The sequence below is a fragment of the Metapseudomonas boanensis genome (assembly GCF_042232855.1).
In the GTDB taxonomy this organism is placed as follows: domain Bacteria; phylum Pseudomonadota; class Gammaproteobacteria; order Pseudomonadales; family Pseudomonadaceae; genus Metapseudomonas; species Metapseudomonas boanensis.
Window position 1 is genome coordinate 3,133,559 of record NZ_CP113889.1, and the last position, 55,009, is coordinate 3,188,567.

Sequence of the window (55,009 nt, forward strand, 5' to 3'; positions counted from 1 at the left end):
GGCTCGACATCCCGCCGATAGGTCTTCCCTGGAAGGATCCGAGCCGCCCGTTGGCACTGCCTTGCAATGGCCGACTCGAATTTATAGGGACGGCGCCAGCTGGTGTCCAGGCGGTTGCCTATCGCCGCGGCGGGGAGGTGTTTGAGGTGGCGGGACGCGGTCGTCGTGACCTCAAACGACTGCTGAACGAGGCGCGTCTGCCGGGTTTTGTTCGCGGCCGATTGCCGCTGCTGCTCTGCGATGACCGGTTGCTGGCAGTTGCCAACCTGCCGGGGCTCGATGGTCCGCACGATGGAGCATGGCGCCTGCATTGGACTCCGCCGACGAACGCGCAAGGTTTGAGCTGGTAGGGTCTTTCCGGTAGACTACGCTCCCGTCTTAACACCGCTTCCGCTGATTCCTTCAGAATCGGCGGTTGTTGCTTTTGAAACGGCGTCCAGAGGGCGCTGTTCATGGTTGAAGGCTTGGCCCTTCTACGCTTTCCCCGGCGGCTTTCCGCCTAAACGCAGACTTCTAGGGTTTTTCATGACGCGCTACATCTTCGTCACGGGCGGTGTTGTTTCTTCATTGGGGAAAGGCATCGCCTCGGCATCCTTGGCCGCCATTCTGGAAGCGCGGGGGCTGAAGGTCACCATGCTCAAACTGGATCCGTACATCAACGTCGATCCTGGCACCATGAGCCCCTTCCAGCACGGTGAAGTATTCGTAACCGAGGACGGCGCCGAGACCGACCTCGACCTGGGCCACTACGAGCGCTTCGTGCGCACGACCATGACCCAGAACAACAACTTCACCACCGGCCGCGTCTATGCCGATGTCCTGCGCAAGGAGCGCCGTGGTGATTACCTGGGGGCGACCATTCAGGTCATTCCGCACATCACCGATGAAATCAAGCGTCGCATCATCAAGGGTGCCGGCGATGCCGACGTGGCTCTGGTGGAAATCGGCGGTACCGTGGGCGACATCGAGTCCCAGCCGTTCCTCGAGGCGATTCGCCAGTTGCGTGTAGAAGTCGGCGCCAAGCGCGCTATGCTGATGCACCTGACCCTGGTTCCGTACATTGCCACTGCAGGCGAAACCAAGACCAAGCCGACCCAGCATTCGGTCAAGGAACTGCGCTCCATCGGCCTGCAGCCTGATGTGCTGATCTGCCGTTCCGACCATGAGGTCGACCTGTCCTCCCGTCGCAAGATCGCGCTGTTCACCAACGTCGAAGAGCGCGCGGTGATCGCCCTGCAGGACGTCGACACCATTTACCGTATTCCTTCCGTATTGCACGCCCAGGGTCTGGATGACTTCGTAGTCGAGCGTTTCGGCTTGCAGTGCAATGGTGCCGACCTGTCCGAGTGGGATCGTGTCGTGGATGCCAAGCTGCACCCGGAAAAGGAAGTCACCATCGCCATGGTCGGCAAGTACATGGAGCTGCTGGATGCCTACAAGTCGCTGATCGAAGCGATGAGCCATGCCGGCATCCAGAACCGTACCAAGGTCAACCTGCGTTACATCGACTCCGAAGATATCGAGAACCAGGGCACCGGCCTGCTCGAAGGCGTCGATGCCATCCTGGTCCCGGGTGGGTTCGGCCTGCGCGGCGTGGAAGGCAAGATCACCACCGTGAAATACGCCCGCGAGAACAAGATTCCGTACCTCGGCATCTGCCTCGGCATGCAGGTCGCAGTGATCGAATACGCCCGCAACGTGCTGGGCTGGGCTGACGCCAACTCCACCGAGTTCGACAAGTCCTCCGGCCACCCGGTCGTCGGTCTGATCACCGAGTGGCAGGACGCGACCGGTGCAACCGAAATCCGCACCGAGGCCTCCGATCTCGGCGGCACCATGCGCCTTGGTGCCCAGGACTGCCAGCTCGAACAAGGCTCCTTGGTCCGTGGCTGCTACGGCAAGGATGTGATCGTCGAGCGCCATCGCCATCGTTACGAGGTCAACAACAACCTGCTGCCGCAACTGCAGGAGGCCGGCCTGAAGGTCTCCGGTCGCTCCGGGGACGGCGCGCTGGTGGAAGTGGTCGAGGCTCCGGATCATCCGTGGTTCGTGGCCTGCCAGTTCCACCCCGAGTTCACCTCCACGCCGCGTGACGGTCACCCGCTGTTCAGTGGTTTCGTCAACGCTGCGCTCGTGCAGAAAGCGAAGAAGGCCTGATCCATGGCGCAGAAGATCATTCGCGTTGGCGACATCGAGATCGCCAACGACAAGCCCTTCGTGTTGTTCGGTGGCATGAATGTGCTGGAGTCTCGCGACCTGGCGCTGAAAGTCTGCGAGGAATACGTGCGGGTGACCGACAAGCTCGGTATTCCCTACGTATTCAAGGCCAGCTTCGACAAGGCCAACCGCTCCTCGATCAACTCCTTCCGCGGCCCTGGCCTGGAAGAGGGGATGAAGATCTTCGAAGAGGTCAAGAAAGCTTTCGGCGTACCGGTGATCACCGACGTCCATGAGCCGTACCAGGCCGCCCCGGTGGCCGAGGTGTGCGACATCATCCAACTGCCGGCCTTCCTATCCCGGCAGACTGACCTCGTGGTCGCCATGGCCAAGACCGGCGCGGTGATCAACATCAAGAAGGCCCAGTTCCTTGCGCCGCAGGAGATGAAACACATCCTTGCCAAGTGCGAGGAGGCGGGAAATGACCAACTCATTCTCTGTGAGCGCGGTTCAAGCTTCGGTTACAACAACCTGGTGGTCGATATGCTCGGCTTCGGCATCATGAAGCAGTTCAACTACCCGGTGTTCTTCGACGTCACCCACGCCCTGCAGATGCCGGGCGGGCGCGCCGACTCCGCTGGCGGCCGCCGTGCCCAGGTCACCGACTTGGCCAAGGCCGGGATGAGCCAGGGGTTGGCCGGTCTCTTCCTCGAGGCCCACCCGGATCCGGACAATGCCAAGTGCGATGGCCCCTGCGCCCTCCGCCTGGACAAGCTGGAGCCCTTCCTCAGCCAGCTCAAGCAACTGGATGAGCTGATCAAGAGTTTTCCGCCAATCGAGACTGCCTGAACGGGCCGTTCTCCGGTAAAGTGCCGCGTGGGCGCAATCTGACTGGTTGGTCAGGTATGTGAACGCCGGGTCTGCCGACCCAGAAGCCCGGCGGCGGTAGCCTCATCCACTGCAGCAGCGTTTTCGTCAACTTTTGGAGTGCTAACAACAATGGCAAAGATCGTCGACATCAAGGGCCGCGAGGTTCTGGACTCCCGTGGCAACCCCACCGTGGAAGCCGATGTGATCCTCGAGAATGGCATCATCGGCAGCGCTTGTGCGCCGTCTGGTGCGTCCACCGGTTCCCGCGAGGCGCTGGAACTGCGTGATGGCGACAAGAGCCGTTACATGGGCAAGGGCGTTCTGAAGGCCGTGGCCAACATCAACGGCCCGATCCGCGATCTGCTGCTGGGCAAGGACGCTGCTGACCAGCAGGGTCTGGACCGCGCCATGATCGAACTGGACGGTACCGAGAACAAGGCCAAGCTGGGCGCCAACGCCATCCTCGCCGTGTCCCTGGCTGCTGCCAAGGCCGCTGCCCAGGCCAAGGGCGTACCGCTCTACGCGCACATCGCCGACCTCAATGGCACCCCTGGCCAGTACTCCATGCCGGTACCGATGATGAACATCATCAACGGTGGCGAGCACGCCGATAACAACGTCGACATCCAGGAGTTCATGGTTCAGCCGGTCGGCGCCAAGAACTTCGCTGACGCCCTGCGCATGGGCGCGGAGATCTTCCATCACCTGAAGGCTGTCCTGAAGGCGCGTGGTCTGAACACTGCTGTCGGCGACGAAGGCGGTTTCGCTCCGAACCTGGCTTCCAACGAAGACGCCTTGGCCGCCATTGCCGAAGCCGTTGGCAACGCTGGCTACAAGCTGGGCAGTGACGTGACCCTGGCCCTGGACTGCGCTTCCAGCGAGTTCTACAAGGATGGCAAGTACGACCTGTCCGGCGAAGGCAAAGCCTTCGATGCTGCTGGTTTCGCTGATTACCTGGCGGGTCTGACTCAGCGCTACCCGATCATCTCCATCGAAGACGGTATGGATGAGTCCGACTGGGCCGGCTGGAAAGGCCTCACCGAGAAGATTGGCGCCAAGGTTCAACTGGTCGGCGACGACCTGTTCGTGACCAACACCAAGATCCTCAAGGAAGGCATCGAGAAGGGCATCGGTAACTCGATCCTGATCAAGTTCAACCAGATCGGCTCGCTGACCGAGACCCTGGAGGCCATTCAGATGGCCAAGGCCGCCGGCTACACCGCGGTGATTTCCCACCGCAGCGGTGAAACCGAAGACTCGACCATCGCTGACCTTGCCGTAGGCACTGCCGCTGGCCAGATCAAAACCGGCTCCCTGTGCCGTTCCGACCGCGTGTCAAAGTACAACCAATTGCTGCGCATCGAAGAGCAGCTGGGCGACAAGGCTCCCTACCGTGGTCGTGCCGAGTTTCGTGGCTAATCCATGAATTGGTAAGTCCGTGTTGTAATCAGGCGCTGAATGCTCTTTTACTTCATGTAAACTGCGCACCTTCACCTGATTTCAACTTGCCGGTCGTCGGCCGCTGCGCGGCAGCGACGTGATTCGGCAAGGGATGGTAAAAGGGCAGCGCAAGCTGCCCTTTTCGCATGGATACTCGCTGGCAAATGAAACGCCCAAACACATACTGGTTGTTCGTTGTGCTGATCCTGCTGCTGTCTGGCTTGCAGTACCGCCTCTGGGTGGGCGATGGCAGCCTGGCTCAAGTCAGCGACCTTCAGCGCCAGATCGCCGATCAGAAAGGCGAGAACGAGCGCCTGTTGGAGCGCAACCGCATCCTCGAAGCGGAAGTGCTAGAACTGAAAAAGGGTATGGAAACCGTCGAAGAACGTGCGCGCCACGAGTTGGGCATGGTCAAGGACGGTGAAACCCTCTACCAGATTGCCGAATGAGCCAGACTGACTTTCCTTTCTTCTGGGCGATTGTGCCTGCCGCTGGCGTCGGTGCCCGAATGCGTGCCGATCGTCCCAAGCAGTACCTCGAGTTGGCTGGGCGAACCATCCTCGAGCACAGCCTGGAGTGCTTCCTAGACCACCCGCAACTCAAGCAGCTGGTGATCAGTCTCTCAGTCGATGACCCTTTCTGGCCAAGCCTGTCTTGTGCCGATGACCCACGGATCACCCGCGCCAATGGTGGTAAGGAGCGCGCTGATTCGGTGCTCAGTGCATTGTTGAAACTGGCGGAACTGGGCGCGCGCCCTCACGACTGGGTTCTGGTGCATGACGCGGCGCGTCCCAACCTTTCCCGCTTCGACCTTGACCTGCTCTTGGGTGAACTGGCCGATGATGCTGTCGGTGGTCTGCTGGCTGTGCCAGCGCGGGATACCCTCAAGCGCATCAGATCTGACGGGCGGGTTGCGGAAACTGTCGACCGCAGCCTGATCTGGCAGGCCTATACGCCGCAGATGTTCCGTTTCGGTGCCTTGCATCGGGCCTTGGCTGATGCCTTGGTGGCGGGTGCTGCGATCACCGATGAAGCTTCCGCGATGGAGTGGGCCGGGCTTGCCCCTCGCCTGGTCGAAGGGCGCGCAGATAACCTCAAGGTCACCCGGCCCGAGGACCTCGACTGGCTGCGTCAGCGCTGGTCTACACGCGGCTAGGCTTCCTCGTATTCAGGCCGCACGGCCAAGCCCTGCTTGAGCAGATCCACCAGTTGTCGGACTTTCGGTGATAGGTGTCGCTGCTGTGGATAAAGCGCCCAGACTGCGGTGTTTGGCGGGCGATGCTGTTCCAGCAGCGATATCAGTGCGCCGCTGCGCAGATGTTCGAGCACGTAATAGTCGGGCAGTTGGCACAGGCCAAAGCCTCTCAGCGCTGCATCCAGCACGGCTTGGCCGCTGTTGCAGCGCCAATTCCCCTGCACCCGTAATGAATGTTCGCGGCCCTGCTGGAGGAAGTCCCAGTGATCAGAACTGCCTATCAGGCAGTTGTGGCGCGCCAGTTCTGACAGGCTGTGGGGGCGTCCGTAGCGTTCGAGGTACGACGGTGCCGCGCAGAGGTACATGACTCGTGGTGCCAGGCGCGCGGCTACCAGGCGGGAGTCCTGCAGCCGACCGAGTCGAATGGCCAGGTCCAGGCCCTCATGCACCAGGTCGAGTGTTCGGTTACTGAGCTCGATCTCCACCCGCAACTGTGGGTGCCTGGCCATGAATTCGTTGACCAACGGCACGATGAAGCGCTCGCCATAGGCGACGGCGCAGGTCAATCGGAGGAGGCCCTTGGGCTCGCTGGTCAGGTCGCTGACTGCACGCAGTGCTTCCTCGCGGGCGTCCATCAGGCGCTGGCAATGCTGCAGGAACGTCTGTCCGGCCTCGGTGAGCGCCACTTTGCGGGTGCTGCGGTAGAACAGCCGCGTCTGGAGGCGCTCCTCCAGCCGCGCAATCTGGCGGCTGACGTGTGACGAGGAGACGCCTAGGCGCTCTGCCGCGGCCGTGAACTGACCTGACTCTGCCACGGCGACGAACTCATCCAGGCCTTCCCAGCGGCTCATTGATTATCCCTCAGCAGCAATAAAGTTTTGCGAATCGCCTGATTATTTACCAAAAGCCGGTCAACTACACTCTCCGCCACTTCAATTGGCTGGAGAGTCACCATGATCAAGTCCCGTGCAGCGGTCGCCTTTGCGGCCAATCAACCCTTGGAAATTGTCGAAGTTGACGTGGCTCCGCCCAAGGCGGGCGAAGTCCTGGTACGCATCGTGGCGACCGGTGTCTGCCATACCGATGCCTATACCTTGTCCGGCGCGGATTCCGAAGGCGTATTCCCATGCATTCTGGGGCATGAGGGTGGCGGTATCGTCGAGGCTGTGGGCGAGGGCGTTACCTCGGTGGCGGTGGGCGATCACGTGATCCCGCTGTACACCCCCGAATGTGGCGAGTGCAAATTCTGCAAATCCGGCAAGACCAACCTTTGCCAGAAGATTCGCGCGACCCAGGGCAAGGGCCTGATGCCTGACGGCACTACCCGCTTCTCCTACAAAGGTCAGCCGATCTATCACTACATGGGGACCTCGACCTTCTCCGAATACACGGTGCTGCCGGAAATCTCCCTGGCGAAGATTCCCAAGGAGGCTGCGCTGGAGAAGGTCTGCCTGCTGGGTTGCGGCGTCACCACCGGTATCGGAGCCGTACTCAACACCGCCAAGGTGGAGGAGGGTGCGACCGTGGCGATCTTCGGTCTCGGCGGCATCGGTCTGGCGGCGATCATCGGCGCCACCATGGCCAAGGCCAGCCGTATCATCGCGATCGACATCAACCCTGCCAAGTTCGAGATCGCCAAGCAGCTGGGCGCGACCGACTTCGTAAATCCGAAGGATTACGATAAGCCGATCCAGGATGTGATCGTCGAAATGACTGACGGTGGAGTGGACTATTCCTTTGAGTGCGTGGGCAACGTCCAACTGATGCGTGCCGCGCTGGAGTGCGCCCACAAGGGCTGGGGGGAGTCGGTAATCATCGGCGTTGCCGGCGCCGGCCAGGAGATCAGCACCCGCCCGTTCCAGTTGGTGACCGGTCGCGTCTGGCGGGGCTCTGCCTTCGGTGGCGTGAAGGGCCGCAGCGAGCTGCCCAGTTATGTCGATAAGGCACAAAAGGGCGAGATCCCTCTGGATACCTTCATCACTCACACCATGGGGCTGGAGGACATCAACAAGGCCTTCGACTTGATGCATGAAGGCAAGAGCATCCGCACGGTCATCCACTACTGAAGCCGCTGGGTGGATGCCGATTCATGCGTCCACCGTGCTCGGACCCCGGTGGAAAACCCGATGTGGTTTTCCACCCGACGAATCAAGGGAATCACCATGACCCTGGAAAACCTTTCCTGCCAGAAGAGCTTCGGCGGCTGGCATAAGCGCTATCGCCACCGTTCAACCAGTCTGAACTGCGACATGGTGTTCGCTGTCTACCTGCCACCGCAGGCGGAGCAGGGCGCGAAACTGCCAGTCCTTTACTGGCTCTCGGGGCTGACCTGCACCGACGAGAACTTCATGCAGAAAGCCGGTGCACTGCGCCTGGCCGCCGAGTTGGGGCTGATCATCGTTGCGCCGGATACCAGCCCGCGTGGCGCTGAGGTACCTGGCGATCCAGACGGTGCCTGGGATTTCGGCCTGGGTGCCGGCTTCTACGTAAATGCCACCCAGGAGCCCTGGGCACGGCACTACCGGATGCATGACTACGTGGTGCACGAACTGCCGGCATTGATCGAGGCCAACTTCCCCGTTTCGGACAAGCGCGGTATCAGCGGGCACTCCATGGGTGGCCATGGTGCGCTGGTCTGCGCGCTGCGCAATCCCGGCCGCTACCAGTCGCTCTCGGCCTTCGCTCCAATCAGCAATCCAATGGCTTGTCCCTGGGGTGAGAAGGCCTTTTCCCGCTATCTGGGAGATGATCGCTCGCGTTGGCGTGAGTGGGACGCCTGCGCCTTACTGGCCGAAGCCTCGGAGCGGCTGCCGATTCTGGTGGACCAGGGCGATCGCGACGACTTCCTCGTCAACCAGCTCAAGCCGGAGGCCCTGGAGGTGGCGGCGAAGATGGCGGGCCATCCGCTCACCCTGCGCCTGCAGCCGGGTTATGACCACAGCTATTACTTCATCGCCAGCTTCATCGATGATCACCTGAGACATCATGCGCAGGCGTTGGCCTGAAGCAGGGCGCCGGGAGGCCAGGACTGACTAAGCCATCGCTCGTCGGATCCGTTGCCAGCTCCCGGCCCTCTGCTTTCGGTTAGAATCCTGCGCTGACTTTTCAGGGCGTTTTTCTGATGATGCGAATTGGTCATGGCTACGACGTGCATCGCTTTGGCGAGGGTGATTTCATCACCCTCGGCGGTGTAAATATCTCCCACAAATTCGGGCTCGTCGCCCATTCCGACGGTGATGTGCTGCTTCATGCACTCAGCGATGCGCTGCTTGGCGCGGCGGCATTGGGTGATATCGGCAAGCATTTCCCGGACACCGACCCTCGGTTCAAGGGCGCGGACAGCCGCGTCCTGTTGCGACACGTCCTGGTGCAGGTAAAGGCCAAAGGCTGGAAGGTGGGTAACGTGGACACCACGATAATCGCCCAGGCACCGAAAATGGCGCCACATATCGACGCCATGCGCCGGAACATTGCAGCCGACCTCGAAGTCGATCCGGATCAGGTCAACGTCAAGGCGACTACCACGGAAAAACTCGGCTTCACCGGGCGGGAGGAGGGCATTGCCGTGCACGCGGTCGCCCTGTTGGTCGCCCTATGAACGAACTTGAACTGCTTGGGCCGCGAGCCTATGGAGAGCCGATTGGGCGTGCCCAGCTCAAGGCGACCGCTGAAGACTTCCAGGTTGATGAGGTGCTGGATATCCCCTTGGCTGGTGAGGGCGAGCATCTTTGGCTCTGGGTGGAAAAACGTGAACTGAATACCGAAGAGGCGGCGCGGCGCATCGCTCGTGCCGCAGGCGTTCCGTTGCGCGTTGTCAGTTATGCGGGGCTGAAGGATAGACAGGCACTGACGCGTCAGTGGTTCAGTCTGCACTTGCCGGGCAAGGCCGATCCCGATCTGGCATCGGCCGAGAACCCCAGTCTGCGCATCCTGAAAAGCGCCCGGCACAAGCGCAAGCTCCAACGCGGGGCCCATTCGGCCAACGGTTTCATCCTTCGGCTGACACGCCTGGAGGCGGATCGTGATGCGCTCGAGGGGCGTCTTCAGGCCATTGCTGCGGGCGGCATACCTAATTACTTCGGCCTGCAGCGTTTCGGTCATGGTGGTGGCAATGTCATTGACGCTCGTGCCTTTGCCGAACGACGTGAGCTCCCGGTGCAGCGCAACCTGCGCTCCAGGCTGCTCTCGGCAGGACGCAGTTTCCTGTTCAATCGGGTCCTGGCGGAGCGCGTGGCTGACGGCACCTGGCAGCAGGCCTGCGTTGGTGACCTTCTGGCATTCACTGATAGCCGGAGCTTTTTTGCTGCGGGCGAGGCCGAATGCAGCGACCCTCGGCTGGCGCAGTTGGACCTTCACCCTACGGGGCCCCTGTGGGGGACTGGCGAATCTTCGGCGGCTGGTAGCTGCCAGATCCTGGAGCAGCGCATTGCAGCGACTGAACCTGACCTGTGCCGCTGGTTGGCGGAAGCGGGACTGGCGCACGAACGGCGCATCCTGCGCCTCCCCATCGGCGGCCTGACGTGGCATTATCCTGAGCCTGACGTTCTGCAACTGGAATTCGTCCTGCCGGCTGGATGCTTCGCCACCGCAGTGGTGCGCGAGCTCGTCGATCTGCTGCCGGCAGGGCAGACGGAAAACCCATGCGCATTCTGATTTCCAACGACGACGGGGTTAACGCCCCGGGCCTCGCCGCTCTGTATGGCGCGCTCAAGGATTACGCTGACTGCGTGGTCATTGCGCCGGATCAGGACAAGAGCGGTGCCAGCAGTTCCCTGACACTGGACCGCCCGCTGCATCCACAGCGTCTGGATAACGGTTTCATCAGCCTCAATGGCACGCCTACCGATTGCGTGCATCTTGGGCTCAATGGGCTGCTGGACGAGCTTCCGGACATGGTGGTGTCGGGCATCAACCTGGGCGCCAACCTGGGCGACGATGTGTTGTATTCCGGAACGGTGGCTGCGGCCCTTGAAGGACGTTTCCTCGACCTGCCGGCATTTGCGTTCTCACTGCTGTCTCGCCAGCCCGACAACTTGCCCACAGCCGCCTACTTCGCTCACCGGCTGGTGGCTGCGCGGGACCAACTTGACCTGCCGCCGCGTACAGTGCTCAACGTGAACATTCCCAACCTGCCGCTGGACCATATCCGCGGTATCCAGATTACTCGCCTGGGGCACCGTGCCCGCGCTGCTGCTCCGGTCAAGGTGGTCAATCCGCGTGGAAAGGAGGGGTACTGGATTTCTGTGGCCGGTGATGCCGAGGATGGTGGCCCGGGCACCGATTTCCACGCGGTCATGCAGGGGTTCGTCTCCATCACCCCGTTGCAGCTGGACCGCACCTTCCATGATGCTCTTGGCAGTTTGGATAGCTGGCTGGAGGGGCTGTTGTGATGTCCCGCGAACAGGATGAGTTGATGCGTCGTGGAATTGGCATGACCTCTCAGCGCACTCGTGAGCGGCTGATCCAGCGTCTATACGAGGAGGGGCTGTCCAATCCGCACGTGCTCGAGGCCATCCGCCGCACGCCACGTCACCTGTTCGTCGACGAAGCCCTATCGCATCGGGCTTACGAGGACACGGCCCTTCCCATTGGGCACAACCAGACCATCTCGCAGCCCTATATGGTTGCGCGTATGACGGAGCTTCTGCTGGCTGCAGGGCCGCTCGACAAGGTAATGGAGATCGGTACCGGCTCTGGATATCAAACGGCGATCCTTGCCCAATTGGTTGAGCGTGTGTTTTCCGTGGAGCGCATCCAGGGGCTCCAGGATCGGGCCAAGGAACGGTTGTCCGAACTTAACCTGCGCAACGTAGTCTTTCGTTGGGGTGACGGCTGGGAAGGCTGGTCCGCACTTGCTCCTTACAACGGTATCATCGTCACCGCGGCTGCGGCCGAAGTGCCGCAAGCGTTGCTTGATCAACTTGCGCCGGAAGGGCGACTGGTGATTCCAGTCGGCGGCGGTGAAGTACAGCAGTTGATGCTGATCATTCGCGAAGAAAATGGATTCAGCCACCATGTGCTGGATGCCGTTCGATTCGTGCCGTTACTCAGCGGCCCTCTGGCTTGACTCTTCTCGCTCGCGGGCCGGAACGCGAGCGCAATCAACCGACCCATCAAAACCAGCTTGCCCTCCACGGTTTGTGCTGAGGGTGGCTGGCCCTTATCGATAAATCCGGCACAATACGCACGATTTCGGGATGTTGAAATAAAGGGGACTAGAGTGAGCCTTATGGCCATTCGACATAGGATTTGTGTGGGAAGGGTGCTTGTTCTGCTGCCTGTGCTGGCCATGGGCGCGCTTCTGGCCGCTTGCTCCAGCACAACACGTGATGGAGTCCAGGTGGTAGACCGTAATCATCCGCGCGCAGCGGCGGGTTCGCAGCGACAGCCCGTGACGAGCGGCCAGTACCGTGTCCAGCGAGGGGACACGATGTATTCCATCGCATTTCGTTTCGGCTGGGACTGGAAGGCCTTGGCTGCGCGAAATGGGATACCCGCACCCTACGTTATTCGTCCTGGCCAGATCATTCGATTCGATGGGCAGTCAGGGCAGGTGCGTCCGACAGCTATTGCCAAGACCTCCAGCGTTGCTCCGTCAGTGGTCTCTACAAGTGCCGCCAGTCGCCCGCAAACATCCGTCCGGCAGGCCGCCACTCCGGTTGCCACGGCGCCGAGCTCGGCTTCGGCAAGCCCCCCGATGCAGCCTGTGGGCCGCTCTGCGGCGGGCTGGGCGTGGCCAGCGAGCGGCGCGCTGATCGGTCGTTTTTCATCAAACGGGAGTTTGAATAAAGGGATTGATATCGCTGGGGAATTAGGCCAGCCTGTCCTGGCTGCGTCAGATGGTTCTGTGGTGTACGCCGGAAGTGGACTACGGGGCTACGGCGAGTTGGTAATCATCAAGCACAGCGATACCTATGTAAGTGCCTATGGACATAACCGTAGGTTGTTGGTCCGGGAGGGTCAGCAGGTCAAGGTCGGGCAGACAATTGCCGAGATGGGCTCAACGGGGACTGACCGGGTGAAGCTGCATTTTGAGATTCGCCGCCAAGGTAAGCCTGTAGACCCGCTGCAGTACCTGCCACGTCGTTGATCCAGATTCAGCCCGTTCCACCACGTTGGTAAGGACGGGCTCGGGCGGCGCCAGGGATGAAAGGCATCGTCAGGGCTTGTTGTCGAACTCAGCAAGGGACAAAAACAATGGCACTCAATAAAGAAGCGCCGGAGTTTGACGTCGATGACGAACTGCTCCTTCTGGAGCCGGGCGTCATATTGGACGAAGCATTGACCGAGGAGAATGACGCGCCTCTGCCTGCCGCTAAATCCAGACACTCAACCTCACCCAAGCAGCACAAGTATATCGACTACACCCGCGCGCTTGACGCGACCCAGCTTTACCTCAACGAAATCGGTTTTTCCCCCCTGCTTACTCCGGAAGAAGAAGTGCATTTCGCGCGCTTGGCTCAGCGCGGAGATCCGGCTGGGCGCAAGCGCATGATCGAAAGCAACCTGCGCCTGGTAGTCAAAATCGCCAGACGCTATGTCAATCGCGGACTATCGTTGCTTGACCTGATCGAAGAGGGGAACCTTGGCCTGATCCGGGCTGTGGAGAAGTTCGACCCGGAGCGGGGATTCCGATTCTCCACTTACGCCACTTGGTGGATCCGCCAGACCATCGAACGCGCAATCATGAATCAGACGCGGACCATTCGGTTACCGATTCATGTGGTCAAGGAACTGAACGTCTACCTGCGGGCTGCGCGCGAACTCACCCATAAGCTCGACCACGAACCCTCTCCGGAGGAGATTGCCAACCTGCTGGAGAAGCCGGTTGATGAGGTCAAGCGGATGCTCGGCCTCAATGAGCGGGTGACTTCGGTGGATGTATCGCTTGGTCCAGACTCTGACAAGACGTTGCTGGATACGCTGACCGACGATCGTCCGACCGACCCTTGTGAACTACTACAGGACGATGATCTTTCCCAGAGTATTGATCAGTGGCTATCGGAATTGACCGATAAGCAACGTGAAGTGGTGATTCGGCGCTTCGGCTTGCGTGGCCACGAAAGTTGCACGCTTGAAGAAGTGGGGCAGGAGATCGGTCTGACTCGCGAGCGCGTGCGCCAGATTCAGGTCGAGGCGCTCAAGCGTCTGCGGGAGATTCTGGAGAAGAATGGGTTGTCCAGTGACTCATTGTTTCAATAGTGTCACACAGCTCAGCAGAGCCCGGCTTTAGCCGGGCTTTTTTATGCGTGGCGATGTAAGTGATTGCTTACACGTGGTGTAGGTGATCACCAGAACTGGCGGAAAGTTAACAACGAAAAAATGTGTGAAAAATTATGTAAGTTATTGAAAATAAATAATAAATTATTTTTGAAGTACTCTTTGAACGTTGCGTTTCTGTTTTTCTGCGGGCTTGCCCGTTAGTTCCGGATTGCTAATATCACCCCTGCGTACAGGACGTATGCAGGTCGACACCGGACGTTGACCAGGACATCGTAGGACACGATTCATCAGGATGATGAACAAGGAATACAGGGAATAGGGACAAAAGAGTGGGCGGGTAATCCCCGCCCCTTTTTTTTGCCCGAAGAAAGCAAAAGGCCCGCAACTGCGGGCCTTTTGTATATGGGCAGCGTGGCGCGGTTAGCGCTCAAGGTGCTCCAGTTTGCCTTTGACGCCGTCCCACTCTTCAGCGTCGGGCAGCGATTCCTTCTTCTCGGTGATGTTCGGCCAGACTTCAGCCAGGTCACGGTTCAGGTCGATGAATTCCTGCATGTCCTCAGGTACTTCATCTTCTGAGAAGATGGCCTGGGCCGGGCATTCAGGCTCGCAGAGAGCGCAATCGATGCACTCGTCCGGATGAATGACCAGGAAATTCGGGCCTTCGTAGAAGCAGTCCACCGGACAGACTTCCACACAATCGGTGTATTTGCATTTGATGCAGTTGTCGGTGACGACGAAGGTCATTTCTATTCTTCTCCTCAAGCGGCGGCTCGGAAGCCTTCTATATCAGGCTTCTCGGCTCGGGAATGCACGAATGCGGGGCCGGCTGAACCCCGACGCACTCCAGAGCGCGCGGGATTCTAGCAGCTTGCGTGGGTTGGCGTTAGATGCGTGACTTTAATGTATATATCAGCTCCAGTGCGCGGCGAGGTGTCAGATCATCGGGATTGATCTTCGACAATTCGTCCAGTACCGGGTGTGGCAGGCTGGCGAACAGGTCGCTCTGCATAGGCGCGCGGGGTTGTCCGGAAAGAGGGCGAGGCACTTCGTGGGGCAGGCTAGTGGTTTCCAAGCGTGACAGATGTTCCTTGGCTCGCTGGATGACCCCGCCAGGTACGCCTGCCAGTTGTGCCACCGCCAGGCCATAGCTTTGGCTCGCAGGGCCAGGCAGCACATGATGCAGGAATACGATTCGCTCGTTGTGCTCGGTTGCGTTGAGGTGCACGTTGGCGACGACAGGCTCGCTCTCAGGCAAGACTGTCAGCTCGAAATAGTGTGTTGCAAACAGCGTGAACGCACGCAGGCGTGCCAAATGCTCAGCGGCTGCCCAGGCCAGCGACAGACCGTCAAATGTGCTGGTGCCACGTCCCACTTCGTCCATGAGTACCAGGCTGCTATCACTGGCATTGTGGAGGATGTTGGCGGTTTCACTCATTTCCACCATGAAAGTGGAGCGCCCACCAGCCAGATCATCGCTGGAGCCGATACGGGTGAAAATCCGATCGACCAGCGAAAGCTCGCAACTGGCTGCGGGTACGAAGCAGCCGATATGGGCGAGAAGTACAATCAACGCGGTCTGGCGCATGTAGGTCGATTTACCGCCCATGTTGGGGCCGGTGATGATCAGCATGCGTATGGCGTCGTCCAGTCCGAGGTCGTTGGCCACAAATGGGGTATCCAGTACCTGCTCGACCACGGGGTGGCGACCCTGGCTGATTCGCATGCAGGGCTCATCGACGAAGCGCGGACGATTCAGGTCAAGATTCAAGGCGCGTTCGGCAAAGTTGCTCAGCACGTCCAGCTCCGCCAGCGCTGCGGCAGTGTCTTGTAACGGCGCCAGTTGTTCGATCAACAGCTCCAGCAGTTCGTCATAGAGCATCTTCTCGCGAGCCAGGGCACGGCTTTTGGCAGACAGCGCCTTGTCCTCGAAAGCTTTCAGTTCCGGGGTGATGAAGCGCTCGGCGCCTTTCAGTGTCTGGCGCCGGATGTAATCCGCCGGTGCCTGCTCGGCCTGCACGCGCGGCAATTCGATGTAGTAACCGTGGATTCGGTTGTATCCGACCTTGAGGTTGGGTAGCCCTGTGCGTGCTTTCTCCCGCGCCTCGAGGTCCATGAGGTACTGCCCAGCGTTCTCGCTGAGCGCCTGAAGCTCGTCGAGCTCGGCGTCATAGCCCGTCTTGATCACGCCGCCGTCACGAATCACTGCCGGCGGATTATCAATGATTGCCCGGGCGAGCAGTTCAGCGAGCTCGGGATAGGTGCGGATGCTGCCAGCCAGACCCTGTAAGTGGGGCACGTCAAGCTCGGTCATGGCGCCTTGAAGTTGTGGCAAGGCGGCAAGTGCATCGCGCAGGCGCGCCAGGTCACGGGGGCGCGCATTACGCAGGCCGATACGCGCCAGGATGCGCTCGACGTCGCCGATCTCCTTCAACTGTGGCTGCAGGCTCTCGAAGCAATAACGCTCCAGCAAACAGTCGATCGCATCCTGGCGAGCCTCCAGAACCGAGCGGTCGCGCAGAGGGCGGTTCAGCCAGCGGCTCAATAGACGACTACCCATGGCGGTCTGGCAGCGGTCGATAACCGACTGCAGCGTGTTGTCGCGCCCACCAGACAGGTTGACATCCAGTTCCAGGTTGCGCCGACTGGCAGCGTCGAGGATGACCGTGTCATCGATCCGCTCGTGGCGCAGGCTGCGCAGGTGGGGCAGGGCGGTGCGCTGGGTTTCCTTGGCATAGCCCAGCAGGCAGCCGGCGGCACCGATCGCCAAGGTCAAGGTCTCGCAGCCGAAACCTTTCAGGTCCTGCACGCCAAACTGCTGGCAGAGGCTCTTGAATGCGGAGTCTCGGTCGAAGTCCCAGGGTGCACGACGGCGAACCCCCTTGCGCTTCTCGGCAGGCAGCCCCTGGGGCCAGTCGTCGGGTATCAACAACTCCGCGGGATTGAGGCGCTCCAGTTCAGCCAGCAGATTTTCCCAGCTTTTGATCTCTTGCACGCTGAAACGGCCGCTGGTGATGTCCAGCGCTGCGAGACCAAACAAGCGCTCGTCACCCAGTACGGCTGCCAGCAGGTTGTCGCGGCGCTCGTCGAGCAGCGCCTCGTCGCTTACCGTACCTGGGGTTATGATCCGGACCACCTGGCGTTCCACGGGGCCCTTGCTGGTCGCCGGGTCACCGATCTGTTCGCAGATCACCACCGATTCACCCAGCTTGACCAACTTGGCCAGATAGCCTTCCACCGAGTGGAAGGGGATGCCGGCCATGGGAATCGCCTTGCCGGCCGACTGGCCACGGGCGGTCAGAGTGATGTCGAGAAGCTTGGCCGCCTTCTTGGCGTCCTCGTAGAAAATCTCGTAGAAGTCTCCCATGCGGTAGAACATCAGCTGGTCCGGATGCTGGTTCTTCAGCCTCCAGTATTGCTGCATCATGGGAGTGTGTTCACTGAGATCGTTCTGACTCATCGACTGGCCTTGCGTGCAAAAGGCGCTAGTGTACGGTATCCCATTGGCATGCTTTAACCCCGGAGTGCATATGTACGTATCAGATGAAGATCTGACGGCCCTTGCTGCCCGCCTGGGCGAGTTGCTCAAGGCCCAAGGCGCTCTCGTCAGCACCGCCGAGTCCTGCACTGGTGGGGGCATTGCAGAAGCCATTACGCGGATTCCTGGCAGTTCTGCTTGGTTCGAGGCAGGTTACATCACCTATTCAAACCAGCAGAAAACGCTGCAGTTGGCCGTGCCATCCGAGCTGTTCCCACAGGTTGGGGCGGTCAGTCAGGAGGTGGTGGAAGCGATGGTCCGGGGAGCCCACTCGCACAGTGGGGCGCGTTTTGCAGTATCTGTCAGCGGCGTTGCCGGTCCCGATGGCGGATCAGTGGACAAGCCGGTGGGTACAGTTTGGATCGCGTGGGGCGATGGTGCCCGAATACTGGCCGAGCGCTTCCATTTCCCTGGCGATCGACTCTCCGTGCGTCGGCAAGCGGTTGCGTCAGCTCTCCAGGGGCTGATCCGACTAGCTGCAGGATAAAAAGCCTGTGAGGGGTAGGCGCGTGACTTGCCCTATGGAATAATACTGGCTACTTATACAGTTGTTGGTGGCCGCCAGGCCCTCTTGATTTTAGTGAGGACTTCAATGGACGAGAACAAGAAGCGTGCTTTGGCTGCTGCCCTGGGCCAGATCGAGAAACAGTTCGGCAAAGGTGCCGTGATGCGCATGGGCGATCATGATCGCCAGGCCATTCCTGCAATCTCCACCGGTTCCCTTGGACTGGACATCGCTCTCGGGATTGGCGGCTTGCCAAAGGGGCGTATCGTCGAAATCTACGGTCCGGAGTCTTCCGGTAAAACCACCCTGACCCTCTCGGTCATTGCTGAAGCCCAGAAGCAAGGCGCCACCTGTGCCTTCGTCGATGCCGAACACGCACTGGATCCGGATTACGCCGGCAAGCTTGGTGTGAATGTCGATGACTTGCTGGTTTCCCAGCCTGATACCGGCGAGCAGGCACTGGAAATCACCGACATGCTGGTGCGCTCCAATGCTGTCGACGTGATCATTGTCGACTCTGTGGCTGCACTGGTACCCAAGGCCGAAATCGAAGGCGAGATGGGTGACTCCCACGTTGGTCTGCAGGCCCGCCTGATGTCCCAGGCGCTGCGTAAGATCACCGGTAACATCAAGAACGCCAACTGCCTGGTGATCTTCATCAACCAGATCCGGATGAAGATCGGCGTGATGTTTGGCAACCCCGAAACCACGACTGGTGGTAACGCGCTGAAGTTCTACGCATCCGTGCGCCTGGATATCCGTCGCATCGGCGCTGTGAAGGAAGGCGAGGAAGTGGTGGGCAGCGAAACTCGCGTCAAGGTCGTCAAGAACAAGGTCGCCCCGCCGTTCCGTCAGGCTGAGTTCCAGATCATGTACGGCAAGGGTATCTACCGCACGGGCGAGATCATTGACCTGGGCGTACAGCAGGGGCTGGTCGAGAAGTCCGGCGCCTGGTACAGCTACCAGGGCAACAAGATCGGCCAGGGTAAGGCCAATGCAGCCAAGTATCTGGAAGATAATCCCGAGACTGGCAGCGCCATCGAGAAGATCATTCGCGAGAGGTTGCTGGTGGATTCCGCAGCGAGCAAGTCGGCAGCGACCGCGGAAGATCTGGCCGATGTAGATATCTGATATCTCAATGCCTGTCATGCTCGACAGCCCCGCTGCTGTGCGGCGTGCTGCTATGGACCTGCTTGCGCAACGCGAACATGGGCGGGTCGAGCTGACGCGTAAGCTGCGTCAGCGTGGCGCCCCGATCGAGTTGATCGACAGTGCCCTCGACCGTTTGGCGGAAGAGGGCCTGCTCTCCGAATCCCGTTATCTTGAAAGCTTCATCGCCAGCCGTGCCCGAGGCGGCTATGGGCCGCAGCGCATTCGTGAGGAATTGGCGCTGCGTGGGCTGCCGCGCGGCGATATTGATCAGGCGCTGCGTGACGCTGAGGTCGATTGGGGAGAGCAGTTGCGTGAAGTCTGGCGTCGCAAGTTCGGTGGTCGGCTGCCTCAGGACGCTCGCGAGCGTGCTCAGCAAGGTCGTTATCTTGCCTACCGGGGTTTCTCCATGGAGATGATCAGCCGAGTCCTTCGTGGTAGCTCCTTGGACAATTGAAACAGGCAGCCTTAAGCCATGCGCTCTTGGCACATGGCTATCAATCGTGATCGAGGAATGTGTGTGGTTTGTCGGCTCAGGCCTTGGCGGCCCAGTTCTGCGGCAGATTGATGAAGTCGATCAACTCACGCAGACGGCCATGGTCGCGGCCGTTGAATGGGAAGGCCAAGCGGATCAGGTCGCAGAATTCCGGCTCGTCCTTTTCCGACTCACAGTAGGGTTGTAGGGTGAATCCCCCTTGCTGGCACAGGTCACCGAACCCCTCCTGAACATGCAGCATGGCTTCATTGTTGAGGCCGTGATTCATGCGGATCACGAAGATATTCTTCAGCCAGCGGCTTGAATGGTAGTTGCTGTAGAACCTGGAAATCTCGACGGCTGCCTCGTCAGCACTCTTTACCAGACGCATCAGTTTCATATCGCTGGGCAGGATGTAGCGATTTTCCTCCAACTGCCTGTGCAGGAAGCTCATGGCGTCTTCCCAATAGCTGCCGTCGGGTTCGTCCAGGAGCAAGATCGGAACGATTGGACTCTTACCAGTCTGGATCAGGGTGAGCACTTCCAGTGCTTCGTCCAGCGTGCCAAAGCCCCCAGGACACAGCACCAGGGCATCTGCTTCCTTGACGAAGAACAGCTTGCGCACAAAGAAAAAGTGGAACGAAAGCAGGTGCTCTGAGCCATCGACGATGTCATTCGCGCGTTGCTCGAAGGGCAGGGTGATGTTCAGCCCGAGGCTGTTTTCCAGTCCGGCTCCTTCGTGGGCTGCTGACATGATGCCGCCACCAGCACCAGTGATGACCATCAGGTCGCGCTTGGCCAGTTCACTGCCGAGATGGCGAGCGAGAGCATAGAGCGGGTGTTGTTTGGGGGTGCGCGCGGAGCCGAAAACCGTCACTTTGCGCCTGCGCTTGAACTGCTCGAGGGCGCTGAAGGCATGCTCCAACTCGCGCAGGGTCTGCAGCATGATCTTGGCATCCCAGCGATTGCGGTCCGCCTGGGCCATCCGGACCACAGTGATCAGCATTTCTCGATAGAGAGAGAGGTTGGGGCTGCCGCTTGGGACAGTGAGGTTGATCAGTTCGTCGACCTTTTGCCGGAGGTCGATGCCGCTGGTTTGGAAGTGCCGGGATAAGTAATCGTCCGGGTCATACGACATAGCCATCTCCTTGCTCATCAACTTCTCAGAGCGTTCACTGCTGGCCGGGTTCCCGAATCCGGGCGACCTGGCCGAGTCGCTCAATTACAGCTTGCGGCAGTGACTGCATCTTTTCCAGTTCGTCGTGCCCGAATCGGGCCCTGGTGCAGATCGAGCGTGCCTCTGGAGAATGAGTCGAGCGTTTGCCGCTGCTGGAGAGTGAAGTGATCGCAGCGTTGATTGGATTGAGACGGCTGGCAAGGTCCAAGGCAGGATGCCTTGGAGGAGGCACGTGATCGATCGCCAGCGAAGGGGAAATAACCAACGGCCTCCTGAAAATGGCCGATCCGCTTAGTCAGCCGAGCCGGACTTAAGGCCGCAGTCGCTTGCTTTGAAGCGCTCTGTGGCAATCGGTCGATTGGTCTTGTACTCGTTGAACTCGTAGCGCAGGCCAGCACCTCGTGCCAGAAGCTGGCGATAGCCAGTGTTGCGGCAGACACTGGCGCCGAGTTGGGCGCGCACCGAGTCAGGGTTGGCACGCATCTGCGCCGCATGGCTCGGGCGCACGCTGAGGTGATTCACCAGTTCCTTGCCGTCCACGCTGTAGCCCTGGTCGAGGATGTCCTCGTTGATGGCGCGAGGGGTGCCGGCGCTGCTCTCCTTGGCCACTTTCTCCAGCATTTTGGTCAGCTCGAAATCCTTGAGCGAAGAGGCTTGGGCGCAGAATGACAAGGTGGCGCACAGGGCGACGGCGATGGGGCGCAGCATGGGAATCTCCTGAACAAATGAAGCGTTTTGACCAGCGGCGTAATTGTGCGTTCGCCTGCCCTGAATGTCGCGCGAAAAAATAGCTGACCTGGCGGATGGCACAAGGGGTACTCCGTCTCTCTGGTAAACTCGACAACCTCGCTGCTTGCGGCGCGACGTTGCACCCTTTACCTGTTGCACTGGATCGACCCGATGAGTCATGCCGTTTTCCGTCTGCGCGCCGAATGCCTGGCACGCAGCACCCGTCCTTTTGTCGCGCGTGGATCGCGCGCGCCGCGCTGCCCAAAATGCCGTGTCGCCTTTGATTACTGCTTCTGTGAACTGCGGCCGGTTGTGCCGACCAAGGCGGGAGTATGCCTGCTGATGTATTACTCGGAGCCGATGAAGCCGAGCAATACCGGCTGGCTGATCGCAGATCTGGTGCCGGACACTTGGGCCTTCGGCTGGTTACGCACCGAGGTCGATCCGAAGCTCGAAGCGTTGCTCGATGATCCGCAATGGCAGCCTTACGTCGTATTTCCGGGGGAATACGCAGAGGAAGCGCGTGTGGTAGACAAGGTGAGCCTGGCGGACGCTAAACGGCCACTGTTCATTCTGCTCGATGCGACCTGGACTGAAGCACGCAAGATGTTCCGCAAGAGCCCTTATCTGGATCGCTTCCCGGTGCTGAGTCTGACACCCGAGCAGATATCCCGGTACCAACTGCGGCGTTCCAAGCGAGAAGAGCACCTCTGCACGGCGGAAGTAGCGGCCCTGTGCCTGGACCTTGGCGGAGACAGCCAGGCAGCCGGGGCGCTGAACGCGTATCTGGATGTGTTCACCGAGCGCTATATCGGCGCCAAGCGAGCGCTGCCCCTTGATGAGGCGAGCCCGGCGCATCAGGCCCTCAATGTGTTCCTATAACGGATAGTTCAGGCTTCTACCTTCGCTGGGACGGCCTTGGCCGCCTGCTTGTGTGGCCACAATTGAGCCACCAGCATGCCAACGAACATCAGCGCACAGCCCATGTAGCCCCGAGCGTGCAGCGACTCGCCGAGCATCAGCGCCCCGGCTATCGCTGCGAAAACGGCTTCCAGCGAAAGGATGATCGCCGCATGGGAGGCAATGGCATGGCGCTGGGCGACTACCTGCAGCGTGTAGCCGATTGCCACCGCGATCACTCCGCCATAAAGAATTGCCGGCCCGGCTTGGGCGATCGCTGCCAGTTGGATCTCCTCGAAGACCACAGCCAGGCCAAGGCTGACCACGGCACAGACCGCGAATTGCAAGATAGCCAGGCGAATCGGGTCGTACCGGCTGGCAAAGAACCCCACCAGCAGTACATGCACGCCCCAGACGCAGGCGCCCGCCAGTTGCAGCCAGTCGCCGGAGGCAACGTGGAAATTGTCACCCACGCTGAGCAGGAACATTCCCGCCACCGCCAGTGACGCTCCCAGCCAGGTCCCGAAACCCGTACGGTGGCCGAGCAATAGTCCCAGCAGCGGCACTATGATTACGTAAAGACCGGTGATGAAGCCCGAATTGGTCACGCTGGTGAAGAGCAGCCCGACCTGCTGCAGGTTGATGCCCAGAGACAGCGCCAGCCCCATCAGCACGCCGCCCAGCAACATGCCCCGATTGAGCGGTTGCTGAGCAGCTGGCTTGGGCAGCACCAGGAGCAGTGGAAGCAGTACAAGTGCGCCGAGGGTGAAGCGCAATCCGGTGTAGAGGAAGGGGCCGATTGCGTCCATACCCAAGCGCTGGGCGACGAAGGCAGCTCCCCAGATGGCGGCGGTGATCAGCATCAGGATGTCGGCGCGCAGAGCTTGGCTTCGCATGGTGGTTCTCAGTGGTAAAAGTCGGGAACTTTGCCGTAAAGCGATTGACTTGACCACCCCGCGCTGGCTGGGCATGCTGGGCGCCGCTTTACGGCCTGCCCGTATCAAGCTCTGGGCCGGGCCGGCGTTACCGCGCTGTGCCGGGGCGCTTCCATGACCCTTGGATGCGTGATTGGGCCCACTACAACAAGGACATGCCCATGGCCTCATATGAAATCCTGATTGCCGATGACCACCCGCTATTCCGCAGTGCCCTGCAACAGGCGCTGACGCTGGGCCTGGGGCCCGATGCCAGGTTGGTAGAAGCAGCGAGCATCGCGGAACTCGAGTCCCGCCTGGCAGAACGCGCCGATTGGGATCTCGTGCTGCTTGACCTGAACATGCCCGGTGCCTATGGCTTTTCTGGGCTGGTGCTGCTGCGCGGGCAGTATCCGCAGATCCCCGTGGTGATGATTTCGGCGCAGGAAGAGGCTGCCGTAGTCGCGCGCTCTCGTGAATTCGGCGCCAGTGGTTTCATCCCCAAATCCAGTTCGCTGGAGGTCATCCAGACGGCTGTGCGGACGGTGCTCGACGGTGACACCTGGTGGCCGCCCCAGGCTGAAGAAGCACAAGCGCTGACAGCCGAGGCCAAGGCCGCGAGTGAAGGCCTGGCCAGCCTGACCCCTCAGCAGTTCCGGGTGCTGACCATGGTCTGCGAGGGTTTGCTGAACAAGCAGATTGCCTTCGAACTCCATGTGTCCGAAGCCACGGTCAAGGCGCATGTAACAGCGATCTTCCGCAAGCTCGGCGTGCGGACACGTACCCAGGCTGCATTGCTGCTGCAACAGTTGGAATCGATTCCCTCCGCTTGAGCGCGCGCTTTTCACGGATTTTTTAAGTGCCTTGGATTAGGCTTCGCGCTCCTTCAACAAGCCCCTTTTACTATGTCGCCATTCAAAGGCCAGACCGGCCTCAAACGTATCCTCAACGCAGCGGGCTATTCCCTTGATGGCCTGCGGGCTGCCTTTCAGGGCGAAGCCGCATTCCGTCAGTTGGTGCTGCTCAACATTGTGCTGATCCCGCTGTCTTTCTTGCTCGACGTGAGTCGCGGGGAGCGCGCCCTGATGGTCGCGGTCTGCCTGTTGGCGCTGATCGTGGAATTGCTCAACTCTGCAGTGGAAGCGGCCATCGACCGCATTTCACTGGAGCGACACCCCCTGTCGAAGAACGCAAAGGACATGGGCAGTGCAGCGCAACTGACTGCGCTTACTCTGATTACCTCTGTCTGGGCCGTCATCCTGCTGGGGTGATGACTGCCGTCGCGTAGACGTTCAAGCAATGGTCGGCAGCACGATCTCGTCGCTGCGTGTCACGCCTTCCGTCAGTGCTCGGCACTGGTCGAGGAATTCGCGCATGGCCGCCGTCTGATATTTCTGGCGATGCCAGATGAAATAGAACTGTCGGCGCAGGTCGATACCGGGCGTTTCCACGGGGACCAGGCTACCCCGGCGGAAGGCATCGCGCAGGGCCAGTCGGGAAATACAGCTGATGCCCAGACCTGACTCCACGGCGCGTTTGATCGCTTCGGTGTGTTCGAGCTCCAGGCGGATGTTGAGCGGGGTAGGGTGGTGGCGCATGGCCTGGTCGAAGGTCAGGCGCGTGCCTGAGCCTCTTTCCCGCAGGATCCAGGCTTCGCGGCTGAGCTCTTCCAGGCTGGCCTGGCCTTTTTCCGCCAAAGGGTGCTGTGGTGCGCAGAACACCACCAGTTCATCCTCGACCCAAGGCAGGACCTCGATATCCGGATGCTGGCAGTCGCCTTCGATTAGACCCAGATCAAGTTCGTACAATGCGATCTGCTGGACGATATGCGCGGTGTTCTGGACGTGCAAGCTGACCTGGCACTCGGGATGACGCTGCATGAAGCTGCCGATGAGCAAGGTGGCCAGGTAATTGCCGACCGTCAGCGTGGCGCCCACGTCCAGCGAACCGAACCCGCTCTTGCCATTGAGCAGGTCCTCGATTTCCCGGGCCTGATCCATCAACGCGACGGCCTGCGGCAGCAGCTGCCGGCCCAGTGCGTTGAGGCTCAGCCGCTTGCCGGCCCTGTCGAAGAGCTGGCAGCCGGATTGGCGCTCCAACTCGGTCAGGGAAGTGCTCGTGGCTGATTGTGAAAGCGAGAGCAGTTCCGCCGCGCGGGATACGCTTTCCTGCTGGGCGACGGCGACGAATACCTGCAACTGACGGAGAGTAAATCGCATATCTATATAACCGATAACCTATATCTTGATAATTCAGTTAACAGATATTGTGGCGGTCACTACAATAGCGCGCAATTGCGCCAGAGCGGCGCTGGCGACTTCAAAATCTTCGGAGCCCCCGTACATGAGCAACCTGAACTCCGAGCGCATCCTCAGCGTTCATCACTGGAACGACACGCTGTTCAGCTTCAAGTGCACCCGAGACCCGGGCCTGCGCTTCGAAAATGGCCAGTTCGTCATGATCGGCCTGCAACAGTCCAATGGTCGTCCGCTCATGCGCGCCTACTCCATTGCCAGTCCGAACTGGGAAGAGCACTTGGAGTTTTTCAGCATCAAGGTGCCGGATGGCCCGTTGACCTCCCAGTTGCAGCATCTCAAGGAAGGCGACGAGATCATCATCAGCAAGAAGCCCACGGGCACCTTGGTGCTGGACGACCTGAATCCCGGCAAGCACCTCTACCTGCTGAGCACGGGTACCGGCCTGGCCCCATTCATGAGCGTGATCCAGGATCCGGAAACCTATGAGCGCTTCGAGAAGGTCATCCTGATCCACGGCGTGCGCTATGTGAACGAAGTCGCTTACCGCGAGTTCATCACCGAGCACCTGCCGAAGAACGAGTTCTTCGGTGAAGCGGTCAAGGACAAGCTGATCTACTACCCCACCGTGACCCGTGAGCCGTTCGAGAACCAGGGCCGACTGACCGACCTGATGCGCAGTGGCAAGCTGTTCGAAGACATCGGCCTGCCGCCGATCAACCCGCAGGATGACCGTGCGATGATCTGCGGTAGTCCGAGCATGCTCGACGAAACCAGTGAGGTCCTCGACAGCTTTGGCCTGAAAATCTCCCCGCGCATGCGCGAGCCGGGCGATTACCTGATCGAGCGTGCCTTCGTCGAGAAGTAAACGCCGAGCTACAAAGCAAATCCCGCCAATTGGCGGGATTTGTCGTTTCGGGCTTTGCAGCAGTACGCCTACACCGGTGAGCTGAAGCGCTGGCCGGAGATGGCGGGGTGGTAGATCGGCTGGATCTTGTTTCCCGCCGGATCCAGCACATGAAAACTGTGGGCGCCGTCGCCATGGGCGAAAGGGCGGTCGAGCATGGTCACGCCCGATCCCTTGAGGTAGCGGTACCAGGCCTCCAGGTCTTCCAGGCTGTCGACGACGAAACCGTAGTGATCCACGGCCTGCACGCCGCTGCTGGGGACAAAGGCGCGGCCGAGAGACAGATTGTCATTACCGCAGGTCAGGTAGACCAGGTCCTCGTTGGCCCGGGTGAGCACTTCCATGCCCAGCACATCCACGTAGAAGCGTTCGCACTCCTCCAGGTTGGGTACCAGGATCGCGACGTGGCGTAGGCCATTGAGTCGGGCCGGACGGGTAGGCATTTTCTGAGCTCCGTTTTTGTATACAATTCGACGTGAATATAAGACAAAAAGGATTTCGAAGTGTACTGCCTTCTACTCAAGACCCAACTGAAGCCGGGCAGCCTGGATGAATTCATGGATGCCATGCGCATCAATGCTGCCGCTTCGGTGCGCGACGAGCCGGGTTGCTTGGTGTTCGACGTGCTACAAGACTGTAGCGATCCTGACCTGGTCTGGCTCTACGAGGTCTACACCGATGAGGCGGCTTTCGAGGCGCATATGCTAACGCCGCACTTCCTTGCCAGCCGTCCGTTGGTGAATCCATTGATCCTGAGCCAGGAGGCGATCGAGGCCAATGCCTTGGCGCTGAACGCAACGCGCTAGGCTTGCGCTACTTCCAGTACGCGAATCAGGCCGGGTTGCGGGTAATGCCAACGTACGTCCACGTCCCAAAGGCGGGCGCCGTAGCGGCGTGAAGGCTCGGGCTTCTGGTAGGCGGGGCGTGGATCCTGCGCCAGGCACTGTTCGATCAGCGCTACCAGCGGTTCGCCGAGGCGTTGACCATGCTCGCGAGCCTGCAGTAGTGCGGCGTCGTCCCAGGCCACGTCGATCAGCTCTGGGGCAGCATCGGCAATCGCGTTCAACGCCTCGTCCCGGCGGTCCGCATAGGGCACGTAGGGCTTGATGTCTAGCACAGGGGTACCATCCAGCAGGTCAATACCGGAGATCCAGAGGCGGCTCGGCTCAACCTTGTCCAGCTTGACGACGGACTGGCCGATGCCATTCGGCCGATGCGTCGAGCGGCTGGCAAATACCCCGATCGACTGGTTCCCGCCCAGGCGCGGCGGGCGAACCTTGAGTCGCGGCTTGTCTTCCAGCGCCAGATGGAAAAGGAACAACACCCAGACGTGGCTGACCTGTTCTAGCCCGGCAACCGCCTCACCGGTATCGAATGGCGACACCAACTCCAGCACGCCACGGGCGGCCGGTGCCAGGTGTGGCTGGCGGGGAATGGCGAACTTTTCCTTGAAGCAGGAGCGGACGAAGCCGATGGGGGAGACGGCATGCTGCATATAGGCTCCGGACTCAGTAGGCTGCACGGCAGCCAGCATCGCGGAACGGACCGCCGCGGCGCAGCCAGCCATCGCCGGGGCTGGTCTGGGCGCAGCTCAATGCGCCATCCAGCTTGCTCTGCCAGAGGAAGAACGGTGCAGGCGCACTGAAACCCTGGCAGGAAAGGGTCAGCAGGACAGTCAGCAGAACGAGACGCATGGGCAGGTATTCCGGTCGGTTGCGCGGCTACCCTAGCGCCCGCGCGCCTTATCAGCAAGTTGCCGTGCAACTAGCTGCTGTGGAGCACCAGGAGCCCCCAGAGCACCAGCAGCAGCCCAGACATACGGCTGAGCCAGCCTCCAGCTGGCAGGTACTTCTCCAGCAACACATAAGCGCCGATCAGGGCGACCCACAGTAGGTTCATCAGGCCCACTACAAACAGCACGCCCATCAGCGCCCAGCAACAGCCGAGGCAGTACAACCCGTGGGCCAGGCCCATGTGCCACGCTCCAGAGGGGCCGGGGCGCCAGTAACCCAACAGGAATTGCAGGGGGGACTGGCAATGTCTCAGGCATGCCCGTTTGGCGGGCACGAATTGATAGAGTCCGGCGCACAACAGGAATGCTGTCGCCAGCCACTGACTCTGGCTGCGCATGTTCATGCTGAGCAGGGCCTGTTGGTCAAGCAGCCATTGGAGTAGCGTTGCCAGCAGGCTGAACCCACTCCAGACCAGCAGATAGGCACTACAGAACAGCAGCAAGGCCAGGTTTCGCTGGTCAGTCGGTAATCGCTTGCGAATGGTCTGCTGGTAGAGAAGGAACATGGGTGTGGCGCTGGGCACCATCATGCCGACCATCATGATGCTCCACATGGCAAACATCAGCACGGCGTCGCGGATCGTCCAAGGCATTGGCATGCCTTCCATGGCCATCTCCAGCATGCCGCCGGGAGCTGCCATGCGCTGCGCGAGATCCAGCAGGAAAAGCCACGCCACCACCGTCAGGGCGGACAGCAGGGAGATCAGCAGCAGCGACTGTCTCCCGTACTTTCTCGGGATTGCAGCCGGGGTGGGGTTGGCTGGCACCTTCAGCGCACCACTCCCTGTCCAGTGAAATGAAGCCGGGCGAAGTGGCCATGGCCGCCTTTCGAGCTGATCTTGATTCCACCCTGCGTATCGAAGCTGCCACTGGCCATTTCCGCTTCGGTGAATTCGAAGCCGTCCGGCAGCACCAGGCGCGCCCGTTGCGGTTCGCCGGTCACGGGATTGCGAATCGGTTCGCCGGTGACTTCCAGTACGCCCGGTATTCGTGTGTGCGCCTTGCGCTCAAGGATGTCGATCTTGATTTCGATGGGAACGAAGCAAGGCTCAAGGACTTCGGACAAGGTACTGGCGAAGACCTGGAACACCGTAGCACCCGGCACGGTCTCCGCTCCGGAGAGAATGCTCAGCAGTGCCGCGCGCTGCCCGGCGGTTGCGCGCTCTTCGATGAACACCTGACAGCGGCCATTGCCTTCGTGGATGGCGCCCGGCCAAGCAAAGGTGCCGACCCAGCAGAGCCCGTCGAGCACTTCATTCTCGAAATGGCCCTTGTCGATTCGCATGCTCACCACCGCTTCACACTTGCCGTGCGTGGGTGGAGAGCTGAATTGGCAGGGGCAGCCCCAATTGCAATTACAGGATGCGAACTCGACGCCCTCAAGGCGCCAGTCAGCCATGGCCATGACCCACCTCCTCACTGCATGTGCCCAAGCAGCAGTTGTCCTGTTTACTAACGCTAGCAGACAGATGGCTCGGCGAAGAGGGAGGCCGACCGGGGGTTCAGAGGTGGAAGCCGCCGTCGATCGGGATGATGTTGCCGGTCATGTACGCGCCTGCCGCGCTGGCCAGACTGATGGCCAGCGCGGCCATCTCCTCCTCGCGACCCCAGCGGCCCATGGGGATCAACGCAGTATCGCGGGCCAGTGCGTCCGCATCGTTGGAAATGAAGCGGGTCATCCTGCTCGGGAAGCGCCCGGGAGCGATCACGTTGACGTTGATGTGCTCGGCTACCAGCTCCCGGGCGAGCATGCGAGACACTTGGTGCAATGCGGCCTTGCTCGGGCCATAGGCATAGGCTTCTTCGCCATGGGAAGTGATGCCGGCTACCGAGCCGATATTGATCACCCGTGCCGGGCAAGCAGCGCTTCCGGCCTTGCGCAGCAGCGGGAGCAATTGCTGGATGCAACTGAAGACCGAAGTCACGTTGAGCTGCATGACCTTTTCCCAGCCCTTGACCGGATAGCTCTCCAGGGGCGCGCCCCAGGTGGTTCCGGCGTTGTTGACCAGGATATCCAGCTGTTCGATACGCTCGCCGAGCGCCTGGGCGAGTGCCTTGGCGCCATCTTCGCTGGACAGGTCTGCAGCCAGTCCATGGCACTCGCCGAATGTGGCCAATTCGGCGGCGATGTCACGACAGGCTTCGCCATCGCGCGCGCAGATGAACACACGAGCGCCGGCCTCCAGTAGGCCTTGGGCGATCATTCGGCCTATCCCGCGCGTACCGCCGGTGACCAGTGCTGTGCGGCCTTGCAGGCTGAAATAGGGGTGCATGACGATCCTCGTAGCGGAGCCGGTGAAGGCCATACCCTAGCCCCGGTGAGGCCGCTGCGGTGGCATTATCGAAGCGCGGAATGCGAGGGCATTGCCGTCATTTCAGGCCTGGGAGGCAGCCAGCTCGGCATCCTTGGCCAACGCCCGGACGTAACCTGGGCGCTGGATGAAGCGAGCGATGTAGTCCTTGATGACCGGGATTTGCGGGATCAGCCCGAACTGCGTCGTCCAGTTCAACGCACTGCCCCAGAGCACGTCAGCGGCAGTGAAGCGTTCGCCAAGGATCCAGGGGCCTTTCTCCAACTGCTCCACAAGGGTCTTGAGCATGGTGTCGAAGTCACCGTAGGGCGAGGTGGCGGCGGGAGCGGGTATGCGCTTCTGCGCCCGATCGACCACAGCCGGCTCGAAACAGGTGCCGTAGAACACCATCCAGCGCAGGTAAGGTCCACGTAACGGGTCGCCCAAAGGCGGCGCAAGCTCTGCTTCGGGGTAGAGGTCGGCAAGATAGAGGTAGACCGAAACCTGCTCGGTTACGACCGCGTCACCGTGGGTGATCGTGGGCACCTTACCCATCGGGTTTATGGCTAGGAACTCGGGCTTGCGCTGGTCCCCTGACTTCATGTTCATCACATGCAACTGGTAGTCCGCGCCAAGTTCTTCCAGCAAGGCAAGGGCGCCGGATGAGCGGGTATAGGGGCAGTGGTAGAGGGTTACCTGATGATTCTGGGGCGTCATGTCGCGGCCTCGGTCAGGGGCAAGCCTGAAGCGAGTCTAGTCCAGCAAGCTGGATGTGCCGTTCCCTAGAGCCTGCCGCTGCGCTTCAGGCGACGCAGCACCCAGCGCCTGTACAGGTGCGAAAGCAGTGGCCGGAGGCCTGGCCGGCCAATCAACCAGGCCAGCGGTGCGAATTTCGGCACTCGTGCCAGCAAGAGGATGTAGGCGTCCAGTTCACGGTGGATGCGGCCCGCTTCGTCCTGTACATGGAGTTCGGTCAGAGCCAGGTAAGGATCGATGCCAATAACGCGCAATTGCGCTTCCCGGCCGGTGATGTCCACCCACTCCACGCCTTCGCTGGCATCGGCGAGTCCCTCGTACCAGCGCCGGTCGGCGATGCAGCGGGGACAGGCTCCGTCGTAGAAGACCTTGATCGTAGTCTTGGGTGTGGCCATGGCACGGCTCCGCCGTATGGGGATTGCTGCGCTCAACGGAGCGCCGTCCGAACCATCCTACGACGCCTGCATGAATCAAGGGGCAGAAAAAAGCCCCGCATCGGCGGGGCTCTTGATTCGACTCAGACCGGCTCGGCCCAGAGGTCGTACTCATCGGCGTCAGTGACGCGTACGCGGATCTTGTCGCCGGGCTTCACGTCCTGGGTATCGATGAAGACGTTGCCATCGATTTCCGGAGCATCGGCCCAGGAGCGGCCCACGGCGCCTTGTTCGTCCACCTCGTCGATCAGTACCTCGATCTCCTTGCCAACTTTCAGCTGCAGGCGTGCAGCGGAGATCGCCTGCTGGTGCGCCATGAAACGCTCCCAACGGTCCTGCTTGACGTCATCGGCCACGGGTTCAAGGCCCATGTCGTTGGCCGGAGCGCCGTCGACTGGGGAGTATTGGAAGCAACCGACGCGATCCAGCTGGGCTTCGGTCAGCCAGTCGAGCAGGTACTGGAAGTCTTCTTCGGTCTCGCCGGGGAAACCGACGATGAAGGTGGAACGAATGGTCAGTTCCGGGCAAATCTCGCGCCACTTCTTGATGCGTGCCAGGGTCTTGTCTTCGAAGGCCGGGCGCTTCATGGCCTTGAGCACTTTCGGGCTGGCGTGCTGGAAGGGGATGTCGAGGTACGGCAGCAGCTTGCCCTCAGCCATCAGCGGAACCACGTCGTCGACATTCGGATACGGGTAGACGTAATGCAGGCGCACCCACACACCCATCTTCGACAGCGCTTCGCACATCTCCAGCATGCGGGTCTTCACCGGCTGGCCGTTCCAGAAGTCAGTCTTGTATTTCACATCCACGCCATAGGCGCTGGTGTCCTGGGAGATGACCAGCAGTTCCTTGACGCCGGCCTTGACCAGGCGCTCGGCCTCGCTCAGCACTTCACCTACCGGGCGGCTGACCAGTTTGCCGCGCATGGAGGGGATGATGCAGAAGCTGCAGCTGTGATTGCAGCCTTCGGAAATCTTCAGGTAGGCGTAATGGCGCGGGGTTAGCTTTACGCCCTGCGGCGGTACCAGGTCGATCAGTGGGTTGTGCTCGGTCTTCGGCGGCACGACTTCGTGCACGGCGGTGACCACCTGCTCGTATTGCTGCGGGCCGGTCACGGCCAGCACGGCGGGGTGCACGTCGCGGATGGCGGACTCTTCCACGCCCATGCAGCCGGTGACGATGACCTTGCCGTTTTCGGCGATGGCTTCGCCGATCACTTCCAGCGACTCAGCCTTGGCGCTGTCGATGAAGCCACAGGTGTTGACCACCACTACGTCAGCATCCTGATAGGTGGGCACGACCTCATAACCTTCCATGCGCAGTTGGGTAAGGATGCGCTCGGAGTCGACCAGGGCTTTCGGGCAACCCAGGGAAACGAAGCCGACTTTAGGCGTGGAGGGGGTGGACATAGCTAACCTCGTGGGGCGCCGATGAGACGCCTCTGATCAAAAAGTGCGCAATTCTAACGGCAGATGTAAGGCATTTCCAGCCTGATTATCAGCCTTGAGGCGGCTAGTCTGTAGGAATTCAGGCAGGGCGGCGCTTTGATGGCCGCTTCGGGCCGAGTGTGGGCTTGTGGAGCACGCTCGGACTGCGGGCCGAAGGGAGAACTTGATGGGCGAAAGCATCCTGCGACCGGCGGAGCATCCGGCCAGTCATGGCGCGTCGGGAATGAAGTTGCTGGTAGCTGCCGCCGGTGTGGTCTACGGCGATATCGGGACGAGCCCTTTGTACACCCTGAGAGAGGTGTTCGCGGGTGGTTATGGCGTTCAGGCCAATCACGAAGGCGTGCTTGGCGTGCTCTCGCTTATCTTCTGGTCGCTGATCTGGGTGGTTTCGATCAAGTATGTGCTGTTCATCCTGCGGGCGGACAATGACGGCGAAGGCGGGGTGATGGCGCTGACCGCATTGGCACAGCGGGCGGCCAATCCGTATCGGCGCCTCAAGCTGGTGCTGGTGCTGCTAGGGCTGTTCGGAGCTGCGCTGTTCTATGGCGACAGCATGATTACGCCGGCGATCTCAGTGCTCTCCGCAATCGAAGGCCTGGAGATCGCGTTCGAAGGCATCGGCCACTGGGTGGTGCCGTTGTCACTCATCGTGCTGGTGGGACTGTTCCTGATCCAGAAGCACGGCACCGCACGAATCGGCATCCTCTTCGGGCCGGTCATGGTGCTCTGGTTTGGTGTGCTTGGCGCGTTGGGCATGCATGGCATCCTCCAGCAGCCTGAGGTGCTCAAAGCGCTTAATCCCTACTGGTGTGTGCACTTTTTCATCGTCCATCCGGGAGTGGGCCTCGCCATCCTGGGAGCGGTGGTGCTGGCGCTGACGGGTGCTGAGGCGCTTTATGCCGACATGGGGCACTTCGGCCGAAAACCCATCGCGCGAGCCTGGTTCTTCCTAGTGCTGCCGGGACTGGTGCTCAACTATTTCGGTCAGGGGGCGACCATCCTTGCCGCTCCGGAGGCGGCGCGAAATCCGTTCTACCTGCTGGCGCCCGCCTGGACCCTGTTGCCGATGGTTGCGCTGGCCACCCTGGCCACGGTAATCGCCTCCCAGGCAGTGATTTCCGGCGCATTTTCACTGACTCGCCAGGCCATGCAGTTGGGCTACATCCCGCGCATGTTCGTCCAGCACACCTCCAGTCATGAGCAGGGGCAGATCTACATCGGTAGCGTGAACTGGGGATTGATGGTCGGCGTGGTGTTGCTGGTGCTGGGCTTCGAGTCATCCGGGGCGTTGGCCGCGGCCTACGGCGTGGCGGTGACCGGCACCATGCTGATCACCACCCTGCTGGTATCGGCGGTGATGCTGCTGCTGTGGAAAACTCCGGTCTGGCTGGCCATTCCGGCGCTCCTGGGCTTTCTGTTGGTGGATAGCCTGTTCTTCGCGGCGAATGTGCCGAAGATCCTACAGGGCGGTGCCTTCCCAGTGATCGCAGGGATTGCCCTGTTCGTCTTGATGACTACCTGGAAGCGCGGCAAACAGATCGTGGTCGAGCGGCTGGATGAAACGGCTTTGCCCTTGTCTGTGTTCATCAGCAGCATCCGCGCGCAACCGCCGCACCGGGTGCAGGGTACTGCCGTGTTCCTCACGGCCCGTCCTGACGCCGTACCCCATGCGTTGCTGCATAACCTGCTGCATAACCAGGTATTGCACGAGCAGGTGGTACTGCTGACTGTCGCCAGCGAGGACACACCTCGGGTAGCGGCGGATCGGCGCTTTGAAGTGGATGCCTATGGGGATGGCTTCTTCCGGGTGATCCTGCACTTCGGCTTCATCGAGGAGCCTGACGTGCCGGCAGCACTGAAGCTGTGCCACCTCAACGAGCTGGATTTCAGCCCGATGCGCACCACCTATTTCCTCAGCCGCGAGACAGTGATTCCCACCAAACGCATTGGCATGGCGCGGTGGCGAGAGGCGCTATTCGCCTTCCTGTTGAAGAATGCCAACAGCAATCTGAGGTTCTTCAACCTGCCACTCAATCGGGTGATCGAGTTGGGGACGCAGGTGGAGATTTGAGTTGCACTTGAGGGGGAGCGTTCCGCCAACCTCACACTGCGTTGGCCGGCGGATTCAAAGCAGATTGGGCTTCGCTACGTTCAGCCCCAACCTACGCAGCGCCACCTTTACGCTCAATCCCGGCTAGGCCACATCCGCAGCAGGGTGTTGTCGCGGCTGACAAAGTGGTGGAACAGTCCAGCGGCTGCGTGCAGGCCGATCAGCCAGTAGCCCAGGGTGCCCGCCAGTTCGTGCAGCTCCTTGATCTGGCCAGCCAGGTCCGGGTTCTTGTCGATCAGTGGCGGCAACTCGAGGCCGAAGAAGGGGATCGGCTTGCCGGCGGCGCTCAGGATCAGCCAGCCCGCGAACGGGGCTCCGATCATCAGCACGTACAGCGCCAGATGCATGACTTTGGCCATGGACTCCTGCCAACCGGCAGGTGCCGGGGAGATTGCCGGGGCCGGAGCGATAAAGCGGGCGATCAGGCGAACCCATACCATGGCGAATACTGCCATGCCCAGCATGAAGTGCCATTGCTTGAGCAGTTCGCGGGTCTCACTGCCTTTGGGGAAATTGCCCTTCAGCTCGATGCAGGCGTAGACCGCTGCGATCAACAGCAGCATCAGCCAGTGCATGGCAATCGACAGTCTCCCGTAACGGGAAGGCGAGTTGTTCACGGTCATTGGAGTTCCTCTCTATGGGGCTTTTCAGGCTGCGCCGAAGAATAAGGAGCTTTCCTTAAGCCAGGCTGAACCTGGGTCAATGATCGCGACCTATCGTTGCATTTTCTCCACAGCCGCCAGCAGCTTCTCCGCCAATGCCGGATAGTTCTCGTCGTAATGGTGCCCACCAGGCAGCTGCAACATCTGCCCAACGGCGCCAGGTTGGGTGCAGCCACTTTCGGCCGACTCCTCACTGCCGTAGACGCACAGGACCTTCGTGGATGGCAAGCGGCTGAGTTCCGGGCCAGTGGCGGCTTCCTGGCCAGCTTTGCCCAGCCAGCCCTGGACCTCGATTTCGAAACTGCCGCTTCGGGCCAGGGCCAGCAGCAGGACCGCATCCACCTGCTGCTGATCGACCTTGGGCAGGCGGTTGTAGAACGCCGGAAGCACATCGGCGCCGAACGAGTAGCCCGCCAGGACGAAGCGCTTGGCTCCCCATTTTTTGCGGTATTCCTGCATCAGCCGACCGAGGTCCGCCGCGCCCTGCTCGGGGCTTTTGTGCTGCCAGAAATAACGCAGGGCATCGATGCCAACGACTGGGTAGCCGCGTTTGGCCATCTCCGCCGCCACCGCGCGGTCGAGGTCGCGCCAGCCGCCGTCGCCCGAATAGAACAATGTGACGGTATCGGCGGGTGTTGCGGCTGGGACCTCGATCACCGGCAGGGCATCTTCCTGGCCTTGCAGCAGCACTCCAAGACGCTGGCGCAGCAAATGGACGAGGTCGGTGTCGTAGTCGCCGATCAGGGTTTCTGCGTTGGGCTGGCTGCGCGCAAAGCGCGCACTGGCGTCGTCAGGGTTGTCGTTCCAGGCAATGCTCCAGCGGCCATGCATCGCGCGTTCTGGCAGTGGGGCCGGGCAGTCTGGTTGGTTGAGGCTGAAACCGACGGAAAGCGCGCGGGCGCTGTCCTCGACCTGGCCCGCCAGCCAGCGCCAGGCAAAGGTAGCGCCGGGGCCGATGCCCGCGACCAGGGTCGGCGGTGCCCCCAGTTTTTGCTGAGCCTGTTGGAAGCGTTGCTGTTGCGCAGTGCAGTCCTGGGATGGAAGGTTGACCTGCACCAGCTGTGCATTGCCACTTTGCGCCAGGGCCAGCAACTCAAGGTCCGCCAGCCACTGACCCCTCGGCGTGAGCAGCACCACACGTTGCTGGATCGGGCCGGACGGACTCGCCAGGGTCGCTGGGCTGCCATCGGCCAGCATCAGGTGTTCCACTTTGGCGTGTGGGGTCGGACGGCTCCAGACCAACAGGGCCAGGCCGACGAGGACGAGAATCAGGATCAGAAGCAGGCGCCGCCAGTTGCGTTTGAGCATGGAAACCTCAACGTTTGACCAGGCCGGTGAAGCCGCCGGCAATCAGGGCTGCGGTATCGGCCAGCGCCACCAGCGGGTCGAGCCCAGCAGGCACGGCCATGTAGCGTGGCTCCCAGTCGGGTTGGAACCGCTCCTTGAAGCGGCGCAGTCCCTGAAAGTTATAGAACTGTTCGCCGCGACGGAAAATGAGGGCGCCCAGCCGTTGGGCCAGGGGCGCGCCACGGCGAGGTTGGAGACCGGCCAGCGGCACCATGCCGAGGCTGAAGCGCATATAGCCAAGCTGCTTGTAATGCAGCAGCAAACTGAGCATCAGGAATTCCATGGCCAGCTTGGGGGCATGCGGGTGAACGCGCATCAGATCGATGCTGGCCAGACTGTTGCTTTCGGTCTCCAGCAAATTGGCGAAGGCCACCGGCTTACCCTCGAACTGGAGGGTGGCGATGCGGAAGTGTTGCAGGTAATCCGGATCGAAGCGGCCGAGGGAAAAGCCTTTCTCGCGACCTTGCTTGCTGTTCATCCAGGCATCCGAAATAACCTTGAGCTGCTCGAGCGGTGCGCTGCCGGCTTCGTAAATCTGCAGGCTGAGACCATCTCGCTGGCCACGGCTGAGGGTATAGCGCAGGTCTTTCATGGACTTGTGCTTGGCCTCGAGGTCGAAGCGGACGAGGTCTACTCGCGCTTCTTCACCGAGCTTCAGGGCAGTCAGGCCGATATCCATGTAGTAGGGCAAGTTCTCGGCACGTACCTGGTAGAACACTGGCCGGGCATTGTGGAAATCACACAGATCACGGAACTGCCAGATCAGTTCAGCGCGACGGGTGGCCGGGCCGATGGGGTCGAAAAGTGCCACCAGGCTGCGGCCGCGGCGGGCGTACATCAGGAAGGCGTCGTCCTGCGGATGGAACAGCAGGGCCTTGTCGCCGGTCAGCACCAGGCCGCCATCGGGCTGGTTCGACGCTTTCACGACCGCGGCGGCGCGCAACAACTCCTCCTCAGTGGGTTCGTGGATGGTTGGAGGCACCGGGCGTAACAGCCAGGCGAGGACAACGCCAATCAGCAGCAGTCCACTGGCCAGGGAGGCACGCAGTGCGCGTGGCGCATCTCCGTCCACCTCGAACTGCCACCACAGCTCGTGGCTGTAAGGCACATCCTGGTAGGCGAAGAACATCAGCCACAGGGCTGCAGCCATGACACAGGTACCGGCCGCCAGATTGAGCGGCGAAAAGGGCATCTCGAGCAGCCGGCTGGGGCGGTAGAAAGCGCCACGGAAAATTGCCAGCAGGGCTGCCGTGATGCTCAGGAGGCAAGCCTCCTCCCAGTCGAAACCCTTGAGCAGCGAAAGTCCGGCACCGCCAAGCAGCAGGACCACGGTCAGCGCCCAAGCCGCCGAAAGACGGTGGCGAAGGCCGTGTGCCAACAGCAGGCAAAGGACACCGATCAGGCTGGCAGCCAGGTGCGAGGCATCGATCAACCGGTGCGGGATGAGGAAGCTCAGGTGCTCCAGGCGGGTGTCCACGGCGGGAGTTACGCCGGAGAACAACAGCACGACCCCGGAGAGGAACACCATCAACGACAGCACCGGTGCCGCCAGGCCAGAGGCCATCCGCAACGCCTGGCGGCCGGAAGGAAAAAAGCGCTGCGCCTCGTTGAGCAGCAGCACCACGCAAGCCAGCACTAGGGGCAGGCCGACGTAGATCAGGCGATACAGTACCAGGGCGGCAGCCAGCGGCGCAGCGCCCAACTGGCCGGCGAACGCTGCCAGCAGCACAGCCTCGAACACGCCGACGCCGCCGGGCACATGACTGAGTACGCCCGCGGCCAGTGCCAGAAGATAAACCAGCAGGAAGACGCCCAGTGCCGGAGCCTCGGGCAGCAGCACATAGAGCACGCCGGCGGCTGCACAGACATCGACCAGTGTGATCAGCAGCTGTAGCAATGACAGCCTGAGGCCGGGCAAACGAACGCTGCGGTTGCCGAGACGAATATCAATACAGCCAGGTACAGGCGCCACCGGCTGGCGCATCCGGGCCAGGAGCAGAACCAAGGCGGCGCCTATTGCCAGCACCACTCCGGCCAGACCGGTCACCAGGGCCACGGGCAGGCCAAGCGCTCGGGATGCGGCGGCAGGATCGCTCAGGGCTGCCAACGCAGCGAGAATGGGGAGGGCCGAGCCCAGCGCCAGGCTGGCGAAGAGGGTGATGCGAGCAATATCCGCTGCGCTCAGGTTATCGCGGCTATAGAGCCGGAAACGCACCGAGCCACCGGTCAGCATCGACAGGCCCACGGCATTCCCGATGCCAGCGGCGCAGCAGCTGCCGAGCGCCATACGTTGGAGTGGCAAGTGCACCCCGGCGAAGCGGCAGCCGGACCACTCATATCCCACGTAAGTGATGTAGCTGAGCAAGGTGGCGCTTAGCGCGACGAGCAGGCTTCCGGTTGGTACATCGCGTACCGCGGTGCGTAGCGCATTCGGATCCAGCTCGCGTAGCAGGTGCCAGCAGGCCAGCAGGCCGAGGATGAAAACCAGGAAGGTGAAGCCGAGAACAATCCACTGGCGGTAGGCGGTAATGCGGTCGAGCCAGCGAAGTGGGGCGGACTCCTCGACCGATTGGCCGTTGCCTTCAAGAGCGGGGGGAATGTCTGCGGGCGGAGTGTTGGCGCGCATTGAGCACCTCTATGCAATGTGCGCCTCTGAGTGTGGGCGATTGCAACCAGTTCCAAGCCCTGGGTTGGATTTTTTTCTTCGACAAGGTTGCGAGCATGGCAGTTCGGCGGTTGCGGATTTCAGGTGGCAGACATTCCAAGTGGGTTGCCGGTCAGTGGTTCCACTCGTCGTTATGTCCTTCTCCGAGGGCTTGCCAGCAGGCGATGGTTGCGCATAGGCTGTACTGGTCTGACCGGTAATACCACAACAATTAAGCGTTCGCCCACACCGCCAGGTTCGCGGGGATGGGCGACGGTACCGAATGGAGACCCCCGCAATGCTTATCAAGCTCTGCTCCCGCTCGATATTCCTGCAAGTCGTGATTGGCCTCGTTGTTGGCGTGTTGTGCGGCGTCAGCTTTCCCGAACTCTCCTCCCAGCTGAAACCCCTTGGTGATGGCTTCATCAAGCTGATCAAGATGCTGATCGCGCTGATCGTCTTCTGCGTGGTTGTCAACGGAATTTCCGGGGCCGGCGACCTCAAGAAGGTCGGCCGTATCGGGCTGAAGTCGGTCATCTACTTCGAGGTCCTGACGACAATCGCGCTGGTCCTTGGCCTGCTGGTCGCCTACGGCTCGGGGCTGGGGTCAGGTGCCGCCATTGACCTGAACGAATTGGCCGCCGGTGATGCTTCCGCCTACAGCGGCAGTGTCCAGGCCATTCATGGGCCGGTTTCGTTCCTCATGGGGCTGATTCCGACATCGGCGTTCAGCGCCTTTGCGCAGAACGACATTCTTCAGGTGCTGCTGTTCTCAATCCTATTCGGCAGTGCGCTGAACCTCGTTGGCGAGCAGGCCAGCGGTGTCGCGAAGCTGATCAACGAATTCAGCCATGTGATTTTCCGCATCATGGGCATGATCGTGCGCCTGGCCCCTATTGGCGTATTCGGCGCGGTGGCCTTTACCACCAGCAAGTACGGCATCGAGTCGCTTAGTCACTTGGGTGCACTGGTAGCGGTGTTCTATCTCACCTGCATCCTGTTCGTAGTGGTGGTCCTGGGTACCGTACTGCGTTTGTGCGGTATCCGTCTGATGCCCTTCCTGCGCTACTTCCGTGAGGAGTTGCTGATCGTCGTCGGAACCGCCTCCTCCGATGCCGTGCTGCCCCAGGTCATGCGCAAGCTGGAGAACATGGGCATTCGCAGCTCGACTGTCGGCTTGGTCATCCCCACTGGCTACTCGTTCAACCTTGACGGCTTTTCCATCTACCTCACGCTGGCAGTCGTCTTCATCGCCCACGCAACCGGTACTCCTCTGGCGATGAGCGACCTGATCACCATCCTTCTGGTGTCCCTGGTCACTTCCAAAGGCGCCCACGGCATTCCGGGCTCGGCGCTGGTCATCCTCGCCGCCACCCTTACCGCAGTCCCAGCCATCCCCGCCGCCGGTCTGGTGCTGGTCCTGTCGGTCGACTGGTTCATGGGGATCGGGCGCGCGCTGACCAACCTGATCGGCAACTGCATCGCCACGGTGACCATCGCTCGCTGGGAGAATGACATCGACATCACCCGTGCACGGGCAACGCTTGAAGCTAGCCGCGTGTCTTCTGCGCCGGGCAACGGGCAGGTGCGTGCCGGCGTGCCGGTGGTGGGAGAGGGTGAGGTCTGACGCTGATGACAGTGCTGATTCCGTCTGTTCTCATCCTTCCAAAGGGGTGGAGGAGTGGCGAAAGCGATCCTCCGAGAGGCTACTGCCGCACCAAGCACACTTCAGATTAGGGAGGGTCAATGTTCTCTTCTTCAAAGCTGGTCGATTCCGTCGTCAAGAAACTGCTGGAAACCATCGAGCAGGGCCACTGGGTGGTCGGCCAGATGCTGCCTGGGCAGCGCGAACTGGCTGAGCGGCTGGAGATCAGCCGCCCCAGCCTGCGTGAGGCCATCACGGTCCTGGAAACTCTAGGGGTTCTTCGTTCACTGCCCGGCAAGGGCGTGATGGTCCTGGAGCGCAAGGCCACCGGATTGCCCGATGTGCGGGCGGAAACCGGGGCGACGCTGGAGGACATCCTGCAGCTTCGCTATGCATTGGAGCCCTTCATTGCGGGGTTGGTGGCGCAGACCGTCGCTACCAATGACTTGAGCCAACTGCGTCTGCTGTTGCTGGATATGCGCGAGGCCGTCGAGGATGGCAATCCAACCGCCCTGGCCAGTGCCTACACGGCATTCCACCGGCAACTGGTGGCGCTCACCTCGAACCCGATCTTCCTCAGCGTTTCCAGCCAGATCGGCAATGCGCTCGAGCAGAGCGATCTGCTGACGATGCCCAAGACCGAACACGCGGAAGAGATCCTCGAGGAACACGAAGCGATTCTGCGCGCCATCCGCCATCACGACAGCGAACTGGCCAGTAGGGCGATGCGGCAACACATCCTCAATGAGGGTGTGCGGTTGAATATCAACCTGCGTTTGCCTCCCGAGGCCGGTCGCTAGTCCACCGGTTCGCCGATGCTTGGCCGCTCGGCAGACGCGCAACGAATCTTCTGAATCGATACATCACGATTTGGCAGGTGTGATCATGAATGCAATAAACGAGATTGCCCCTGGGGCAACTGCAATGCCGGCAGAGCCGGCCGAAGTTCGAGGTTCCAGCCGTTTCGTCTACGAAAGCATCTACACGGCCATCCTAGAGAAACGCCTGGCGCCAGCCACACCCCTCAACAAGCAGACGCTCGGGCGGATATTCCAGGTCAGCGCTTCGACCATCCAGCGGGCGCTGAGTCGCTTGGCTGACGAAGGCGCGGTGTCCATGCAGGCAAGTCAGGTCGCGATGGTGGCACGCCCTTGTGGGCATCAGGCCCGGCAGGTACTGGAAGCGCGAATCCTGGTTGAAACCCAAGTGTTGCGTCTGATCTGCGGGCGCCTGACGAGCGTTTGCCTTGCCGAGCTGCGTGAGCGGGTGGCAGAGGAGCGCGCCTGTCTGGCCGCGGGTGATCGCGCCGGGCTGATCGAGCGGGTAGCAGGTTTCCACATGCGGCTTGCGGAGTTCGCCGAGAATCCGCTCCTGCTCAAGCTCTTGCGCAACTTGCTGTCTCGTGCGTCGTTGTGCGTTGCCCTGAACCGCGAAGAGGTCTATTCGGCGGCCACCTGTGAGGAGCACCTCGAGTTGCTGGAGGCTCTGGAGCAAGGGGATGTCAGGGCATCGGTCGAGCTGCTGGTGCGCCATCTCAATGGCGTGTTCGACAAGCAACGCTTCGTGCCGCCGCCGACCACGGACTTGCACGCGGCGTTCAAGGGCAGGCTCGGCCTGGCCTGGTCCCGCTGATGGCAGGGCGTGCAGCCCAGGCGTGGGTGAAAAGAGGCCACTCGGGGGAGTGGCCTTTTTGCTGGCGCAACGAGCCCGGTAATCGGCGTTCTCACCAAAGCTTGATTGTGTAATCCAGGGTGATCCGGGTTTCGTCCACATCCCGCGAGAAGTCATTGCGATAGGCGCCCTGCCGGACACGTATGCCAAGCCCCTTGAGGTCTCCGCTCTGCACCACATAGGCCAGTTCGATGTCGCGCTCGCGCTCCTTGGCCGACGCGTTGGCGCCGGGCAGGTCGATGTCGTCGCCCTTGATATAGCGCCACATCCCGCGCAGGCCGGGGATGCCCAGCGCAGCGAAGTCATAGTCGTAGCGTACCTGCCAGACGCGCTCGCCCGGGTTCACGAACTCGGAGACCAACGCCCCCTCGGTATTCACGTTCACATCGGTGCCGGCCAGGTAGGGCAGGGCGGTGTCACCACTGAGCTGCATGTAGCCCAGCCCCAGTGAGTGGGCTTTCAGCTGGTAGGTGAACATCGCGTTGTAGGTGCGATTGTCCACCGGCCCGGCTTTGGCGGCGCCGTCCTCGCGGCTGTCGAAGAAGCGCAGGTCGCTCTTGAGCTTGCCGTCACCCAGCGGCAGGTAATGCACCAGCCCTAGGTAATGCTGCTGATAGAGGTCATCCAGCTGAGCGTAGTAGTAGCTGCCGTTGAGGTTGTCGTTGAAGCGGTAATCGGCACCAGCGAAGCTGAAACTGTCGGACTCCGCGCCGGCATCGAAGCGCCGATTCGGGCTGCTGATGCGCATCGGCTCCTGGTTGGTGGAATTGCGCTGGGTGATGCGGTCCATATGCCCGGCGTGCAAGGTCAGGCCTTCGATCTCATTGGAACGTAGGTAGGCGCCGCGAAAGGTCGGCGGGAAGAGGCGCGACGGCACGGCGAGGATCACCGGCAGCAAGGGTTGCAAGGTGCCCACATGGAGTTCGCTGGCCCAGATGCGGAGCTTTGCGGCAGCCCCCAGTTTGCTGTACTCGTCGGCGGGCTCGCGGGTGGCCGGGTCGAAGGGCAGCAGGCCCGTGCCGGTGCGGTCCGGGCTGGAGTCGAGCTTGACGCCAGTCATGCCCAGCAGGTTGACACCGAACCCTACCGGCCCTTCAGTGAAGCCGGAATCCAGACGGAAGGTGAAACCCTGGGCCCACTCCTGGGCTTGGGATTGGCCGGGCCCACTGCGGAAATCCCGGTCGTAGTAATAGTTGCGCAGGGCAAGGCTGGCGCTGCTGTCGTCGATCAGGTCGGCGAGGGAGCTTCCTGCGTGCAGCAGGACGCCCGCCGCGAGGAAAACGCGGATGTTCATGAGGGAATCACCTGTTGTTCTTGTTCTAGGACTCACCGCTCATGCGAGCCCTTGCGACATGGGGAATTGCAGGCCCCGCCGGATTGGTGGGGCGTCCTTCGATCAGGCGTGCTGCGTTTTGCGGCTGCGGCCGAGCAGGTAGAACACGGCGACGCACGCGACCACGATGCCGGGACCGGAAGCCAGCATCACGCCGGCAGTGCCGGTGCCCAGGGCGAGCATCTTGCCGGCCACCAGCGGCCCGCTCATCGCGCCCAGGCGACCAACCGCCACGGCAGTGCCGACGCCGGTGGCGCGCACCTCGGTGCGGTAGAACAATGGTGCCAGCGCATAGAGGACCGATTGTCCGCCGGTGGCGAACAGCCCCGCGACGAAGCCCGCCAGCAGCATGCTTTCCAGTTGGCTGGACACGCCGAGTGCGGCCAGCGAGGCGAGCATGCCGAGGTAGATCAGCGCGGCCATCGCCAAGGGCGGTAGGCGATCCATCAGCGCGCCGAGCAGTAGCGTGCCGACGGCGGCGCCGATCTGCAGGGCGAACATTACCCAGCTTGCCTGGGGGCTGCTGAAGCCCTGGCCGACCAGGAGGCTCGGTAACCAGTTGATCAGCATGTAGACCACCATCAGGGTGAAGAAATAGCTGGTCCACAGCAGCAGGGTCGGCAGCGCTGCGCCATCGCGGAGCAGGCCCTGGACGATAGGCGTATGGGCCGATTCAGCCTGGCACTGGCGCTCGCGGAAGGCTTCGGATTCCGGCAGGTAGATGCCGAGCAGCGGCACAATCAGCAGCGGCACCAGGCCGCCGACGTAGAACACCACCTGCCAACCAGCCGAGAAAACGGCGATGCCGATGCATGCGGCCAGTGCGGCGCCGAGCGGCACGCCGCAATACATCATGCTCACTGCGGTACCGCGCAGACGTGGCCCGGCGGCTTCCGAGGTCAGGGCGATGAGGTTGGGCAGGGCCGCACCCAGGCCCACGCCGGTAAAAAAGCGGGCGCCGACCAGGCTGGCAAAATCCCAGGCCTGGGCAGTGGCGAGCGAGAACAGGCCGAACAGGGCGACCGAGCCCATCAGCACAAGCTTGCGACCAATCCGGTCGGCCAGCCAACCGCCGGCAAAGGCCCCGGGTAGCAGGCCGAGGATCCCGGCGCTGAATACCCAGCCCATGTGCATCTTTTCCAGGCCGAAAGCGGCGGCCATGCCCGGTGCGGCGATGCCGGCAGCTTGCAGGTCCAAGCCTTCCATCAAGGCCACCAGGAAGCAGAGCGCGATGGTGGTGATCATCCGGCGCGAGTTGTGGACAGAAATTCCGATCATGATTCAAGGCACCCGTATTGTTCTTGTAGGGAGTAATGGTGTTTTGTGGAGGGCGAATTCATTCACTGAGGGGCAGCACAGTCGCCTCCTTCAGGCCTCGCCAGGCAGACCTGCGGTCTGCTTGGCGATTGAAATCGCTCCCACAGGAACGGTGATCAGGCGCGGCTTGCAGCCAGCAGGTCCAGGGCCACGTCGACGATCATGTCTTCCTGGCCGCCGACCATGCGGCGCCGGCCCAGCTCGACGAGAATGTCGAGGGTCTTCAGCCCGTACTTGGCCGCGGCCACCTCGGCATGGCGCAGGAAGCTGGAGTACACCCCGGCATAGCCCAGCCCCAGGGTTTCCCGGTCGACGCGCACCGGGCGGTCCTGCAGCGGCCGCACCAGGTCGTCGGCGGCGTCCATCAGGCGGTAGAGGTCGGTGCCGTGGTTCCAGCCCAGACGCTCGGCGGCGGCGATGAACACCTCCAGCGGCGCATTGCCGGCGCCGGCGCCCATGCCGGCCAGGCTGGCGTCGATGCGGTCGCAGCCCTCCTCCACCGCGGCGATGGAGTTGGCCACGCCGAGGCTGAGGTTGTGGTGGGCGTGCATGCCGGTCTGGGTCTCCGGCTTGAGGATCGCCTTGAAGGCGCGCATGCGCTCGCGGATGTCCTGCATGCTCATGGCGCCACCGGAGTCGGCCATGTAGATGCACTGGGCGCCGTAGCTTTCCATCAGCTGGCCCTGCCGGGCGAGTTCTTCCGCCGGGATCATGTGGCTCATCATCAGGAAACCGACGGTGTCCATGCCGAGCGAACGGGCGTATTCGATGTGCTGCTTCGACACGTCCGCCTCGGTGCAGTGGGTGGCGACGCGCACGCAACGGGCACCGGCGTCATAGGCGGCCTTGAGGTCGTGCACGGTGCCGATGCCCGGCAGCAGCAGCACGGTCAGGGTGGCATGCTCGATGACGTCGGCCGCCGCTTCGATCCATTCCAGGTCAGTGTGGGCGCCGAAGCCGTAGTTGAAGGACGAGCCTTGCAGGCCGTCGCCATGGGTGACTTCGATGGAGTCGACCTTCGCCTGGTCCAGCGCGCGGGCGATGGCCTGCACCTGCTCGATCGAATACTGATGGCGGATCGCGTGGCTGCCGTCGCGCAGGGTCACGTCGGAGATGTAGAGCTTCTTGCCGTTCATGGTCGGTCTCCTCAGGCCTTGAGCATCGACTGCGCCATGCGCTCGGCGGTGGCCAGCGCGGCGGAGGTCATGATGTCGAGGTTGCCGGCATAGCTCGGCAGGTAATGGGCGGCGCCTTCCACTTCGAGGAACACCGAGGTCTTCAGCCCGGAGAAGCGGCCGTGGCCGGGGATGTGCAGCGGCGCGGACTCGGGGATCACATCGAACTGCACGCGCTGCTTGAGGCGGTAGCCCGGCACGTAGGCCTGCACCGCGGCGGCCATCTCTTCGACGCTGGCCTCCACTTTCGCCTGGTCGGCCGCTTCACTGAGGACGAACACGGTGTCGCGCATCATCAGCGGTGGCTCGGCCGGGTTCATGATGATGATCGCCTTGCCCTTGGCCGCGCCGCCGATCACTTCGATGGCCTTGCTGGTGGTCTCGGTGAACTCGTCGATATTGGCGCGGGTGCCGGGGCCGGCAGACTTGCTGGCGATCGAGGCGATGATCTCGGCGTAGTGCACCTTGGCCACGCGCGACACCGCGGCGACCATCGGGATGGTGGCCTGGCCGCCGCAGGTGACCATATTCACGTTGGTCGCAGCGAGGTGCTGCTCCAGATTGACCACCGGCACGCAGTAGGGGCCAATGGCCGCCGGGGTCAGGTCGATCAGGCGGATGCCCGGTTTGACGCTGCGCAGGAAGGCGTCGTTCCGCACATGGGCGCCCGCCGAGGTGGCGTCGAAGACGAAGTCGATCTCGGAAAAGATCGGCAGGCGGGTCAGGCCCTCCACGCCTTCATGGGTGGTGGCCACACCCAGGCGCGCGGCGCGGGCGAGGCCGTCGGAGGCCGGGTCGATGCCGACCATGGCGCCCATTTCCAGATGCTGCGCGTTGCGCAGCACCTTGATCATCAGGTCGGTGCCGATGTTGCCGGAGCCGACGATGGCGACTTTGCGTTTTTTGCTCATGGGTTCTGTCTCGTGTGCAGGAGGTCGCCGATCACTCGGCCGAGAAGTCGACGGCCACCTGACCGATGCCGTCGATCACCGCTTCGAAGCGATCACCAGCCGCCACGGCGGACATCGGGCCGAGGGCGCCGGTGAGGATCAGGTCGCCGGCGCGCAAGGGCTCGCCCAACTGGGCCAAGGTGCGCGCCAGCCAGACCGCCGCGTTCAGCGGGTGGCCGAGGCATTCGGCACCGCTGCCGCTGGAGACCAGCTCGCCATTGCGGGTCATGCGCATGGCCGCCTGGCGCAGGTCCAGGCCGTCCAGGCGGCGGGCCGGACCACCGAGGACGAAGCAGCCGCTGGAGGCGTTGTCGGCCACGGTGTCGACGAAGCGGATGTTCCAGCCCTGCACGCGGCTGCCGACGACTTCCAGCGCAGGCAGCACCCAGCCGGTGGCGGCGAGCAGGTCGGCGAAGCTGGTGTCAGCGCGCGGCAGGTCGCGCTCGAGGAGCAGGGCGATCTCCGCCTCGATCTTCGGCTGCAGCACGCGGCCGATCGGCACCACCTCGTTGTCGCCGTAGGCCATGTCGGCGAACAGGGTGCCGAAGTCCGGCTGGCCGACGCCCAGTTGCGCCTGCACCTTGGGATTGGTCAGGCCGATCTTGCGGCCCACCACGCGCCGGCCCTCGGCCACGCCATGGGCGGTGTTCAGGCGCTGGATGGCGTAGGCCGCCTCGGCATTGCCTTCGCCGATCTGGGCACGCAGTGGGGCAATGGCCTCGCCGCTCGCTTCGGCGCCGCGCAGGGCGGCGGCCAGTTGTTCCTGGGTTTGTTGGGTCACGCTCATGAGTCACCTCGGAGCCGGGGCTCGATCAATGGCTGAGGAAATCCAGCACCAGGCGGTTGAACTTGTCGGCGTGCTCCCACTGCGCCCAGTGGCCGCAGTTGTTGAACACATGGAGTTCGGAGTTGGGGATGCCGGCGATCAGGCGCAGGCCGGTGTCCATCGGCACGAAGCGGTCGTTGCGGCCCCAGATCACCAGGGTCTCGGCCTTGATTTCGGCCAGGCGCGGGCCGAAGTCGGGGAACTGCCTGGGGTTGGCGGTCAGGCTCTGGACGAAGTTAGCCAGGTGGTCGCGACGCGCTAGCATGTTGTCCAGGCGCGCCTGGAACAGCTCCTCGGTGAGGTCGCGGCTGTCGTAGACGAAGACGTCCATCATCCGCTTCAGGTTGTCGAGGCTCGGCTCGCGGTACAGGCCATTGAGCAGCTTGATGCCCTCGGTGGGCATGGGCGCAAAGGGGCTGGCGCCGCCGGTACCGCCGCCCATCAGCACCAGTTTGCCGACCCGCTCGGGCCAGCTCAGGGCGAAGGCCACCGCGCTGTGGCCGCCCATGGAGTTGCCCAGGAGGTGCACGCGGTCCAGGTCCAGCTGGTCCACCAGGCCCTTGAGGATGCGGGCATTGAGATCCGAGCGCGAGCCGTCGCAGACGATGGAATCGCTTTTGCTCCAGCCCGGGCAGTCCAGCAGGATCACCCGGTAACCGGCGGCCAGCAGGGGGTCGATATTGCGGTTGAAGTTGGCCCAGCCGCTGGCGCCGGGGCCGGAGCCGTGCAGCATGACCACGGTCTGCTCGCCCTGGCCGCAATCGTTGTAGTGGATATTGAGTTCCCGCTCGCCTTCGCGGATGCGGGCGAAGCGGCTGGTGGCGGCTTCGGTCAATGCGGTCATCTCAGGACTCCTTCGATAGGGATTGGGGCTCGGCGCTGAGCGAGCCGAAGCCGGCGATCCACTCGGGGATCGGCCGGTAATAACGGTCACTGGCCAGGTACGGGCCGAAGGCCGAAAGCGCGGCGAAGGCCGCCACCCAGGTCTTCACTTCGTGGGTGGATTTGCCCGCCAGGGCGGACAGCTCGGCATTGCCGAGGCCGTCCAGTTCGGCCATACGACCGCTGGCGAGCAGGTCGAGGAAGTGCTGGTCCCAGTCCGGGTTCAGCGGGTGCAACGAGTGTTGATCCTCGACGAAGCGCTGCGCCGCGAGGATCACCCGCTGCTGCCGCGCTTCACGTTCATCGGCCGGCAGGTGGCGGCCACTGCCCAACAGCCGGTCGGCCATGCGGGCGTCGACGTGGGCCAGTTCCGGCACCGGCGGCTGGTGCGACAGGCCGCCGGAGCCGAGGAACAGGACCCGTTGGTCCAGCGTCCGGGCGAAGCGCCCGATGGCCTCGCCGAGCAGGCGGGCGCGCTGGAAGCTCGGCAGCGGGGTGGCCACCGAGTTGATGAAGACCGGGATCACCGGGCACTCACCGAGACCGCCGAGCAGCTGTTCCAGCGGCTGGGCGAAACCATGGTCGACCTGCATGCGGTAGGACACGGCGGTGTCCACGCCGTCGGCCAGCACCGCCTCGGCACAGGCCTCGGCCAACGCCTTGGGCACCGGCAGCGGGCCGGCCAGGGTGCCGAAGTCGCCGATGGCGTGGGCGGCGGTACCGATGCAGAACGACGGCATCAGGTCATAGAAAAAGCCGTTGTAGTGGTCCGGGGCGAAGAGGATCACCAACTCGGGATCGAAGTGGGCGATGCGCGCACGGGCGCCCGCCACCACCGCGTCGACCTCGCGCAGGATCTCGGGTAGCGGATCGACATGCCCGACCAGCGGGCTGTGCGACTGGCAATGCAGGTAGGCGCTCATTTCAGGCCACCTTGCTCGGCGCGACCACGCTCGGCTCGGCCGCCTTCAGGGTCAATGCGCGGACCAGGGCGTCGCACAGCTTGTCGAGCGTCTGCGGGATGGCCAGCCCGGCGACGAAGCGGTCCGGGCGCAATACAACGACGGAAGCCGGATAGTGGCCGAACCACTCCTTCAGGCGGCCTGTGCTGTCGCCGATGCGAATCACGCCATCGGTCAGATCGCGCTCGGCCTTCAGCTGCGCACTCGGCAATACCTGGATGAAGCAGGTGCCGAGGTCGCGCCAGAATGCGACCTGCTCGGCCGAAAGGCCCCAGGTCGGATCGTTGCCCCAGGCGATGATCGCGAAACGGCTGCCGATCACCTCGTCCAGCAGGACTTCGCGACTGTCATCGGTAAGCACCTTCGGCTGGATGAACATGCGCCCCACGGGCGAGTTTTTCAGTGCCGGGCTGGCCGCCACCAGCGCGCCCTGACGGTACTGCGGCATCGGTTTGAAGCGCATTTCCAGGAAGTAGCGCTTCACCGGTGGCAGGTAGTTGAGCAGCCAGGAAATGCCGTCACGCAGGGTGCCTTGCCAACGCTTGGGCGGCGCCAGGACATGGCCGGCCAGCACCGATAGATCGATCATCGCCTTGGCATGGTCGCGGCGCTCCTGCTCGTAGGTGTCGAGTAGCGATTCACCGGCCATACCCTTGACCACCAGGCCGAGTTTCCAGGCCAGGTTGCAGGCATCGCGCATGCCGCTGTTGTAACCCTGGCCCTGCCACACTGGCATGATGTGGGCCGCATCGCCTGCGAGCACGACGCGGCCGACACGGAACTGACCGGCCAAGCGTGCGTTGTGGGTGTAGACGCGTTTGCGTATCAGCTCGACGCGGTCCGGGTCCGGCAGCACCTTGGCGAGCAGGCGGCGCATGTTTTCCGGCTTGCCCAACTCCTCCTCGGTTTCACCCGGCATGACCATGAACTCGAAGCGACGCACGCCGTGGGGCAGGGCGGCGGACACATAAGGTCGCACCGGATCGCAGCAGAGATAGACGTTGGGCGTGCCCAGCGGGTCGTTGGCGATGTCGATGACGATCCACTGGTTGGGCGCGGTCCTGCCTTCGAACGAGACGCCCAGGCTACGGCGCACGTAGCTGTTGCCGCCGTCGCAGGCGACCAGATAGCGGGCTCGTACGCTCTCCTCGACACCTTCGGCGGTGCGCATGCGCAGGGTGACGCCGGACGGGTCCTGGCTGAAGTCGACCATGTCACGGGAGAACAGCGTGCGCACATTGGCGAAGCGCTTGAGCCCCTCAAACAGCACACCGTCCACCTGCGGTTGGATGAAGGCGTTGCGCCGCGACCAGCCGAATTCGTCGGTCATCGGCTGGATGTCGGCAAAGCAGCGTCCCTTGGGGGTGAGGAAGCGCATGGCGTGCCAGGGCGTGGTGTGCGGTAGCACCTTGTCCACCAGGCCAACGGCCTGGATGGTGCGCAACGACTCGTCATCGATGCCAATGGCGCGTGGGTAGTCGATCAGTTTGTCGAGCTTTTCGATCACCAATACGTCGACGCCGATCTGGCCGAGGTAGTTAGCGATGGTCAGCCCCACGGGGCCGGCTCCGAGAACGACGACCTGGGCAGAATGGTCGGCAGCGGACGCGTTGTCGGGTCGATTTGCAGTCATTGTTTTCATGGTCCTCACCGCAGGGAACAGCGTTGCAATGCCCGGCTGGCTTGAATGCGGGCAAGCCGGTACCTGCCCTCGGGCACGCGGGTGTCCGAAGGGATTGGGTTCGTTCAGGGAGTTGGGCCTGGCGGCTACGCCTTATGCCAGGCCAGGCGCGTAGCGTTCTCGGAAGTCGAGTGGCAGCGGAGCCTGATGCCGGATACGGGCGCGCAGGGGCAGCGCGTCAAGGGTGAGCGCGTTTCCCTGCGCGGCAGGCTCTGCGGGTAGCGTGCCGCAGCAGGCCTGGAGGCGAATCGAGATGGCAGGCAAAAGCACGTGTTTCATTTCGGTTCCCCGTTCGAGTAGGGACGACTTATCGTTGTTGGGGCGAGTATAGGAATGCCGATCCATGCCCTACAATGAAAAACAAGCGCGGCGTGCACTAGGTGCACATGATTGATTTATTTGAGTTTTTAAGGTGATCCATGGCTGCGGAGCGCGATACCGATTACAAGACCGTACGCGGACTGACCCGCGGCCTGGCGCTGCTCAACACCTTGAACCGCCTGGATGGCGGTGCCAGCGTGGGCAAGCTGGCGGAGCTCACCGGCCTGCATCGAACCACCGTCCGCCGTCTGCTGGAAACCCTGCAGGAGGAGGGCTACGTCAGGCGTAGCGAGTCGGATGACAGCTTTCGCCTGAGCCTGAAAGTGCGTGAGCTGAGCGAAGGTTTTCGTGATGAGCAGTGGATCTCCGCATTGGCTGCGCCGCTGCTCGGCGAGCTGTTGCAGGAGGTGCTGTGGCCGACCGATATCTGCACCCTGGATGTCGATGCGATGGTGATCCGCGAGACCACCCACCGTTTCAGCCGGTTGTCGTTCCACCGCTCCATGGTCGGCCGACGCCTGCCGCTGCTGATGACCGCCACCGGCCGGGCCTATTTCGCCTTCTGTCCGGATGCCGAACGCGAGGAACTGATCGAACTGCTGCGTACCCGCGATGACGAGCAGGCCGCGCTGGCGCAGAACCGCCGCTTGCTCGATCGACTGGTGGAGCACACGCGTCAACGCGGCTACGGGGAGAACTACGCGCACTGGGGAGATGAGCGAAAGATCGCGGCCATCGCCCTGCCGATTCGTCAGGGCGAGCAGGTCCTGGGCTGCCTGAACCTGGTCTACATCGCCAAGGCGATGCCCATCGAGGAAGCCGCTAACCGTTACCTGTCAGCGATGCGGCGCGTCATCGATACGATTGAAACCGGTCTTCTGCCGGACTCAGCCACCTAGTTCCCGCGAGATGCTGTCGCGGGTAGCCAGCAGCGTTGTCAGGAAACTCTCCTGGGCAAAAGGCGTATCCATCACCGCATCTGGCCCGGATAGGTTGATCGCCGCGACCACCTGGCCCTGATGGTCATGGATACCGGTCGCAATGGCGGTGGAGTAATCGGAGCGGTGCAGTACCCAGCCGCGCTCGCGGTCCAGGGCGATGAGCTGCTGAAGCGCCGGTAATGTGCGCGGTGCCGGCGCGGGGTAGTCGTCGAGGCGCACGTGCTGATAGAGCTGGCCGAGTTCGGCCTCATCCAGGCCCGTCAGCAGCATGCGGCCCATGGCTGTGCTGTGGCAGGGCAGGCGGGTGCCGATGGGAATGTTCACTGTCAGCCGCTGCGGGGCGAAGGCGCGGTACAGGTAGAGGCTGTCGGTTTGCTCGCGGATGCTCAGGTGGCACGACAGCGATGTGCGATCGCGCAGGGCGTTCAGGTGGGGCATGGAGACTTCTACGATGTCTCGGCTGGCGAGGTAGCTGAAGCCATCCGAGATCACTTTCGTCCCGAGCTCGAAGGCATTGCGACCAACCCGTTGCAGGTAGCCCATGTCGACCAGCGTCTGCACGATGCGATAGACCGCCGAGGTGCTGATGCCCAGGCGATCGGCCATGTCGCTCATGCCCAGGATGCGCTCCCGGCTGCTGAACATTCCGAGAATGGTCAGGCCTCGCTGCAGGGCGGGTACGCGGTAATCAGCGTCCCGTTCCGGGGTTTCGATGGCGGTCATGGCGAGGCCTCGTGGCAGGTGGCTTTTCGTAGGTTGGTGCAGAGCGCAGCGAAGCCCAGCGGTCCCGAGCATTGGGCTTCGCCGAGCTCAGCCTACGAGAGCAGCGCGTCCAGCGATACCGGCTGGCCGTCGAACTCCTCCATGGCGTCCAGCATGGCGCCTTGGAAGTACTCCAGGGAGGCACGGTCGCAGAGGATATGGAAACGCGGCAGCTCGCCTGTTCCGGCGTTGATCACGATGACGTTGATCCGCGCCGCCGAGGTTTGCGCCACGGCCCCGACGGGGAAGGCTTCTGGCCGCAGGTCGACGCCACAGATCTTGGCCATCACGTCTGCCACATGACGGCCGGAGAGCTGCAACCAGGCGTGGCTGTCCTGGCGCGGCAGCAGGTAGTTGCCCTGGTCGCTCAGCTGCCAGCCGGCTTCCTCTGCAGCGATACGCTCGCCCCGGTCGGCGAGGCTGCCGAGCAGCAAGTACTCGGTCTGCGACAGGCGCGCCACGAGCGCACCGTCATTCTGCGTCAGCGCCCGGTTGGGCGCCTCCGGCAGTTGGTAGCCACGACCATGTAGGAAGGTGGCGGCATCGACGCCTCGGAAGCCCACGCGCGGCAGGTCGGTCAGGTCGATGAGCGCGCAGCGCTCGATAGTATTGAGGCTGGTCATGGCTC

Annotated in this window: 58 protein-coding genes (2 of these 58 cut by a window edge); 27 read left to right on the forward strand and 31 right to left on the reverse strand. The window is 62.1% G+C overall.

The features are described from left to right. The 6 genes from tilS to ispD all read left to right on the forward strand — a co-directional run. Positions 1–350 carry the 3' portion of a tRNA lysidine(34) synthetase TilS gene (gene tilS / locus OXH74_RS14480; protein WP_375741617.1) on the forward strand. 967 nt of this gene lie to the left of the window's left edge, so the window shows 350 of its 1,317 coding nt (coding positions 968–1,317); its start codon lies beyond the left edge, outside the window; its stop codon occupies positions 348–350. A gap of 175 nt (positions 351–525) precedes the next feature. After that, the gene (locus OXH74_RS14485) at positions 526–2,157 is read left to right on the forward strand and encodes a CTP synthase (RefSeq protein WP_375737624.1); all 1,632 of its coding nucleotides are present in this window, start codon (positions 526–528) and stop codon (positions 2,155–2,157) included. Between the two features lie 3 nt (positions 2,158–2,160). Further along, positions 2,161–3,006: a 3-deoxy-8-phosphooctulonate synthase gene (kdsA, locus tag OXH74_RS14490; protein ID WP_375737625.1), complete on the forward strand. Its 846-nt coding sequence runs from the start codon at positions 2,161–2,163 to the stop codon at positions 3,004–3,006. A 150-nt stretch (positions 3,007–3,156) separates the two neighbouring features. Then, positions 3,157–4,446 (forward strand): phosphopyruvate hydratase, encoded by a 1,290-nt coding sequence (gene eno / locus OXH74_RS14495; protein WP_215379234.1) that lies wholly within the window; start codon positions 3,157–3,159, stop codon positions 4,444–4,446. A gap of 185 nt (positions 4,447–4,631) precedes the next feature. Next, complete coding sequence (gene ftsB, locus OXH74_RS14500; RefSeq protein WP_215379237.1) at positions 4,632–4,916, forward strand: cell division protein FtsB; 285 nt, start codon at positions 4,632–4,634, stop codon at positions 4,914–4,916. Continuing rightward, on the forward strand, positions 4,913–5,623 hold the full coding sequence (gene ispD, locus OXH74_RS14505) for a 2-C-methyl-D-erythritol 4-phosphate cytidylyltransferase (protein WP_375737626.1): 711 nt from the start codon (positions 4,913–4,915) through the stop codon (positions 5,621–5,623). Before ftsB ends, ispD begins: the two co-directional genes overlap by 4 nt. On the opposite strand, the gene OXH74_RS14510 is transcribed toward ispD, so the two are convergent. After that, on the reverse strand, positions 5,620–6,513 hold the full coding sequence (locus OXH74_RS14510) for a LysR substrate-binding domain-containing protein (RefSeq protein ID WP_375737627.1): 894 nt from the start codon (positions 6,511–6,513) through the stop codon (positions 5,620–5,622). The genes ispD and OXH74_RS14510 overlap by 4 nt on opposite strands. 102 nt (positions 6,514–6,615) lie before the next feature. Here OXH74_RS14510 and OXH74_RS14515 point away from each other — a divergent pair, with 102 nt between their 5' ends. The 8 genes from OXH74_RS14515 to rpoS all read left to right on the forward strand — a co-directional run bounded on the left by OXH74_RS14515 (position 6,616) and on the right by rpoS (position 13,864). Further along, on the forward strand, positions 6,616–7,728 hold the full coding sequence (locus OXH74_RS14515) for an S-(hydroxymethyl)glutathione dehydrogenase/class III alcohol dehydrogenase (RefSeq protein ID WP_375737628.1): 1,113 nt from the start codon (positions 6,616–6,618) through the stop codon (positions 7,726–7,728). 96 nt (positions 7,729–7,824) lie between these two features. Next, positions 7,825–8,667, forward strand: coding sequence for an S-formylglutathione hydrolase (fghA, locus tag OXH74_RS14520; protein ID WP_375741618.1), 843 nt, complete (start codon positions 7,825–7,827; stop codon positions 8,665–8,667). A gap of 119 nt (positions 8,668–8,786) precedes the next feature. Beyond that, positions 8,787–9,260 carry a 2-C-methyl-D-erythritol 2,4-cyclodiphosphate synthase gene (gene ispF / locus OXH74_RS14525; protein ID WP_375741619.1) on the forward strand — a complete coding sequence of 158 codons (474 nt, stop codon included), beginning with the start codon at positions 8,787–8,789 and terminating at the stop codon, positions 9,258–9,260. Beyond that, a complete protein-coding gene (gene truD / locus OXH74_RS14530) occupies positions 9,257–10,315 on the forward strand; it encodes a tRNA pseudouridine(13) synthase TruD (protein WP_375737629.1) in 1,059 nt (352 codons plus the stop codon). Before ispF ends, truD begins: the two co-directional genes overlap by 4 nt. Then, positions 10,303–11,052, forward strand: coding sequence for a 5'/3'-nucleotidase SurE (surE, locus tag OXH74_RS14535; protein ID WP_375737630.1), 750 nt, complete (start codon positions 10,303–10,305; stop codon positions 11,050–11,052). Before truD ends, surE begins: the two co-directional genes overlap by 13 nt. Positions 11,053–11,093: 41 nt before the next feature. Next, a complete protein-coding gene (locus OXH74_RS14540; RefSeq protein WP_215379371.1) occupies positions 11,094–11,729 on the forward strand; it encodes a protein-L-isoaspartate(D-aspartate) O-methyltransferase in 636 nt (211 codons plus the stop codon). Positions 11,730–11,891: 162 nt separating this feature from the next. Continuing rightward, positions 11,892–12,752: a peptidoglycan DD-metalloendopeptidase family protein gene (locus OXH74_RS14545; RefSeq protein ID WP_375741620.1), complete on the forward strand. Its 861-nt coding sequence runs from the start codon at positions 11,892–11,894 to the stop codon at positions 12,750–12,752. 107 nt (positions 12,753–12,859) lie between these two features. After that, positions 12,860–13,864, forward strand: coding sequence for an RNA polymerase sigma factor RpoS (gene rpoS, locus OXH74_RS14550; RefSeq protein WP_215379262.1), 1,005 nt, complete (start codon positions 12,860–12,862; stop codon positions 13,862–13,864). Positions 13,865–14,305: 441 nt separating this feature from the next. On the opposite strand, the gene fdxA is transcribed toward rpoS, so the two are convergent. Continuing rightward, the gene (fdxA, locus tag OXH74_RS14555; RefSeq protein ID WP_215379266.1) at positions 14,306–14,629 is read right to left on the reverse strand and encodes a ferredoxin FdxA; all 324 of its coding nucleotides are present in this window, start codon (positions 14,627–14,629) and stop codon (positions 14,306–14,308) included. A 139-nt stretch (positions 14,630–14,768) separates the two neighbouring features. Beyond that, positions 14,769–17,342, reverse strand: a complete 2,574-nt coding sequence (gene mutS / locus OXH74_RS14560) for a DNA mismatch repair protein MutS (protein ID WP_375737631.1) — start codon at positions 17,340–17,342, stop codon at positions 14,769–14,771. A gap of 70 nt (positions 17,343–17,412) precedes the next feature. On the opposite strand from mutS, the gene OXH74_RS14565 reads away from it, so the two are divergent. From OXH74_RS14565 to recX, 3 genes are all read left to right on the forward strand, one after another. Further along, positions 17,413–17,907, forward strand: a complete 495-nt coding sequence (locus tag OXH74_RS14565; protein ID WP_375737632.1) for a CinA family protein — start codon at positions 17,413–17,415, stop codon at positions 17,905–17,907. Positions 17,908–18,012: 105 nt separating this feature from the next. Continuing rightward, entirely contained in the window at positions 18,013–19,056 is a 1,044-nt protein-coding gene (gene recA, locus OXH74_RS14570; protein ID WP_375737633.1) for a recombinase RecA, read from the forward strand. 7 nt (positions 19,057–19,063) lie between these two features. Further along, a complete protein-coding gene (recX, locus tag OXH74_RS14575) occupies positions 19,064–19,531 on the forward strand; it encodes a recombination regulator RecX (RefSeq protein WP_375737634.1) in 468 nt (155 codons plus the stop codon). Between the two features lie 76 nt (positions 19,532–19,607). On the opposite strand, the gene OXH74_RS14580 is transcribed toward recX, so the two are convergent. Both OXH74_RS14580 and OXH74_RS14585 read right to left on the reverse strand, forming a co-directional pair. Continuing rightward, positions 19,608–20,687: an LOG family protein gene (locus OXH74_RS14580; protein ID WP_375741621.1), complete on the reverse strand. Its 1,080-nt coding sequence runs from the start codon at positions 20,685–20,687 to the stop codon at positions 19,608–19,610. A gap of 330 nt (positions 20,688–21,017) precedes the next feature. Further along, positions 21,018–21,434, reverse strand: coding sequence for a quorum-sensing-regulated virulence factor family protein (locus tag OXH74_RS14585; RefSeq protein ID WP_375737635.1), 417 nt, complete (start codon positions 21,432–21,434; stop codon positions 21,018–21,020). A 192-nt stretch (positions 21,435–21,626) separates the two neighbouring features. On the opposite strand from OXH74_RS14585, the gene OXH74_RS14590 reads away from it, so the two are divergent. Further along, positions 21,627–22,337, forward strand: a complete 711-nt coding sequence (locus tag OXH74_RS14590) for a tRNA-uridine aminocarboxypropyltransferase (protein WP_375737636.1) — start codon at positions 21,627–21,629, stop codon at positions 22,335–22,337. An 8-nt stretch (positions 22,338–22,345) separates the two neighbouring features. Here OXH74_RS14590 and OXH74_RS14595 read toward each other — a convergent pair whose 3' ends face one another. Continuing rightward, a complete protein-coding gene (locus OXH74_RS14595) occupies positions 22,346–23,326 on the reverse strand; it encodes a DMT family transporter (RefSeq protein ID WP_375737637.1) in 981 nt (326 codons plus the stop codon). Between the two features lie 125 nt (positions 23,327–23,451). Here OXH74_RS14595 and erdR point away from each other — a divergent pair, with 125 nt between their 5' ends. Both erdR and OXH74_RS14605 read left to right on the forward strand, forming a co-directional pair. Further along, positions 23,452–24,102 carry a response regulator transcription factor ErdR gene (gene erdR / locus OXH74_RS14600; RefSeq protein WP_375737638.1) on the forward strand — a complete coding sequence of 217 codons (651 nt, stop codon included), beginning with the start codon at positions 23,452–23,454 and terminating at the stop codon, positions 24,100–24,102. Positions 24,103–24,174: 72 nt separating this feature from the next. Then, positions 24,175–24,540 carry a diacylglycerol kinase gene (locus OXH74_RS14605; protein ID WP_375737639.1) on the forward strand — a complete coding sequence of 122 codons (366 nt, stop codon included), beginning with the start codon at positions 24,175–24,177 and terminating at the stop codon, positions 24,538–24,540. 21 nt (positions 24,541–24,561) lie between these two features. Here the strand turns inward: OXH74_RS14605 and OXH74_RS14610 are convergent, their stop codons facing one another. After that, positions 24,562–25,488 carry a LysR family transcriptional regulator gene (locus tag OXH74_RS14610; protein WP_375737640.1) on the reverse strand — a complete coding sequence of 309 codons (927 nt, stop codon included), beginning with the start codon at positions 25,486–25,488 and terminating at the stop codon, positions 24,562–24,564. A gap of 124 nt (positions 25,489–25,612) precedes the next feature. On the opposite strand from OXH74_RS14610, the gene fpr reads away from it, so the two are divergent. Continuing rightward, positions 25,613–26,392, forward strand: coding sequence for a ferredoxin-NADP reductase (fpr, locus tag OXH74_RS14615; RefSeq protein WP_215379306.1), 780 nt, complete (start codon positions 25,613–25,615; stop codon positions 26,390–26,392). A 68-nt stretch (positions 26,393–26,460) separates the two neighbouring features. Here fpr and OXH74_RS14620 read toward each other — a convergent pair whose 3' ends face one another. Continuing rightward, the gene (locus OXH74_RS14620; RefSeq protein WP_375737641.1) at positions 26,461–26,874 is read right to left on the reverse strand and encodes a VOC family protein; all 414 of its coding nucleotides are present in this window, start codon (positions 26,872–26,874) and stop codon (positions 26,461–26,463) included. A gap of 60 nt (positions 26,875–26,934) precedes the next feature. Here OXH74_RS14620 and OXH74_RS14625 point away from each other — a divergent pair, with 60 nt between their 5' ends. Beyond that, positions 26,935–27,237, forward strand: coding sequence for a putative quinol monooxygenase (locus OXH74_RS14625; RefSeq protein ID WP_375737642.1), 303 nt, complete (start codon positions 26,935–26,937; stop codon positions 27,235–27,237). Here the strand turns inward: OXH74_RS14625 and tsaA are convergent. From tsaA to rimO, 8 genes are all read right to left on the reverse strand, one after another. Beyond that, on the reverse strand, positions 27,234–27,926 hold the full coding sequence (gene tsaA, locus OXH74_RS14630) for a tRNA (N6-threonylcarbamoyladenosine(37)-N6)-methyltransferase TrmO (RefSeq protein ID WP_375737643.1): 693 nt from the start codon (positions 27,924–27,926) through the stop codon (positions 27,234–27,236). The genes OXH74_RS14625 and tsaA overlap by 4 nt on opposite strands. 13 nt (positions 27,927–27,939) lie before the next feature. Next, complete coding sequence (locus tag OXH74_RS14635; RefSeq protein ID WP_375737644.1) at positions 27,940–28,125, reverse strand: hypothetical protein; 186 nt, start codon at positions 28,123–28,125, stop codon at positions 27,940–27,942. Positions 28,126–28,195: 70 nt separating this feature from the next. Beyond that, positions 28,196–28,990 (reverse strand): DUF2182 domain-containing protein, encoded by a 795-nt coding sequence (locus tag OXH74_RS14640; protein WP_375737645.1) that lies wholly within the window; start codon positions 28,988–28,990, stop codon positions 28,196–28,198. Positions 28,991–28,992: 2 nt separating this feature from the next. Continuing rightward, the gene (locus OXH74_RS14645) at positions 28,993–29,628 is read right to left on the reverse strand and encodes a DUF1326 domain-containing protein (RefSeq protein WP_375737646.1); all 636 of its coding nucleotides are present in this window, start codon (positions 29,626–29,628) and stop codon (positions 28,993–28,995) included. Positions 29,629–29,725: 97 nt separating this feature from the next. After that, positions 29,726–30,496 (reverse strand): SDR family oxidoreductase, encoded by a 771-nt coding sequence (locus OXH74_RS14650; protein ID WP_375737647.1) that lies wholly within the window; start codon positions 30,494–30,496, stop codon positions 29,726–29,728. Between the two features lie 102 nt (positions 30,497–30,598). Beyond that, positions 30,599–31,231 (reverse strand): glutathione S-transferase family protein, encoded by a 633-nt coding sequence (locus OXH74_RS14655; RefSeq protein ID WP_375737648.1) that lies wholly within the window; start codon positions 31,229–31,231, stop codon positions 30,599–30,601. A gap of 65 nt (positions 31,232–31,296) precedes the next feature. Then, on the reverse strand, positions 31,297–31,665 hold the full coding sequence (locus tag OXH74_RS14660) for a thiol-disulfide oxidoreductase DCC family protein (protein WP_375737649.1): 369 nt from the start codon (positions 31,663–31,665) through the stop codon (positions 31,297–31,299). Positions 31,666–31,787: 122 nt separating this feature from the next. Continuing rightward, positions 31,788–33,113, reverse strand: a complete 1,326-nt coding sequence (rimO, locus tag OXH74_RS14665) for a 30S ribosomal protein S12 methylthiotransferase RimO (RefSeq protein WP_375737650.1) — start codon at positions 33,111–33,113, stop codon at positions 31,788–31,790. 262 nt (positions 33,114–33,375) lie between these two features. Here rimO and OXH74_RS14670 point away from each other — a divergent pair, with 262 nt between their 5' ends. After that, on the forward strand, positions 33,376–35,223 hold the full coding sequence (locus OXH74_RS14670; protein ID WP_375741622.1) for a potassium transporter Kup: 1,848 nt from the start codon (positions 33,376–33,378) through the stop codon (positions 35,221–35,223). 113 nt (positions 35,224–35,336) lie between these two features. On the opposite strand, the gene OXH74_RS14675 is transcribed toward OXH74_RS14670, so the two are convergent. From OXH74_RS14675 to mprF, 3 genes are all read right to left on the reverse strand, one after another. Further along, a complete protein-coding gene (locus OXH74_RS14675; protein WP_375737651.1) occupies positions 35,337–35,885 on the reverse strand; it encodes a cytochrome b in 549 nt (182 codons plus the stop codon). A gap of 90 nt (positions 35,886–35,975) precedes the next feature. After that, entirely contained in the window at positions 35,976–37,232 is a 1,257-nt protein-coding gene (locus OXH74_RS14680; protein ID WP_375737652.1) for a virulence factor family protein, read from the reverse strand. Positions 37,233–37,239: 7 nt separating this feature from the next. Then, positions 37,240–39,897 carry a bifunctional lysylphosphatidylglycerol flippase/synthetase MprF gene (gene mprF / locus OXH74_RS14685; RefSeq protein WP_375737653.1) on the reverse strand — a complete coding sequence of 886 codons (2,658 nt, stop codon included), beginning with the start codon at positions 39,895–39,897 and terminating at the stop codon, positions 37,240–37,242. Between the two features lie 301 nt (positions 39,898–40,198). On the opposite strand from mprF, the gene OXH74_RS14690 reads away from it, so the two are divergent. The 3 genes from OXH74_RS14690 to OXH74_RS14700 all read left to right on the forward strand — a co-directional run bounded on the left by OXH74_RS14690 (position 40,199) and on the right by OXH74_RS14700 (position 43,192). Continuing rightward, positions 40,199–41,542, forward strand: coding sequence for a C4-dicarboxylate transporter DctA (locus OXH74_RS14690; protein WP_375737654.1), 1,344 nt, complete (start codon positions 40,199–40,201; stop codon positions 41,540–41,542). Between the two features lie 119 nt (positions 41,543–41,661). Further along, positions 41,662–42,360, forward strand: a complete 699-nt coding sequence (locus OXH74_RS14695) for a FadR/GntR family transcriptional regulator (protein ID WP_375737655.1) — start codon at positions 41,662–41,664, stop codon at positions 42,358–42,360. Positions 42,361–42,445: 85 nt separating this feature from the next. Further along, complete coding sequence (locus OXH74_RS14700; RefSeq protein WP_375737656.1) at positions 42,446–43,192, forward strand: GntR family transcriptional regulator; 747 nt, start codon at positions 42,446–42,448, stop codon at positions 43,190–43,192. A gap of 91 nt (positions 43,193–43,283) precedes the next feature. On the opposite strand, the gene OXH74_RS14705 is transcribed toward OXH74_RS14700, so the two are convergent. The 9 genes from OXH74_RS14705 to OXH74_RS14745 form a co-directional block, all read right to left on the reverse strand. Next, positions 43,284–44,525 carry an OprD family porin gene (locus OXH74_RS14705; protein WP_375737657.1) on the reverse strand — a complete coding sequence of 414 codons (1,242 nt, stop codon included), beginning with the start codon at positions 44,523–44,525 and terminating at the stop codon, positions 43,284–43,286. 102 nt (positions 44,526–44,627) lie between these two features. Continuing rightward, entirely contained in the window at positions 44,628–45,842 is a 1,215-nt protein-coding gene (gene mhpT, locus OXH74_RS14710; protein WP_375737658.1) for a 3-(3-hydroxy-phenyl)propionate transporter MhpT, read from the reverse strand. 155 nt (positions 45,843–45,997) lie between these two features. Beyond that, the gene (gene dmpG / locus OXH74_RS14715) at positions 45,998–47,017 is read right to left on the reverse strand and encodes a 4-hydroxy-2-oxovalerate aldolase (RefSeq protein ID WP_375737659.1); all 1,020 of its coding nucleotides are present in this window, start codon (positions 47,015–47,017) and stop codon (positions 45,998–46,000) included. Between the two features lie 11 nt (positions 47,018–47,028). Continuing rightward, complete coding sequence (locus OXH74_RS14720; protein WP_375737660.1) at positions 47,029–47,967, reverse strand: acetaldehyde dehydrogenase (acetylating); 939 nt, start codon at positions 47,965–47,967, stop codon at positions 47,029–47,031. Between the two features lie 31 nt (positions 47,968–47,998). Continuing rightward, positions 47,999–48,793 carry a 2-keto-4-pentenoate hydratase gene (gene mhpD, locus OXH74_RS14725; protein ID WP_375737661.1) on the reverse strand — a complete coding sequence of 265 codons (795 nt, stop codon included), beginning with the start codon at positions 48,791–48,793 and terminating at the stop codon, positions 47,999–48,001. Positions 48,794–48,818: 25 nt separating this feature from the next. After that, positions 48,819–49,676, reverse strand: a complete 858-nt coding sequence (locus OXH74_RS14730; RefSeq protein ID WP_375737662.1) for an alpha/beta fold hydrolase — start codon at positions 49,674–49,676, stop codon at positions 48,819–48,821. A 1-nt stretch (position 49,677) separates the two neighbouring features. Further along, on the reverse strand, positions 49,678–50,637 hold the full coding sequence (mhpB, locus tag OXH74_RS14735) for a 3-carboxyethylcatechol 2,3-dioxygenase (protein WP_375737663.1): 960 nt from the start codon (positions 50,635–50,637) through the stop codon (positions 49,678–49,680). A gap of 1 nt (position 50,638) precedes the next feature. After that, entirely contained in the window at positions 50,639–52,309 is a 1,671-nt protein-coding gene (locus OXH74_RS14740) for a bifunctional 3-(3-hydroxy-phenyl)propionate/3-hydroxycinnamic acid hydroxylase (protein ID WP_375737664.1), read from the reverse strand. Positions 52,310–52,450: 141 nt separating this feature from the next. Then, entirely contained in the window at positions 52,451–52,636 is a 186-nt protein-coding gene (locus OXH74_RS14745; protein WP_375737665.1) for a hypothetical protein, read from the reverse strand. Positions 52,637–52,776: 140 nt separating this feature from the next. Between OXH74_RS14745 and OXH74_RS14750 the strand changes: the two genes are divergently transcribed. Beyond that, a complete protein-coding gene (locus OXH74_RS14750) occupies positions 52,777–53,577 on the forward strand; it encodes a DNA-binding transcriptional regulator (RefSeq protein WP_375737666.1) in 801 nt (266 codons plus the stop codon). On the opposite strand, the gene OXH74_RS14755 is transcribed toward OXH74_RS14750, so the two are convergent. The 3 genes from OXH74_RS14755 to OXH74_RS14765 all read right to left on the reverse strand — a co-directional run. Then, positions 53,566–54,342 (reverse strand): IclR family transcriptional regulator, encoded by a 777-nt coding sequence (locus tag OXH74_RS14755; protein WP_375737667.1) that lies wholly within the window; start codon positions 54,340–54,342, stop codon positions 53,566–53,568. The genes OXH74_RS14750 and OXH74_RS14755 overlap by 12 nt on opposite strands. A gap of 92 nt (positions 54,343–54,434) precedes the next feature. Next, complete coding sequence (locus OXH74_RS14760; RefSeq protein ID WP_375737668.1) at positions 54,435–55,004, reverse strand: sarcosine oxidase subunit gamma; 570 nt, start codon at positions 55,002–55,004, stop codon at positions 54,435–54,437. A gap of 3 nt (positions 55,005–55,007) precedes the next feature. Further along, a protein-coding gene (locus OXH74_RS14765; protein ID WP_375737669.1) for a 2Fe-2S iron-sulfur cluster-binding protein crosses the window boundary here: on the reverse strand, positions 55,008–55,009 show a 2-nt sliver of it. The gene runs 2,905 nt beyond the window's last position; only 2 of the gene's 2,907 nt are visible here; the start codon falls outside the window, past its right edge; only part of the stop codon is in view: it crosses the right edge, with 2 bases visible at positions 55,008–55,009.

Bases quoted from the DNA above. Each gene is read 5' to 3' on its own strand.
- ispF (WP_375741619.1), top strand. From the start codon at position 8,787: ATGCGAATTGGTCATGGCTACGACGTGCATCGCTTTGGCGAGGGTGAT.
- OXH74_RS14760 (WP_375737668.1), bottom strand. From the start codon at position 55,004: ATGACCAGCCTCAATACTATCGAGCGCTGCGCGCTCATCGACCTGACC.
- OXH74_RS14485 (WP_375737624.1), top strand. From the start codon at position 526: ATGACGCGCTACATCTTCGTCACGGGCGGTGTTGTTTCTTCATTGGGG.
- rimO (WP_375737650.1), bottom strand. From the start codon at position 33,113: ATGTCCACCCCCTCCACGCCTAAAGTCGGCTTCGTTTCCCTGGGTTGC.
- OXH74_RS14745 (WP_375737665.1), bottom strand. From the start codon at position 52,636: ATGAAACACGTGCTTTTGCCTGCCATCTCGATTCGCCTCCAGGCCTGC.
- surE (WP_375737630.1), top strand. From the start codon at position 10,303: ATGCGCATTCTGATTTCCAACGACGACGGGGTTAACGCCCCGGGCCTC.
- ftsB (WP_215379237.1), top strand. From the start codon at position 4,632: ATGAAACGCCCAAACACATACTGGTTGTTCGTTGTGCTGATCCTGCTG.
- OXH74_RS14700 (WP_375737656.1), top strand. From the start codon at position 42,446: ATGAATGCAATAAACGAGATTGCCCCTGGGGCAACTGCAATGCCGGCA.
- OXH74_RS14590 (WP_375737636.1), top strand. From the start codon at position 21,627: ATGAGTCATGCCGTTTTCCGTCTGCGCGCCGAATGCCTGGCACGCAGC.
- OXH74_RS14565 (WP_375737632.1), top strand. From the start codon at position 17,413: ATGTACGTATCAGATGAAGATCTGACGGCCCTTGCTGCCCGCCTGGGC.
- OXH74_RS14635 (WP_375737644.1), bottom strand. From the start codon at position 28,125: ATGCGTCTCGTTCTGCTGACTGTCCTGCTGACCCTTTCCTGCCAGGGT.
- OXH74_RS14620 (WP_375737641.1), bottom strand. From the start codon at position 26,874: ATGCCTACCCGTCCGGCCCGACTCAATGGCCTACGCCACGTCGCGATC.
- OXH74_RS14585 (WP_375737635.1), bottom strand. From the start codon at position 21,434: ATGCTGCGCCCCATCGCCGTCGCCCTGTGCGCCACCTTGTCATTCTGC.
- OXH74_RS14610 (WP_375737640.1), bottom strand. From the start codon at position 25,488: ATGCGATTTACTCTCCGTCAGTTGCAGGTATTCGTCGCCGTCGCCCAG.
- OXH74_RS14605 (WP_375737639.1), top strand. From the start codon at position 24,175: ATGTCGCCATTCAAAGGCCAGACCGGCCTCAAACGTATCCTCAACGCA.
- ispD (WP_375737626.1), top strand. From the start codon at position 4,913: ATGAGCCAGACTGACTTTCCTTTCTTCTGGGCGATTGTGCCTGCCGCT.
- OXH74_RS14755 (WP_375737667.1), bottom strand. From the start codon at position 54,342: ATGACCGCCATCGAAACCCCGGAACGGGACGCTGATTACCGCGTACCC.
- OXH74_RS14705 (WP_375737657.1), bottom strand. From the start codon at position 44,525: ATGAACATCCGCGTTTTCCTCGCGGCGGGCGTCCTGCTGCACGCAGGA.
- OXH74_RS14650 (WP_375737647.1), bottom strand. From the start codon at position 30,496: ATGCACCCCTATTTCAGCCTGCAAGGCCGCACAGCACTGGTCACCGGC.
- fdxA (WP_215379266.1), bottom strand. From the start codon at position 14,629: ATGACCTTCGTCGTCACCGACAACTGCATCAAATGCAAATACACCGAT.
- OXH74_RS14515 (WP_375737628.1), top strand. From the start codon at position 6,616: ATGATCAAGTCCCGTGCAGCGGTCGCCTTTGCGGCCAATCAACCCTTG.
- OXH74_RS14670 (WP_375741622.1), top strand. From the start codon at position 33,376: ATGAAGTTGCTGGTAGCTGCCGCCGGTGTGGTCTACGGCGATATCGGG.
- dmpG (WP_375737659.1), bottom strand. From the start codon at position 47,017: ATGAACGGCAAGAAGCTCTACATCTCCGACGTGACCCTGCGCGACGGC.
- eno (WP_215379234.1), top strand. From the start codon at position 3,157: ATGGCAAAGATCGTCGACATCAAGGGCCGCGAGGTTCTGGACTCCCGT.
- OXH74_RS14545 (WP_375741620.1), top strand. From the start codon at position 11,892: ATGGCCATTCGACATAGGATTTGTGTGGGAAGGGTGCTTGTTCTGCTG.
- tsaA (WP_375737643.1), bottom strand. From the start codon at position 27,926: ATGCAGCATGCCGTCTCCCCCATCGGCTTCGTCCGCTCCTGCTTCAAG.
- recX (WP_375737634.1), top strand. From the start codon at position 19,064: ATGCCTGTCATGCTCGACAGCCCCGCTGCTGTGCGGCGTGCTGCTATG.
- fpr (WP_215379306.1), top strand. From the start codon at position 25,613: ATGAGCAACCTGAACTCCGAGCGCATCCTCAGCGTTCATCACTGGAAC.
- OXH74_RS14690 (WP_375737654.1), top strand. From the start codon at position 40,199: ATGGAGACCCCCGCAATGCTTATCAAGCTCTGCTCCCGCTCGATATTC.
- mprF (WP_375737653.1), bottom strand. From the start codon at position 39,897: ATGCGCGCCAACACTCCGCCCGCAGACATTCCCCCCGCTCTTGAAGGC.
- OXH74_RS14750 (WP_375737666.1), top strand. From the start codon at position 52,777: ATGGCTGCGGAGCGCGATACCGATTACAAGACCGTACGCGGACTGACC.
- OXH74_RS14540 (WP_215379371.1), top strand. From the start codon at position 11,094: ATGACCTCTCAGCGCACTCGTGAGCGGCTGATCCAGCGTCTATACGAG.
- OXH74_RS14740 (WP_375737664.1), bottom strand. From the start codon at position 52,309: ATGACTGCAAATCGACCCGACAACGCGTCCGCTGCCGACCATTCTGCC.
- OXH74_RS14655 (WP_375737648.1), bottom strand. From the start codon at position 31,231: ATGACGCCCCAGAATCATCAGGTAACCCTCTACCACTGCCCCTATACC.
- kdsA (WP_375737625.1), top strand. From the start codon at position 2,161: ATGGCGCAGAAGATCATTCGCGTTGGCGACATCGAGATCGCCAACGAC.
- truD (WP_375737629.1), top strand. From the start codon at position 9,257: ATGAACGAACTTGAACTGCTTGGGCCGCGAGCCTATGGAGAGCCGATT.
- recA (WP_375737633.1), top strand. From the start codon at position 18,013: ATGGACGAGAACAAGAAGCGTGCTTTGGCTGCTGCCCTGGGCCAGATC.
- erdR (WP_375737638.1), top strand. From the start codon at position 23,452: ATGGCCTCATATGAAATCCTGATTGCCGATGACCACCCGCTATTCCGC.
- fghA (WP_375741618.1), top strand. From the start codon at position 7,825: ATGACCCTGGAAAACCTTTCCTGCCAGAAGAGCTTCGGCGGCTGGCAT.
- OXH74_RS14510 (WP_375737627.1), bottom strand. From the start codon at position 6,513: ATGAGCCGCTGGGAAGGCCTGGATGAGTTCGTCGCCGTGGCAGAGTCA.
- rpoS (WP_215379262.1), top strand. From the start codon at position 12,860: ATGGCACTCAATAAAGAAGCGCCGGAGTTTGACGTCGATGACGAACTG.
- OXH74_RS14720 (WP_375737660.1), bottom strand. From the start codon at position 47,967: ATGAGCAAAAAACGCAAAGTCGCCATCGTCGGCTCCGGCAACATCGGC.
- OXH74_RS14595 (WP_375737637.1), bottom strand. From the start codon at position 23,326: ATGCCCAGCCAGCGCGGGGTGGTCAAGTCAATCGCTTTACGGCAAAGT.
- OXH74_RS14645 (WP_375737646.1), bottom strand. From the start codon at position 29,628: ATGGCCATGGCTGACTGGCGCCTTGAGGGCGTCGAGTTCGCATCCTGT.
- OXH74_RS14675 (WP_375737651.1), bottom strand. From the start codon at position 35,885: ATGACCGTGAACAACTCGCCTTCCCGTTACGGGAGACTGTCGATTGCC.
- OXH74_RS14695 (WP_375737655.1), top strand. From the start codon at position 41,662: ATGTTCTCTTCTTCAAAGCTGGTCGATTCCGTCGTCAAGAAACTGCTG.
- mhpT (WP_375737658.1), bottom strand. From the start codon at position 45,842: ATGATCGGAATTTCTGTCCACAACTCGCGCCGGATGATCACCACCATC.
- OXH74_RS14730 (WP_375737662.1), bottom strand. From the start codon at position 49,676: ATGACCGCATTGACCGAAGCCGCCACCAGCCGCTTCGCCCGCATCCGC.
- mutS (WP_375737631.1), bottom strand. From the start codon at position 17,342: ATGAGTCAGAACGATCTCAGTGAACACACTCCCATGATGCAGCAATAC.
- OXH74_RS14660 (WP_375737649.1), bottom strand. From the start codon at position 31,665: ATGGCCACACCCAAGACTACGATCAAGGTCTTCTACGACGGAGCCTGT.
- OXH74_RS14680 (WP_375737652.1), bottom strand. From the start codon at position 37,232: ATGCTCAAACGCAACTGGCGGCGCCTGCTTCTGATCCTGATTCTCGTC.
- mhpB (WP_375737663.1), bottom strand. From the start codon at position 50,637: ATGAGCGCCTACCTGCATTGCCAGTCGCACAGCCCGCTGGTCGGGCAT.
- mhpD (WP_375737661.1), bottom strand. From the start codon at position 48,793: ATGAGCGTGACCCAACAAACCCAGGAACAACTGGCCGCCGCCCTGCGC.
- OXH74_RS14580 (WP_375741621.1), bottom strand. From the start codon at position 20,687: ATGTCGTATGACCCGGACGATTACTTATCCCGGCACTTCCAAACCAGC.